50 protein-coding genes and 2 pseudogenes (2 of these 52 cut by a window edge) are annotated in these 57,671 nt (G+C 43.8%); 24 read left to right on the top strand and 28 right to left on the bottom strand.

Going from position 1 to position 57,671, the window contains the following annotated elements; all coding sequences use genetic code 11:
- Positions 1 to 179, top strand: a pseudogene (locus tag EQM06_RS13440) (metal-sensing transcriptional repressor) (it extends 104 nt beyond the left edge of the window).
- A 53-nt stretch (positions 180 to 232) separates the two neighbouring features.
- Positions 233 to 850 (top strand): transposase, encoded by a 618-nt coding sequence (locus EQM06_RS00530; RefSeq protein WP_164914285.1) that lies wholly within the window; start codon positions 233 to 235, stop codon positions 848 to 850.
- Positions 851 to 1,064: 214 nt separating this feature from the next.
- On the opposite strand, the gene EQM06_RS00525 is transcribed toward EQM06_RS00530, so the two are convergent.
- From EQM06_RS00525 to EQM06_RS00490, 9 genes and pseudogenes are all read right to left on the bottom strand, one after another.
- Positions 1,065 to 2,957: an S-layer homology domain-containing protein gene (locus tag EQM06_RS00525; protein WP_128744481.1), complete on the bottom strand. Its 1,893-nt coding sequence runs from the start codon at positions 2,955 to 2,957 to the stop codon at positions 1,065 to 1,067.
- Between the two features lie 42 nt (positions 2,958 to 2,999).
- Positions 3,000 to 4,178 carry an ABC transporter permease gene (locus EQM06_RS00520; protein WP_205666566.1) on the bottom strand — a complete coding sequence of 393 codons (1,179 nt, stop codon included), beginning with the start codon at positions 4,176 to 4,178 and terminating at the stop codon, positions 3,000 to 3,002.
- Positions 4,175 to 4,924: an ABC transporter ATP-binding protein gene (locus EQM06_RS00515; protein ID WP_128744480.1), complete on the bottom strand. Its 750-nt coding sequence runs from the start codon at positions 4,922 to 4,924 to the stop codon at positions 4,175 to 4,177. Before EQM06_RS00515 ends, EQM06_RS00520 begins: the two co-directional genes overlap by 4 nt.
- Before the next feature lie 9 nt (positions 4,925 to 4,933).
- A complete protein-coding gene (locus EQM06_RS00510) occupies positions 4,934 to 6,706 on the bottom strand; it encodes an efflux RND transporter periplasmic adaptor subunit (RefSeq protein WP_128744479.1) in 1,773 nt (590 codons plus the stop codon).
- A 161-nt stretch (positions 6,707 to 6,867) separates the two neighbouring features.
- Positions 6,868 to 7,038 (bottom strand): hypothetical protein, encoded by a 171-nt coding sequence (locus EQM06_RS12815; RefSeq protein ID WP_164914284.1) that lies wholly within the window; start codon positions 7,036 to 7,038, stop codon positions 6,868 to 6,870.
- Between the two features lie 87 nt (positions 7,039 to 7,125).
- A complete protein-coding gene (locus EQM06_RS00505) occupies positions 7,126 to 8,403 on the bottom strand; it encodes an adenylosuccinate synthase (RefSeq protein WP_128744478.1) in 1,278 nt (425 codons plus the stop codon).
- Between the two features lie 127 nt (positions 8,404 to 8,530).
- Entirely contained in the window at positions 8,531 to 9,961 is a 1,431-nt protein-coding gene (gene purB / locus EQM06_RS00500; RefSeq protein ID WP_128744477.1) for an adenylosuccinate lyase, read from the bottom strand.
- 106 nt (positions 9,962 to 10,067) lie between these two features.
- A pseudogene (gene nrdD, locus EQM06_RS13435) lies at positions 10,068 to 10,205 on the bottom strand (anaerobic ribonucleoside-triphosphate reductase); the annotation flags it as partial.
- Positions 10,206 to 10,543: 338 nt separating this feature from the next.
- A complete protein-coding gene (locus EQM06_RS00490) occupies positions 10,544 to 11,116 on the bottom strand; it encodes an HDIG domain-containing metalloprotein (protein ID WP_128744475.1) in 573 nt (190 codons plus the stop codon).
- Between the two features lie 322 nt (positions 11,117 to 11,438).
- Between EQM06_RS00490 and uraA the strand changes: the two genes are divergently transcribed.
- Both uraA and brnQ read left to right on the top strand, forming a co-directional pair.
- Positions 11,439 to 12,773, top strand: a complete 1,335-nt coding sequence (uraA, locus tag EQM06_RS00485) for a uracil permease (RefSeq protein WP_128744474.1) — start codon at positions 11,439 to 11,441, stop codon at positions 12,771 to 12,773.
- A 41-nt stretch (positions 12,774 to 12,814) separates the two neighbouring features.
- The gene (gene brnQ, locus EQM06_RS00480) at positions 12,815 to 14,173 is read left to right on the top strand and encodes a branched-chain amino acid transport system II carrier protein (RefSeq protein ID WP_128744473.1); all 1,359 of its coding nucleotides are present in this window, start codon (positions 12,815 to 12,817) and stop codon (positions 14,171 to 14,173) included.
- 230 nt (positions 14,174 to 14,403) lie between these two features.
- Here the strand turns inward: brnQ and EQM06_RS00475 are convergent, their stop codons facing one another.
- The 9 genes from EQM06_RS00475 to ilvA all read right to left on the bottom strand — a co-directional run bounded on the left by EQM06_RS00475 (position 14,404) and on the right by ilvA (position 25,648).
- The gene (locus EQM06_RS00475; RefSeq protein ID WP_164914283.1) at positions 14,404 to 15,843 is read right to left on the bottom strand and encodes an amidohydrolase family protein; all 1,440 of its coding nucleotides are present in this window, start codon (positions 15,841 to 15,843) and stop codon (positions 14,404 to 14,406) included.
- A gap of 35 nt (positions 15,844 to 15,878) precedes the next feature.
- Positions 15,879 to 17,015, bottom strand: a complete 1,137-nt coding sequence (gene alr, locus EQM06_RS00470) for an alanine racemase (protein ID WP_128746744.1) — start codon at positions 17,013 to 17,015, stop codon at positions 15,879 to 15,881.
- A gap of 77 nt (positions 17,016 to 17,092) precedes the next feature.
- A complete protein-coding gene (locus EQM06_RS00465; RefSeq protein WP_330548344.1) occupies positions 17,093 to 17,473 on the bottom strand; it encodes a metal-dependent transcriptional regulator in 381 nt (126 codons plus the stop codon).
- A 110-nt stretch (positions 17,474 to 17,583) separates the two neighbouring features.
- Positions 17,584 to 18,480: a glutamate formimidoyltransferase gene (ftcD, locus tag EQM06_RS00460; protein ID WP_128744471.1), complete on the bottom strand. Its 897-nt coding sequence runs from the start codon at positions 18,478 to 18,480 to the stop codon at positions 17,584 to 17,586.
- 58 nt (positions 18,481 to 18,538) lie between these two features.
- Positions 18,539 to 19,165, bottom strand: coding sequence for a cyclodeaminase/cyclohydrolase family protein (locus EQM06_RS00455; RefSeq protein WP_128744470.1), 627 nt, complete (start codon positions 19,163 to 19,165; stop codon positions 18,539 to 18,541).
- Between the two features lie 67 nt (positions 19,166 to 19,232).
- Positions 19,233 to 20,471: an imidazolonepropionase gene (gene hutI, locus EQM06_RS00450; RefSeq protein ID WP_128744469.1), complete on the bottom strand. Its 1,239-nt coding sequence runs from the start codon at positions 20,469 to 20,471 to the stop codon at positions 19,233 to 19,235.
- 8 nt (positions 20,472 to 20,479) lie between these two features.
- The gene (locus tag EQM06_RS00445; RefSeq protein ID WP_128744468.1) at positions 20,480 to 22,504 is read right to left on the bottom strand and encodes a urocanate hydratase; all 2,025 of its coding nucleotides are present in this window, start codon (positions 22,502 to 22,504) and stop codon (positions 20,480 to 20,482) included.
- A gap of 58 nt (positions 22,505 to 22,562) precedes the next feature.
- Positions 22,563 to 24,086, bottom strand: coding sequence for a histidine ammonia-lyase (hutH, locus tag EQM06_RS00440; protein WP_230974982.1), 1,524 nt, complete (start codon positions 24,084 to 24,086; stop codon positions 22,563 to 22,565).
- A 353-nt stretch (positions 24,087 to 24,439) separates the two neighbouring features.
- A complete protein-coding gene (ilvA, locus tag EQM06_RS00435; RefSeq protein ID WP_128744467.1) occupies positions 24,440 to 25,648 on the bottom strand; it encodes a threonine ammonia-lyase in 1,209 nt (402 codons plus the stop codon).
- A 172-nt stretch (positions 25,649 to 25,820) separates the two neighbouring features.
- Here ilvA and EQM06_RS00430 point away from each other — a divergent pair, with 172 nt between their 5' ends.
- Genes EQM06_RS00430 through EQM06_RS00415 form a run of 4 tightly spaced genes read left to right on the top strand, consistent with a single transcriptional unit; the run spans position 25,821 to position 28,802 of the window.
- The gene (locus tag EQM06_RS00430; RefSeq protein ID WP_128744466.1) at positions 25,821 to 27,047 is read left to right on the top strand and encodes an ATP-binding protein; all 1,227 of its coding nucleotides are present in this window, start codon (positions 25,821 to 25,823) and stop codon (positions 27,045 to 27,047) included.
- Positions 27,031 to 28,074, top strand: a complete 1,044-nt coding sequence (locus EQM06_RS00425; protein ID WP_128744465.1) for a lipase family protein — start codon at positions 27,031 to 27,033, stop codon at positions 28,072 to 28,074. Before EQM06_RS00430 ends, EQM06_RS00425 begins: the two co-directional genes overlap by 17 nt.
- Before the next feature lie 19 nt (positions 28,075 to 28,093).
- Positions 28,094 to 28,408 carry a late competence development ComFB family protein gene (locus EQM06_RS00420; RefSeq protein ID WP_128744464.1) on the top strand — a complete coding sequence of 105 codons (315 nt, stop codon included), beginning with the start codon at positions 28,094 to 28,096 and terminating at the stop codon, positions 28,406 to 28,408.
- Positions 28,395 to 28,802: a zinc ribbon domain-containing protein gene (locus EQM06_RS00415; protein WP_128744463.1), complete on the top strand. Its 408-nt coding sequence runs from the start codon at positions 28,395 to 28,397 to the stop codon at positions 28,800 to 28,802. The genes EQM06_RS00420 and EQM06_RS00415 overlap by 14 nt, the downstream gene beginning before the upstream one ends.
- Positions 28,803 to 28,958: 156 nt before the next feature.
- Here the strand turns inward: EQM06_RS00415 and ilvD are convergent, their stop codons facing one another.
- The 4 genes from ilvD to ilvB all read right to left on the bottom strand — a co-directional run bounded on the left by ilvD (position 28,959) and on the right by ilvB (position 33,957).
- Positions 28,959 to 30,632: a dihydroxy-acid dehydratase gene (gene ilvD / locus EQM06_RS00410; RefSeq protein ID WP_128744462.1), complete on the bottom strand. Its 1,674-nt coding sequence runs from the start codon at positions 30,630 to 30,632 to the stop codon at positions 28,959 to 28,961.
- A 57-nt stretch (positions 30,633 to 30,689) separates the two neighbouring features.
- The gene (gene ilvC, locus EQM06_RS00405) at positions 30,690 to 31,685 is read right to left on the bottom strand and encodes a ketol-acid reductoisomerase (RefSeq protein WP_128744461.1); all 996 of its coding nucleotides are present in this window, start codon (positions 31,683 to 31,685) and stop codon (positions 30,690 to 30,692) included.
- Between the two features lie 72 nt (positions 31,686 to 31,757).
- Positions 31,758 to 32,279 carry an acetolactate synthase small subunit gene (ilvN, locus tag EQM06_RS00400; RefSeq protein WP_205666565.1) on the bottom strand — a complete coding sequence of 174 codons (522 nt, stop codon included), beginning with the start codon at positions 32,277 to 32,279 and terminating at the stop codon, positions 31,758 to 31,760.
- A 16-nt stretch (positions 32,280 to 32,295) separates the two neighbouring features.
- On the bottom strand, positions 32,296 to 33,957 hold the full coding sequence (gene ilvB / locus EQM06_RS00395; RefSeq protein WP_128744460.1) for a biosynthetic-type acetolactate synthase large subunit: 1,662 nt from the start codon (positions 33,955 to 33,957) through the stop codon (positions 32,296 to 32,298).
- Between the two features lie 262 nt (positions 33,958 to 34,219).
- On the opposite strand from ilvB, the gene EQM06_RS00390 reads away from it, so the two are divergent.
- The 7 genes from EQM06_RS00390 (at position 34,220) to EQM06_RS00360 (ending at position 41,767) form a co-directional block, all read left to right on the top strand.
- Positions 34,220 to 35,920 (top strand): 2-isopropylmalate synthase, encoded by a 1,701-nt coding sequence (locus tag EQM06_RS00390; protein ID WP_128744459.1) that lies wholly within the window; start codon positions 34,220 to 34,222, stop codon positions 35,918 to 35,920.
- Between the two features lie 91 nt (positions 35,921 to 36,011).
- Complete coding sequence (gene leuB, locus EQM06_RS00385; protein WP_128744458.1) at positions 36,012 to 37,085, top strand: 3-isopropylmalate dehydrogenase; 1,074 nt, start codon at positions 36,012 to 36,014, stop codon at positions 37,083 to 37,085.
- Between the two features lie 41 nt (positions 37,086 to 37,126).
- On the top strand, positions 37,127 to 37,639 hold the full coding sequence (locus EQM06_RS00380; RefSeq protein ID WP_128744457.1) for a LeuD/DmdB family oxidoreductase small subunit: 513 nt from the start codon (positions 37,127 to 37,129) through the stop codon (positions 37,637 to 37,639).
- Position 37,640: 1 nt separating this feature from the next.
- On the top strand, positions 37,641 to 38,894 hold the full coding sequence (locus tag EQM06_RS00375; protein ID WP_128744456.1) for a 3-isopropylmalate dehydratase large subunit: 1,254 nt from the start codon (positions 37,641 to 37,643) through the stop codon (positions 38,892 to 38,894).
- Positions 38,895 to 38,960: 66 nt separating this feature from the next.
- Positions 38,961 to 39,461, top strand: coding sequence for a LeuD/DmdB family oxidoreductase small subunit (locus EQM06_RS00370; RefSeq protein WP_128744455.1), 501 nt, complete (start codon positions 38,961 to 38,963; stop codon positions 39,459 to 39,461).
- An 11-nt stretch (positions 39,462 to 39,472) separates the two neighbouring features.
- Positions 39,473 to 40,723, top strand: a complete 1,251-nt coding sequence (locus EQM06_RS00365; RefSeq protein ID WP_128744454.1) for a 3-isopropylmalate dehydratase large subunit — start codon at positions 39,473 to 39,475, stop codon at positions 40,721 to 40,723.
- A 159-nt stretch (positions 40,724 to 40,882) separates the two neighbouring features.
- Entirely contained in the window at positions 40,883 to 41,767 is an 885-nt protein-coding gene (locus tag EQM06_RS00360; protein WP_128744453.1) for a PmeII family type II restriction endonuclease, read from the top strand.
- Here the strand turns inward: EQM06_RS00360 and dcm are convergent.
- On the bottom strand, positions 41,764 to 43,059 hold the full coding sequence (dcm, locus tag EQM06_RS00355) for a DNA (cytosine-5-)-methyltransferase (RefSeq protein WP_230974981.1): 1,296 nt from the start codon (positions 43,057 to 43,059) through the stop codon (positions 41,764 to 41,766). The genes EQM06_RS00360 and dcm overlap by 4 nt on opposite strands.
- Positions 43,060 to 43,160: 101 nt before the next feature.
- Positions 43,161 to 45,737 carry a transporter substrate-binding domain-containing diguanylate cyclase gene (locus EQM06_RS00350; RefSeq protein WP_128744452.1) on the bottom strand — a complete coding sequence of 859 codons (2,577 nt, stop codon included), beginning with the start codon at positions 45,735 to 45,737 and terminating at the stop codon, positions 43,161 to 43,163.
- Between the two features lie 407 nt (positions 45,738 to 46,144).
- Between EQM06_RS00350 and aroF the strand changes: the two genes are divergently transcribed.
- The 8 genes from aroF to aroD all read left to right on the top strand — a co-directional run bounded on the left by aroF (position 46,145) and on the right by aroD (position 54,393).
- On the top strand, positions 46,145 to 47,158 hold the full coding sequence (gene aroF / locus EQM06_RS00345; RefSeq protein ID WP_128744451.1) for a 3-deoxy-7-phosphoheptulonate synthase: 1,014 nt from the start codon (positions 46,145 to 46,147) through the stop codon (positions 47,156 to 47,158).
- Positions 47,159 to 48,001 carry a prephenate dehydrogenase gene (locus EQM06_RS00340; RefSeq protein ID WP_128744450.1) on the top strand — a complete coding sequence of 281 codons (843 nt, stop codon included), beginning with the start codon at positions 47,159 to 47,161 and terminating at the stop codon, positions 47,999 to 48,001.
- Entirely contained in the window at positions 48,001 to 49,095 is a 1,095-nt protein-coding gene (gene aroB, locus EQM06_RS00335) for a 3-dehydroquinate synthase (protein ID WP_128744449.1), read from the top strand. Before EQM06_RS00340 ends, aroB begins: the two co-directional genes overlap by 1 nt.
- 39 nt (positions 49,096 to 49,134) lie before the next feature.
- Positions 49,135 to 50,394 (top strand): 3-phosphoshikimate 1-carboxyvinyltransferase, encoded by a 1,260-nt coding sequence (locus EQM06_RS00330; RefSeq protein ID WP_128744448.1) that lies wholly within the window; start codon positions 49,135 to 49,137, stop codon positions 50,392 to 50,394.
- Positions 50,384 to 51,520, top strand: a complete 1,137-nt coding sequence (gene aroC / locus EQM06_RS00325) for a chorismate synthase (RefSeq protein ID WP_128744447.1) — start codon at positions 50,384 to 50,386, stop codon at positions 51,518 to 51,520. The genes EQM06_RS00330 and aroC overlap by 11 nt, the downstream gene beginning before the upstream one ends.
- Before the next feature lie 43 nt (positions 51,521 to 51,563).
- Positions 51,564 to 52,703, top strand: a complete 1,140-nt coding sequence (locus EQM06_RS00320) for a bifunctional chorismate mutase/prephenate dehydratase (RefSeq protein ID WP_128744446.1) — start codon at positions 51,564 to 51,566, stop codon at positions 52,701 to 52,703.
- A gap of 30 nt (positions 52,704 to 52,733) precedes the next feature.
- Positions 52,734 to 53,555 carry a shikimate dehydrogenase family protein gene (locus EQM06_RS00315; RefSeq protein ID WP_128744445.1) on the top strand — a complete coding sequence of 274 codons (822 nt, stop codon included), beginning with the start codon at positions 52,734 to 52,736 and terminating at the stop codon, positions 53,553 to 53,555.
- Positions 53,556 to 53,622: 67 nt separating this feature from the next.
- Positions 53,623 to 54,393, top strand: a complete 771-nt coding sequence (aroD, locus tag EQM06_RS00310; RefSeq protein WP_128744444.1) for a type I 3-dehydroquinate dehydratase — start codon at positions 53,623 to 53,625, stop codon at positions 54,391 to 54,393.
- Between the two features lie 59 nt (positions 54,394 to 54,452).
- On the opposite strand, the gene EQM06_RS00305 is transcribed toward aroD, so the two are convergent.
- Both EQM06_RS00305 and EQM06_RS00300 read right to left on the bottom strand, forming a co-directional pair.
- Complete coding sequence (locus EQM06_RS00305) at positions 54,453 to 54,872, bottom strand: GNAT family N-acetyltransferase (RefSeq protein WP_128744443.1); 420 nt, start codon at positions 54,870 to 54,872, stop codon at positions 54,453 to 54,455.
- Entirely contained in the window at positions 54,869 to 55,402 is a 534-nt protein-coding gene (locus EQM06_RS00300) for a shikimate kinase (RefSeq protein WP_128744442.1), read from the bottom strand. Before EQM06_RS00300 ends, EQM06_RS00305 begins: the two co-directional genes overlap by 4 nt.
- Positions 55,403 to 55,610: 208 nt before the next feature.
- Here EQM06_RS00300 and EQM06_RS00295 point away from each other — a divergent pair, with 208 nt between their 5' ends.
- A complete protein-coding gene (locus EQM06_RS00295; protein WP_128744441.1) occupies positions 55,611 to 55,991 on the top strand; it encodes a RidA family protein in 381 nt (126 codons plus the stop codon).
- Positions 55,992 to 56,163: 172 nt separating this feature from the next.
- On the opposite strand, the gene ybaK is transcribed toward EQM06_RS00295, so the two are convergent.
- Both ybaK and EQM06_RS00285 read right to left on the bottom strand, forming a co-directional pair.
- On the bottom strand, positions 56,164 to 56,652 hold the full coding sequence (gene ybaK, locus EQM06_RS00290) for a Cys-tRNA(Pro) deacylase (RefSeq protein WP_128744440.1): 489 nt from the start codon (positions 56,650 to 56,652) through the stop codon (positions 56,164 to 56,166).
- Between the two features lie 13 nt (positions 56,653 to 56,665).
- Positions 56,666 to 57,671 carry the 3' portion of a hypothetical protein gene (locus EQM06_RS00285; protein WP_205666564.1) on the bottom strand. The gene runs 281 nt beyond the window's last position, so the window shows 1,006 of its 1,287 coding nt (coding positions 282-1,287); the start codon falls outside the window, past its right edge; it ends in the stop codon at positions 56,666 to 56,668.

Below are 57,671 nucleotides of genomic sequence, written 5' to 3'. Positions count from 1 at the left end.
GGTGGAAAATGAATCTGACTGCAGAGGTATTGATTCAGCTATCGGCGGTTACAGCGGCACTTAATAACACTGGCAAAATAATTTTAAAGGATCATATGAAACACTGCATTGTGGATGCCTTGAAATCAGGTGATGATACCGCCGTTAAAAACCTGACTGAATCGATAGGGAGAAAATAAAGCGTTAACTGAAATGGTGGATCGTTCTACTCTGTCAGGGAAAGCGATTATTATTGCAGACAGAGGATACGAGGCGTATAACAACATGGCTCATATTCAAGAAAAGGGATGGAAATCATTACCGCAAAATTGCGCATAACAAGAATTTTGATTATCTTCCTTCAAACAGTAAAAAGTCGGACTTGGCCGTAATATATGCATTGCCATTTCGAGTTGTTCGTTTTCCGATTACGGAGAATACTTTTGAAGTTGTTGTAACAAATCTAGATAAAGATGAATGTCCACCGGATGTTTTAAAACAGTTATATGGGATGCGTTGGAGAATTGAAACATCATTTCGAGATTTAAAATATACAATAGGGTTACTTCATTTTCATTCAAAAAAAGTGGAATACATTCTCCAAGAAATTTTTGCACGGCTGATCATGTATAACTTTTCCGAATTGATTACCTGGCACGTAGTCATAGAAAAGAAAGACAGAAAGTATGTATATAAAGCCAACTTTTCTGTCGCAGTACATATATGCCGTGAATTTCTATTAGGAAAAGGCCTTCCACCTGATATTGAAGCATTGATTGCAAGATATATAACCCCCATTCGCCCTGGACGCTCAAGACCACGAGATATGAAGGTCAAGCAAACAATAAGCTTCATGTATAGAGTAGCATAATTTTTTCGAAAAAAACATCTTTTTTGACAAGAATCCCATCTTGTCTATTTGTCATGTCACGAAAAAGATCATTTACTTTTTTATATAAAAAGAAAAGAGAACCTAACGTCATAGATGACGAAAACTTCTCTTTCTTCTTAACTTAATGCCATTGGTACAATACCCCGTGGCTTTTTTACATTCCGTTCCTTTTGGTCCTTCAAGCGTTCTTATTTTATTGATATATGATCACTCTGATCTGCCCGCCTTTAACTGTCCCTTTATCGTAGCAGTAAGTCATCATTTTTCCGGATTTATATGCTTCGAGTGCATCACTGACAGAACCCTCGTAACTGTAGGTACCTGTCGATGTCTTATATTCATATACGGCTACATCTGCCGCCAGCTTAAAGGATGTGCCATCAGCGAAGGTTACAGAAGAGCCGTCAAAAGATTGAACTTTTGAGCTTGCCCTAGTAATATTTTTCATTTTCTCAATGCTGTCCCCATCCCCGTAAAACATGGCAGGTCCTGCAGATACATTAAAATTCGTATCGCTGCTGTTCAAGGAATAGCTTGTTCCCTTTATATCATATATATAACTTCCGCTTGTGCCTGAACTATTTTTGCCTGAAGACTTTGCAGAAGTTATAACGCCATACTGAAGTGAATCCCCTGTAACATTGTTGAGAATCAGGCTGGTAACCGATCCGTTCCTGGCTTCATAGTACAGAACGTCATCACTGTCAAGGGTCAATCCGTCCAATCTGCTGATGGAGGTGGCAGTATATGCGCCCTCATAGGTATCCAGTATGGTTGCTGTGCCGGCGATCCTAGTATTGCCAATATTCATGAGATCTGAATCGACTGTTCCGGATATCATTCCTCCTCCTGAAACAGAAGAAATCTGCATGTTTCCACCGGAATCAAACGTGATCTTAATCACATCTCCCGGTTCCACCGTAGTATTTTTATCTACAGTATATGCAACTTTGCTTCCTGTCGGCGTCACCCCTTCTATGGCAGTTTTATCAGCCGTTGTCACATAAAGGATGGTTTCCTGTTTTAAGACTGTACTGGAGACCGCGTCCGCCACGTTCCCGGTCCTTCCAAGAAGTAAAGTGATTGCATCTCCTATCTTGAGATTCCCGGTGGAAGACAAGGCTGAAAAGGCTTTTGTGGATTCCAGCGTGTAAGTTTTTCCTGACAGGGTAATGCTGGTGACAGCGTCCTGACTCGGTTCCGCCTTATCATAAATTCCGGTTACCCGGTCGTTGTAAGCCCATACGGTACTTTTTGAATTGGAATAATAAACAATATCATAGTTTTCCACATCGGCAAGACTGATCTTGTTTCCATTCTTATACACGGCAGCTCCTGAATTGATTCCCAGTTTGGTGTACCAGTCAGAAGCTGTGACTGTATACGGTCCATTCATATTGTCCGTTACTACACCTGCATAATCCACCTCACCGTTATCATTTACGGAATATCCGAGAGATTCTGCATAACTCTTGCTTCCGTCTTTTAGGTCAGTCTTCAGTGCGTTATAGATCAGCTGTACCGCATCCCCCTTTGTCATAAGCGTGCCTATTCCCCCTACGATACCCGAAGAAAGTCCCAGGGAAGAGTACAGATTCATCTGCGCATAAGGAAAAGCCCCTGTAAAATCGGATGATGTATATCCCAGTAAGAGCAATGCGCTGTTTACACCCTGCTCCAAAGTCACCATGCTGTCAGGGTTGAAGGTTCCGTTACTGTAACCTGACAGCAAATTATTGGATGCTGCCAGCTTAATATATGGCGCTGCCCAGTTTCCGGCACTTACATCTCTGAATAAAGAAGAATAAGAGGAAGCCGCCACCTGATCCTTATATTTTGATGCCATGACCAGCATCTTGGCATATTGTGCCCTTGTGACATTAGCTCCTAAATTATAATTTCCCGAACTGTCCGGAGAGATAACGCCCATGGCTTCCAGCATCATGGTAGCACTGGATGAATCATCCGTATCCGCCCGTGCCTCTTCCGGCTGAACTGCCATCAATACAATGAGAAGAAAGGCCAGAGCAATAGCGACTTTTCGATATACAGGCCTGCCTCCATATGCAAAATAATTGGTTTTCATAAATTTCCTCCTCTTTTTACTTTGTCAAACTGCTGATAAATCTTAATCATATCTCAGTGCATCGATAGGGTTCATTTTTGCTGCTTTATTGGCAGGAAAATATCCAAAGATAATACCTATTCCTACAGATACAGAAAAGGCCAGTAATATGGCATTCAGTGAAACAATTACAGTCATATCCATGATTTTTCCGGCTGCGGCAGAGACAGCAATACCCAAAAGGATTCCTATAACTCCTCCCAAAGCACTGGTCGTCGCTGCTTCAATTATAAATTGCTCCATAATGTTTTTACGTTTAGCCCCCAGGGCTTTTCTTACGCCGATTTCTCTGGTTCTCTCTGTCACAGAGACCAACATGATATTCATGATTCCTATCCCCCCTACAACCAGTGATATACCGGCTATACCCACGAGTACCGCTGCCATTGAACTGGTCATCTCATTCACCTGCTCGATCATCGAGGTCATACTCGTCACACGGTAGGCGTCTGCACTGCCATAGATTTTATACAGCGCATTTTCAATCAAGGCAACTGTTATATCGATATTTTCTGTATTTATTGCTGTTATGTAGTAGCTGCTGATATTTCCGTTGTAGGAGAGTCTGGTTGCCGTTGTATAAGGGATATAAATTACATCATCGTCCGAACTTTCCTCGGAATCTGCAGTTTCTGTCAGCAATCCCACTATGGTATATTCTGAACCGTTTATTTTTACAGTCTGTCCGATAGGATTTGTTGTTCCGAATAATTCACTTACCACATAACTCCCTGCCACGCAGACTTTCTGCCTTCGGGTCGTATCGATATACTGAATAAATCTTCCCTGGTCCAGTTCGATATGCTGCATTTCCTGATAATTTTCATTAACTCCTTTAACTGTGGTCGTATCGATGGATTCTGTCCCATTTTTTACGGTGACCGATGCGGTCACCATAGGGCTGTACTGGTCTAAATAAGCGGGATTTTCCTTTACAAGCTCTTCGATATCTTCGACCTTTGCTGCCCGGTTTCCGCCTCTTCCCACGAGATTGACGGTAATCGTATTTGTTCCCATACTCTCAAACTGGGAGGTCATGTCAGAGGATAAGCCGTTCATGAGGCTGATCAGCACGATCACCGAGGCAACTCCTATGATAATGCCCAGCATCGTCAGAAAGGCCCTCATTTTGCTACTTTTTAAGCTTTTCAGTGCAAGAGTAAAAGACTGTTTAAAGTTCACTGAGCTTCACCTCCTGCAAAAATAACCTGCTCTGGGGGTACCATCCGCTTTTCTGTGGCGCTTTCCGTAACAGAGTGCCCGCTGTCCTCTATGATCTTTCCATCTGAGACCCGGATAATCCGTTTTGCCTTTTCTGCCACACCCATATCATGAGTGATCAGGACCACCGTATTTCCTTCGGCATTTAACTGCTGCAAAAATTCCAGCACCTCACGCCCAGTTTTGCTGTCTAAAGCTCCGGTGGGCTCATCCGCTAAAATGATGGAAGGTTCTCCTGCCAGCGCCCTGGCGATGGAAACCCGCTGCTGCTGACCTCCTGAAAGCTGGGAAGGCATATTGGTTGTCTTTGTATCCAGCCCGACTCTTTTTAAAGAGATTATGGCTCTTTCTTTTCTCTCTGCTTCGGGTAATCCCTTATAAATTAAAGGGAGCTCCACATTTTCAATAACATTCAGCTTTGGAATCAGATTATACTGCTGAAATATAAATCCCAGGGTCCTGTTCCTGATTTCTGCCTGCTGGTCGTCGTTCAGCGTGCTTACATCCACCCCGTCTAAATAGTATTTTCCCCTTGTCGGCACATCGAGACAGCCTATAATGTTCATGCAAGTGGATTTTCCGGATCCGGACTGTCCGATGATGGCTGCCATTTCCCGCTCTCTAATTTCCAGAGAAATTCCGTCCAGAGCGTGGACCTCACTGTCTCCCATTACGTAGATCTTATAAATGTCCTCTAGCTTTATCATGGCTATCACCTACATTCTGCCGGGAGCACCGCCGCCGCTGCCTCCTCCGGATGAGCCGCTGCCTTTACCGGACCAGTTGCCTCCCGAAGCACCATTTCCTCCGCCAGACATACTGCCGCCGCTTTGACCGCCTCCCATGCCTGGGCCTCTCATCATGTTCTGAGTATTAGAGGATTCTTTTGCCTGCACCTTTACCAGGAGTACATCTCCTTCCTTCAAGCCGCTTTTTACCTCCACATTGTTATCATCACTCAGCCCTATCGTTACCTTTTTTTGAGTTCCGTCCTTCATCGTCACGGTATTCCCCCTGGCTACAGCGTCTACGGGAACTACCAGAACATTTCTGGCAGAATCGATGACGATATTTCCTGTTACATTCATGCCTGGCCACAGGCCATCTGGCTCATTGATAACGATCGTAACAGGATAGGAGGTCACACCTTCCGTAGATGTTCCTAAAAGCCCTATTTTCTCCACATACCCGGTAAAGGCTTTATCCGGAAGTGCATCTGCTGTAATATCCACCGTCTGCCCTACGCTCATGCTGGCTATATCCAGTTCGTCTACGCTGATTTCAAAGGTGATCTTTGACATGTCGGCGATTACAGCCATGGTGGTAGCATTTTCGTCCAATTTATCTCCCGCTTTCACCGATTTTGAGATAACGGTGCCTGAAATCGGAGAGGTAATGGTATAGTTATCCAATTGTTTCTGTGTATTATTATAGGATATCTGAGATTCCCGCAAAGAAAGTTGGCCGTTTTTTAATTCATCCTCCGCATCGTCGCTGTCCAGTGTAGCTATGGCACCGCCATTTTTTAAGTAAGCGCCTTCTACGTTAATTGAATTCACTGTTCCTGCGGCTTCTGCCAGCACAATTTTTTCTGAAGAAGCTTCGAGGGGGGCTGAGGAATAACAGGCTTTGCCTCCCGCCGTTACCGAAACATATGTACCGGTCTTCAAATAACCCGGATTGGTCAGTTCCACCTCCACATCAGTAACGGTTATATAGCCGTCCAGGACTCTTTTGGAATTATATAATTTACTTATTTTTCCTGTTAATTGCTCGAAAGTATTTTCCACCGTGACGGTAACCGTCTCCCCCGTATAAAGGCCTTCTGCATCGATTTCGCTGAAAGGCACCCTTGCTGTCATGGTGTCATTATCGACAACTTTTGCTATTTTGGTGCCTTTTTGTACCGAATCTCCTTTGGCTACATAGAGCTCATCAATCATCCCTTTAATCGGTGAGGTGACCTTGAGCCCGGCATACGCCTTCACGCTGTCGTTATAACTTATTTGCTGCTTCTCTAATGCAATGTCTGCTTTCTCCAGCGAATTTTCCATTTCCTCAGAATCTATCACATAAAGGACATCTCCCTTTTTTACGGTATCTCCCTCTTTAAAAGTATCCTGGAGCACATCCCCCTCCACCAGTGCAGAGATGTTATACTGCTCTACAGGAGTTACCGTTCCGGACCCGCTGACAGCTACTTCTACATTTCCTTTCTTTGCCGTGTATTCCGCAAATTCGGAAGCCGTTTCTTTTCCTAATGCCATACTGCTTATTACATAAGCTGCCGGCAGGATCACTGCCAATGCCATCGCCGTGTATGCCATTTTTTTCTTTCCTGACGTCAGCCTTGTAATTTTTTTCAGAACAGGGATTTTGCTGAACAGGATTTCGATTTTCGCCCCTGTCTTCATTCCGCCCGTTCTGACCGCCGTAAGGATTTTACTCAGACCTGCCTTTGCTTTATTCCTGCTAGTTCCAATGTCCACTGATTATTTACCTCACTTTACTTTGAATCTTGTCATATAAATATTAATGGAAAAACATGGAGCAGCTTTGACTTCAACGTGTACATTGTGTGAAGATATTGTGTATTTTACAAGAAAACTGACCTTAAAGATATTAAATATCTTTAAGGCCAGTTTTCATCTTACCGTTTCGTATTGGGTCCCAGTCCCTCTTTTTTCGAGTTATGGCCCAAATTCTGATGCTGAACGCTTCCCGGCGGAACATTGCCGTTCTTCACCAGTTGTTCAGCATATTTTTCATTTCCAAACCAGAGATCTTCTCCCTCCGGTTTAAAGTCCTTTGAGTTTTCCATATTGGAAGTTTCCCATAAATTATCCAGATCTTTCAAAGAATTCACCTTCCCTTCAAGGCTTATTCTTTCCTGGCATCGGGAAATTTATTATTTTCTCAGGATAATATCGTCACGTCCCGGTCCATTGGAAACCATCGTGATCGGTACACCTATTTCCTTTTCGATTTCTTTTACATAATTCTGGCATTCAGCCGGAAGCTTGTCGAATTCCTTAATGCCTCTGATATCACACTTCCAGCCTGGTAACTTCTTTAATACCGGCTTTGCTTTATAAAGCTGTGTCGTATTAGGGAAATCTGTGGTCACTTCACCATCGATCTCATAACCTACACAAATAGGAATTTCATCTAAATATCCAAGAGGATCCAATACCGTAAGTGCGACTTCTGTAGCTCCCTGTATGCGGCATCCGTACTTGGTAGCCACCGCATCAAACCAGCCTACGCGCCTTGGTCTTCCCGTAGTAGCTCCATATTCGCCGCCGTCTCCTCCTCGTTTTCTCAGGCTTTCTGCTTCATCTCCAAACAGCTCACTGACAAATGCTCCGGCACCGACCGCGCTGGAATAAGCCTTTACCACCGTGATGATTTCCCTGATTTCATAAGGTGCGATACCGGCTCCGATCGCTCCGTACGCAGCTAAGGTAGAGGAGGAAGTAACCATCGGATAAATGCCGTGGTCCGTGTCCTTCAGTGCGCCCAGCTGACCCTCCAGCAGGATGTTCTTTCCTTCTTTAATGGCATTGTACAGATATGCGGATACATTACATACATACGGTCTGACCATTTCCCTGTATTCTACCATGGTCTTATATAGCTCTTCCTTGTCAATCGGCGGCTTATGGTATAAATGCTTCAATATGATATTTTTCTGCTCGCATACATTCTCGATTTTTTCTTTTAATGTATCTTCATCGAAAAGTTCGTTTACCTGAAAGCCAATCTTGGCATATTTGTCTGAATAACACGGTGCAATTCCGGATTTGGTCGAGCCGAAAGATTTGCCTCCCAGTCTTTCTTCTTCATATTCATCAAATAAAATATGGTAAGGCATTAAGATCTGCGCTCTGTCTGAAACCAAGACCTTCGGCTTCGGAACGCCCTGTTCCACCAAGGAGTTGATCTCTTTTACAAGATATGGAATGTTTAAGGCTACGCCGTTTCCGATAACGCTTGTGGTATGATTATAAAATACGCCGGAGGGCAGCAGATGTAACGCAAACTTGCCATAGTCATTTACAATGGTGTGGCCTGCATTGCTTCCGCCTTGAAATCTAACGATTATGTCACATTCCTTCGCAAGCATATCCGTAATCTTACCTTTTCCTTCATCGCCCCAATTAGCGCCTACGATTGCTTTTACCATAAAAAACACCTTCTTCTTTCTTTTATCATCAAGTATATTCATTAAAAAAGCCGATTTAATCGGGAAAAATATTTTCACCAGATTAAACCGACCTCTGGCATGTCATCAGCAATTCAATACCTGAACATTAAACAGTTACTTCCCCTGTAATGCCTAATACATTCTTATTTTTATCCAAAATAGGCTGAACTATTTCTTCAATAAATTCGCTCGTCTGCTGAACGGCTCTTCCTACAAAATTTGCAGGATCCATAATGCTCTGCAGCTGCTCTATCGTCATATTAAATGCAGGGTCTTTCGCTATTCGTTCTAATAAGTCGTTTTCTTTGCCTTCCACCTTAACCATTTTTCCGGCCTCCATGGAATGTTCCCGAATTCTTTCGTGAAGCTCTTGCCTGTCTCCGCCGGCCTTAACCGCGTCCATCAAAATATTTTCGGTAGCCATAAACGGTAATTCCTGCATCAGTCTGGCATGAATGACCTTCGGATACACCACAAGTCCGTCCGTAATGTTTAGGTAAAGCTCCAGTATTCCGTCTACCGCTAAAAAGCTTTCGGGTATACTTATTCTCTTATTGGCGGAATCATCCAGTGTTCTTTCAAACCACTGGGTGGCCGCTGTAATGGCAGGATTGTTTGCATCTGCAATTACATAGTTCGCCAAGGAAGCGATTCTTTCACTCCTCATGGGATTTCTTTTATATGCCATAGCAGAGGAACCGATCTGACTTTTTTCAAACGGTTCTTCCACTTCCTTCAAATGCTGTAATAATCTTATATCATTGGAAAACTTATGTGCGCTCTGCGCTATGCCGCTGAGCACGTTCAGCACCCGGCTGTCCACCTTGCGGCTATAAGTCTGCCCTGAAACAGGATAGCAGGATTTAAAGCCCATTTTTTCTGCTATCATGCCATCTATTTTCTTAACCTTTTCGTGATCTCCGTCAAACAGTTCCAAGAAGCTTGCCTGCGTTCCGGTGGTTCCCTTTGAACCGAGCAGCTTCATGGACTCTATCACATGCTCCAGATCCTCCAGATCCAATAACAGATCCTGCGTCCAAAGCGTCGCACGTTTTCCCACAGTTGTCGGCTGCGCGGCCTGAAAATGGGTAAATCCCAGCGTCGGCATGTCCTTATACTGATCTGCGAACTTTGCCAGTTCAGCAATCACATTGATCAATTTCTTTTTTATAAGTTTCAGCCCTTCTGTCATAAGGATCAAGTCTGTGTTATCACCTACATAACAGGATGTGGCTCCAAGATGTATAATACCTTTTGCTTTAGGGCATTGCCTGCCATAAGCATAAACGTGTGCCATAACATCGTGCCTTACAACGGCCTCTCTTTCTTCTGCTACGTCATAGTTTATATCAAGGGCGTGTTCTTTTAGTTCATCAATCTGTTCCTGCGTAATCGGAAGGCCCAGCTCTTTTTCTGTTTCGGCAAGAGCAATCCAAAGACGGCGCCATGTGCGGAACTTCATCTCCGGTGAAAAGATATATTTCATTTCCTTGCTTGGATAACGCTGCGATAAAGGGCTCGTATAGTTTGTTTTCATATATCATAATCCTTTCTTTACGCCATGATCATATAAATTCCTTTTTGAACCCATATATTTTACCATCATCTCTTTTCAATTACAAGGGGATTCCCTTTCCAAAAATTTAAATGTGTTCCATCCCGCAGCATTCACATCCGTCAAGGCCGTGTTTGACTCTGTCTCGTTCTTCTGCAGCTTTGGCGTTATTCCAATGATCCATGGTCCCTACCAAATAACCCGTAATCCTTCGGATTCGATCAAAGTTCACATGTTCAAATTCGTAGTTTAAATCCACAAATTCTCCGTCTGCTTTTACATCTAAGCTTTCCAGCTTCCTGTTATATTTGTTCTGTAAATACTCCACATATACCTGTGCTTCTTTTTCATCTACGTTTCCGGTGATCTTAATGCTCATAATAATTCCCTCCTATTTATTTTAAATCATATTTAACATCATCTAGTAATTATATTATACCCCTTACCTATATATTGTATAGGAGCTAAACAAAAAAACATCAAAAAAACAAGGATACTTCTCATATAATACCCTCGTTTTCTTTCCTTAAACCTGTATCCTTCAGCAGGCCTTTAAATCGGTTCTTATACGGTTTCCTTCACCGAAGCTTCACAGGCTTTCATCGCTTCAAGGGTTTCCGAAATCAGCTGATCCAGTTCCCAGCCCAGCATACCGGCTCCCTGTTCGATTACGTCACGGGAACATCCCGCCGCAAATCTTTTATCTTTAAATTTCTTTTTAACTGATTTAGGTTCCATATCCTGAACACTTTTGGAAGGTCTTAGGATAACGCCGGCACCGATCAATCCCGTCAGTTCATCTACAGCAAACAAGACCTTTTCCATTTCATGCTCTGGCTTTACATCACAGCAAAGACCGTATCCGTGACTGGCAACCGCATGTATCAAATCCTCGTCCAGACCCTTTTCCTTCAAAATTTCCTGAGCCTTCACACAGTGCTCCTCCGGGTACATTTCAAAGTCTATATCGTGGAGCAAGCCTGCCACTTCCCAAAAATCAGCATCCTCACCATATCCCAGTTTTTCGGCGAAATACCGCATGCAGCCGCCCACAGTCAATCCATGAGTGATATGAAATTCTTCCTTATTATATTCCTTTAGCAGTTCCAACGCATCTTCTTTATTTATTGTTTTCAAAAAACCCGCCTCCTATTATTGTGATTTCCAACAAAAATTCTAATATTTTTTAGTTGATTTCATTAATATATATTATCTCTTCTTTTCCGTTTAATTTCAAGCTATAAATGTTAAAATATCCGAAACTTTATTAAAATACATGATTCCCTGGAAATCGGAAAAAATATAAATGCAGGGACAGGAATTGTACAAAATACTACAAATTGCTATAAAAACTTATTAATTTCCACAAAATGCATTACAAAATATTACAAATTTCTCTTGCCCCTCTCATTAGAAAATGCTATAATCTCTTTTGGTCTAATGAAAGGAGGCTTTTTTTATGGAAAGAAAAATTATTCAAGTGGAGGATAAGGTTCCGTTTTCCTTAATGGCACCGCTCAGTTTGCAGCACATGTTTGCCATGTTCGGTGCCTCGGTTTTAGTTCCCTTCCTGTTTGGAATAAACCCGGCGGTCGTTCTCTTAATGAACGGTATCGGTACATTATTATTTATACTCATTACAAAAGGCAAAGCACCGGCTTACTTAGGCTCCAGCTTTGCTTTTATTGCGCCCGTCATTACTTTAATCGAGAAATATGGGCAGGATCTGGGTTATTCCTACGCTCTGGGCGGTTTCGTAGCCGTAGGGCTGTTCGGAATCTTACTTTCTCTTATCATATATAAATTTGGCGCAGACTGGATCAACGTGGTTCTGCCTCCGGCCGCTATGGGTCCTGTCGTTGCTCTTATAGGACTTGAACTGGCAGGAACAGCAGCGAATACCGCCGGTCTTTTTCAGAACGTTTCCTATACGCTTATAAAAGGAACGCATACGTACCAACAGGTCGTGACACCTATTGATCCGAGAAATGTTATTGTATTTGCCATTACCTTGGGCACCGCTGTTTTCGGGAATGTGCTTTTTAAAAAATTTCTCGCTGTGGTTCCCATTCTTATCGCTATTATTGCCGGTTATATCTCTGCCATTTGCGTGGGCATCGTAAGCTTTGAAAAGGTCATAGCGGCACCGCTCTTCTCTATTCCGAACTTTTCCACGCCTAAGTTCAGTGCAGAGGCCATTCTCATGATCCTTCCTGTTCTGCTCGTTATCACATCAGAACATATTGGACATCAGATTGTTACCAGTGAAATCATCGGAAAAGATTTAATCAAAGATCCGGGACTCCATAGAAGCTTATTTGCAGATTATTTCTCCACCACCCTGTCCGGTCTGATCGGCTCCGTACCCACCACCACTTACGGTGAAAATATTGGCGTCATGGCCGTCACAAAGGTGTACAGCGTCCGGGTCATTGGAGGAGCTGCTGTTCTTTCCATCATATGCTCTTTCGTCGGAAAGCTCTCGGAGTTGATCAGCACCATTCCGGGGCCTGTTATTGGCGGCATCTCCTTTCTATTATATGGAATGATCGGTGCCTCCGGCATTCGAATCATGGTAGATGCCAGATTAAACTACGGCAAATCCAGAAACCTTACCCTTACTTCCGTGGTATTTGTAACCGGTCTGTCCGGAGTTGCCGTTCATTTCGGAGGAATCGAGCTTAAGGGAATGGTACTGGCCTGTGTTGCCGGTATGCTGTTAAGCCTCCTGTTCTATATCTTTGACAGAATGGGCATCACCAACGATCGGGAGGAGCCCGATCAGGTATTATAAATTTAGACTAAAATAGTTAGACAGAAATAAAGAGGTAAAAAATGAACCAAAAATTGAGCTTTACTAAACTTCTTTCGTTATCCTTAATGTTATTTGCCATGTTCTTCGGAGCGGGCAACATGATCTTTCCCCCTATGCTGGGACAACTGTCCGGCGGTAATTTTCTCCAAAGCGTAGCGGGTTTTGTAGCCACCGATGCGGGGCTGTCTATACTGGGCATCGCCGCAGTTGTTACCGTGGGTACCAAGCTGGACGACCTGGTCGGATTGGTCGGTCCAAAGTTTTCTGTATTTATGGGTGTTTTAATTTATCTATTGATAGGCCCTTTATTTGCACTTCCAAGAACCGGAACGGTTTCCTTTGAAATGGCCGCTGTTCCCTTTATCCCAGCGAACGCACCGACATTTCTGATTTCGGTTTTCTTTACGGCAATCTTCTTCGGTGTTACCTACATCCTCAGCATAAATCCTTCTAAATTAGTGGATATTGTAGGAAAAGTACTGACACCGATTCTGCTGCTTTCTATCGCCGTCATTTTTATCGCTTGTGTGATTCACCCTGTGGGAGAAATCGGTACTGCCACCGGCGACTATACTACCATTCCGTTTTTCCGCGGAATGATCGAAGGTTATCTGGCACTGGACGGCCTGGCTGCGTTAGCCTTTGCCATCGTTGTCATAAACGCTGTAAAGGATTTTGGTATCACAGAATCTAAATCCATTGTGAAATATACGCTACTGGCCGGCGTATTTGCCGGAGTCGGCCTCGGTGTTGTATACCTTGCTCTGGGCTTCATAGGTGCTCAGACTTCAATGGCTCCATTATTTGAAAATGGCAGTCAGCTGCTGTCCTCTGTTGTTTTTCAGCTGCTGGGAAGGGGCGGTAATATCATTTTAGGTCTCGCCGTTTTAATGGCTTGCCTGACTACTTCCATTGGTCTGGCAACCTCCTTTGCGGATTATTTCCATACGATTTTACCGAAGTACTCCTATAAAAGTATTTTAACAGTGGTTTGTATTTTCAGTTTTGCCATATCTAATGTGGGATTGACCACCATGATCCGCATAACACTTCCTGCGTTGGTCATGATTTATCCGCCTGCAATCGCACTGATTGTATTATCCTTTTTCAATCGATGGATCAAGAACAAATCCGAAGCGTATGCGCTTGCCCTGTTGTTTGCTTTTATTATCAGCGTATTTGACGGCCTCCGAACCGCCGGGATTTCTCTGGGCGGCTTGAGCGGATTGCTGTCAAGACTTCCTTTATTTGATTTAGGATTAGGCTGGATTCTTCCGGCTATCGTCGGTTGTCTGATCGGGCTGCTGCCTTGTGTGAACTTCCTATCCAAGAAAGCAATTCAGAATGGTAGCTATTACAGTAAGGATATAGAGGAATAGAATATTAAGGAAAATAAATATATTATTCAAAAAAAGAAAAACCTCCCAGCTAACCGGGAGGTTTTTCTTTAGTGTGTGTGTATCTAATAAAAGAAGGAAACCTGCATTTTTTCAAATGCATATTTCAGGGTCCCAATAATCCCCTACGACCTTTATTATAGACAAAGATTGTGATGATTATGTGTAGATTCCATGTGAAATTTATTTATTTCCTTAAAAATTTCTTAACATTAAAGCTGTATGCCGCTCATCAGATTATACCATTCCTGCATATTTTCCTCTTCCGCATCGTATACCACCTGTCCTGCTATCACGGTCATGTCTGCTAAAAGCCTTTTAAACAGCATTGGGTTTACAAGCCCAAAAGGATTTTTTTCAAATACCGCGAAGTCTGCCAGCTTCCCAATTTCAATAGAGCCCAGCTTATTCTCTATTCCAAGAGATTCCGCTGCATCTACTGTAAAGCAGTCCAGGACCTCTTCTATGCTTTTCGCTTCTTCAACAGCCGCATACTCATTTGCCGGTTCCCATCTGGTGGAGGGCTGAAAAAATACATTTTCCATACTCATATCATTCAGATTAAAACCTTCGCTTTTTTTCCGAAATTCCTTGTCACAGGCTATTATAAAGTTATTTTTTCGATATCCCGCATTTCGAATTGCTGTAATATACTCCATACTTGCTATAAATGCTTCATGATCCAGTGCATCCACATGCACGTCAAATCCCCGCTCAGAAGCTTCCATTAATAAAGTTTGCAGCCTCTCTGCTATTGGCTCCTCACAAACGTCCTCCTGACCAAGGGTCAGTTTTAAAATATTGCAATGAATAAAGTCATCCAGCTCTGTCGTATGGGTTCTTTTCTGTATCAGCTTCTTCATGGCTTCCTGTAACCGGCCGACCTTATTTCCGGCCAGCTCAAGGCTGCCAAAATACCGCTGTTTCATAGTCTCCTGCTGATACATGGTCAGAAGGATCTCTTGATAGACATTATTCATAAATTCAGGTGCTCCCACGTTAAAAATACTGGTAAAGCCTTTTGAACTATATTCAGAAGCCAGTTCCTTCACTCTGTTTTGAAGGTCTTCCTCGTTAAAAGGTGCCACTGCCTGCATAAAATAGGATACGGACATCTTCAAAATCCCATCTTGCTGAGCGGCAGCTCTGGCCTGCTCCAAGGCGCAGTTATTGACCCAAAGCACATCTTCCCCGCTGTTCAGAAGCAAAATCGGCTTTTCCGTGCTCACTGCATCCAGCTTTTCGCTGGCCTCCTTCTGAGTCATTTCTTTCACAATATCCTCTTCAAATCCGTATCCAAAATAAGCTTCCTGCTCCGGATTATCAAAGATATAGTCCGACATCACGCCCAGCACACCTTCCAGATCTTCTGTTTGAGAAACAGGGATATACATGCCCTCAAAAATTCGAAGTGCCGCATGGTTGTGCGTATTTATAAGTCCCGGCAATACATATTTCCCTGACAGATCCACCGTATATGTATCCGGCCCAATGTACCGTTCCACCTCTTGACTGTTTCCCACATAGATAAACTTTCCGTCCCGGCAGGCGACAGCTTCTGCCCAAGGCAATTCCCTATTCTGAGTATATATATTTCCATTGGTGAAAACCGTATCTGCTGTCCGATCTTTCTTAAATAATCCAAAACCCATCTGCTGTTTACCTCTTTTATCTCCCCTATTTTGTTCTATCTCACATAAATTTTTGGCAGACGCTGCCCAAAAGCACATACAATTTCATAGTTAATCGTCCCTGTAGCATTTGCTATATCATCTGCTAGAATTGTGTTCTTTCCGTCCGTACCCATGATGATCACTTCATCTCCGAGCTTTACGCCCGGTACATCCGTCACGTCGATCATGCACTGATCCATGCAGATATTTCCGGCGATTGGAGCTACCACACCATTTACAAGAACTTTTGCATGAGCGGAATAAGGTCTTGGATAGCCGTCTGCATAACCTAAAGCTATAGTCGCTATCAGGCTTTCCCTCTCTGATATGAATTTCCTTCCATATCCTACAGAAAAGCCTTTTCCCACCTTCTTTAAGTGGACAATATTTGCTTTAACGGACATGACCGGCTTAATATCAAGCTGCTTTTTATCCACTTCATCCGAGGGATAGCAGCCGTATAAAATGATTCCCGGTCTGACTGCGTCATAATGAACCGACGGAATTTCCATAATGGACGCGCTGTTTGCAAGGGTTCTGAAAGGTACGTCAATTCCTGCTTTTTTCAGCTTTTCATAAAAGCCTATGTATCGTTCTTCCTGCAGCTTTGAGAAGGCTTTATCAAAAGCATCAGCTGTAGCCATATGGGAGAACATTCCCTTGATCTTAAAGTTGGAAAGTGATGCAATTTTCTTGATATCCTCTACCGCAGTCTCGTCATCCGGAAGGTATCCAATCCTTCCCATGCCGGTATCTACGGCAATAAGACCTTTCACAGTCTTTCCCTCTGCTTCAGCGGCCACAGAAATAGCTTTTGCATTTTCAGAGCTGCATACTACGGGTGTAATGTTATATTTAACAATTGTATCAGCATACATATCGGGAGTTAATCCCAACATGATGATTTCTCCTTGGATTCCTGCCTCTCTAAGAGTAATCGCTTCCTGTAATGTGGCAATTGCAAAGGTCTTCACACCATTTTCCATGAGAACCTTGGCAACCGGAACGGATCCATGTCCGTATGCGTCTGCTTTGATTACTCCGATGATTTCCTTATTCTTTCCTGCTTTAGCTATAATATTTTTAATATTATAGTCTAAATTTGATAAATTAATTTCTGCCCACACTGGTCTAATTGCTTCTTTTAACATTTTTTCAATCCTTTCTTTTTTGGTCATGCGCCATACAGAGAGATTCTCGAAGGGATCGGCCTCGAGAATCTCCGTTTTCATATATTAAATTTTTTATGAGCTAACGCCTCACATATTTTTTCATAGGTCTCATTGGTCAAATCATGCTCAATCCTGCAAGCGTCTTTTAGGGCATTCTCTTCACTGACACCCAGGAATTCTATGAAAAATTTGGAAATATTGTTATGTCTTGCATAAATATTTTCTGCCGTATTCAGACCTTTTTCGGTGAGTGTTATGTGACCCTTTTCATCCATGTGAATATAGCCGTCCTTTTTCAATATACTCATGGCTCTGCTGACACTGGGTTTTGAAAAACCAAGTTCTGCTGCCACATCGATGGAACGCACGATATCATTTCTTTGATGGAGCACTAAAATTGTCTCCAAATAATCTTCTCCGGACTCATAAATCGCCATTTTCTCACCTCCGACAAATCCTATTTATTCATTCTTTCATTCTAACATATCTTGTCCAATTTTCGCAAGTCCGACACATTTTTCTTTATCAGCGGAGGCTTCTTTAAAAGCTAAAGCAAATGGTTCTCTATGACCTGTACGGAGGAATCAAAATCTTCAATTTGAAGATAATATTCTGCCGCATCAAATAGGGCATTCATTGGACAAAGTCCAACAATCTCCGTTCCGATCACGTGTACGCCATATCTGGCCGCTTCCGCTTTGGTAAGTTCAACCACCCTGTAAAGCGGTGTTCTGGTAAAATCCGTCATATTAATGGAAACCTGTGCCGTGTTTCTCTCTTCCAGTAAAACCCCCATCGCTTTTACACAGTCAAATCCGCCGTTTGACCTTCTGATAATCTTAGCGATCTTGCTGGCGATTTCCACATCGGAAGTGCTCAAATTAATATTGAAAGCAATTAGCGGCGGTCTGGCACCTACTGCCACAACACCTCCCGTTGGATGAATTCTCTGACCTCCAAAATCGGGAATCCAAAGGGAATCTTTCACCTTTTCTGCCATGCCTTCAAACTGACCCTTACGAATTGCTGCCAGATTTTCTCTATGAGGAGCACTTGCGGACTGCTCGTAAAGGAAAACCGGAAGATCTGCTTCTTCGGCGATTCTCCTTCCCACTTTTTTAGATAATTCAATGCAATCCTCTGTGCCGGCATCCTTAATCGGAATAAAAGGCATTACGTCCACACAGCCCATTCTAGGGTGCTCGCCTGTATGTTTTGTTAAATCAATTAACTCGACCGCCTTCTTCGCAAGCTTTACGCTGGCTTCCTCACAGGCTTCAGGGCTGCCCATATATGTAATGACCGTTCTGTTATGGCTTGCATCTGAGGAGTAATCCAGCAAGGTGCAGCCTGCTGTCGTCCGAATCTGATCCACACATGCTTCAATTACATCCTGATTTCTGCCCTCACTGATATTGGGCACGCTTTCTATTATTTTAGCCATATTGATTTTTCCTCCCATATTTTAATCTTTTATAAACACCTCACAGAGGCTCTGTTATTTATAATAATTCTAAGACTCTGCCATACAATTCTTTTTCTAAAGCTTCGGCTTCTAAAATGATTTTTTCACCCTTTTCTTGAAATCCTTTTGCCGCGGCTTCATCTTTTACGCCGGGCAAATTAATTTTAACATTGAGCCACGCGCCTTTGATGCAGGACATCAAGTTCAGAACGGCTACTCCCAGATCGCTGACCGCATTCGGATTAGACTTTCCCACAAGTTTTTGTACGATCAAAAGACCCTCATATGCCAGCTCCATTGATTTAAAAGGAACTTCTGTTGCTGCCAGCGTACCCTCTGCAATGGCCTTACTCCTGACCTTTTTTTCCTCTTCCGTTGCCTTTGGCAGCTTAAATGCGGAAGAAACGAGATTGAAGGCCTCCGTATCCTTATCTATCGCTTCTGTCAACTCTTTATAAAGCTTTTCTCCGTCTGCTTTTGCCTGTGCGCAGATTTCCTGATACTCTGCAAACTTTTCTTTTCCAATGGTCAAATCGCACACCATCTCAAACAGAGCTATCCCCTGGGCACCGGCAAGCGCGCTCGCTGAGCCGCCTCCGGGTGCCGGAGCATCAGACTTTAAAAGGTTCAGGTATTCGTTCACTTTCATTTCGTTGATTTTCATAAAGTACTCCCATATTTTATATCATCCGATTATGTCTTGCCGTTGTGCCGCAAAATCAATCAGAAGGTTAAACCAATATTCCTTTTTTAATGACCTGCATGGCCAGATTCGAGCCGAATCGATAGCAGAGCATTTCCATATCCGGTGCATCCCAAATGACTGCATCCGCCTGCTTGCCGACTTCCAGTGTTCCCACACGATCGCCTCTTCCGATGGCACAGGCCGGATTAATAGTTACTGCCGTCAAAACCTCTTCCGGCGTCATCTTGTATTTTAGATAGCCCAGATTCATAACAAACTGCAGATTTAAGGATGGACAGGAGCCCGGATTAAAGTCCGAAGCCGTCGCCACCGGAATGCCCAGCTCTATCATTCTCCTGGCCGGAGCAAAGTCCTTCCCAAGATAGAAGGAAGTCGCCGGAAGGAGCATAGCGGTCGTCCCCGCTTTCGCCATGGACGCCATACCTCTCTCTCCTATGGCAATTAAATGCTCTGCCGAAATAGCTCCGATTTCACCGGCCAGCTGGGAGCCGCCGATCTCTTCAATCTCATCTGCGTGAATTTTAAGACCAAAACCGCAGTCTTTCGCACATTCCAAATATTTCCTGCTCTGCGATACATCAAATACAGAATCCTCGCAGAATACATCCGCAAATTCTGCCAGCCCTTGCTTTTGGACTTCTGGAAGAACCTCCCTGCACAGCAGTTCAATATAATCGTCCGCCCTGTCTTTATATTCCTCCGGAACAGCGTGAGCACCCATAAAGGTAGCCACCATATCCATAGGATGATTTTCATCCAACGCTTTTACGACCTGGAGCATCTTCATCTCGTTTTTCATATCGAGCCCATATCCGCTTTTTGCTTCACAGGTCGTCACGCCAAGTGCCATCATCTCGTCCAGAAAATCAAAGGATTTATCATAAAGCTCCTCAAAGGTTGCCTGTCTGGTATGTCTTACCGTATCCAGGATTCCGCCTCCCGCATTCAGGATGTCCAGATAACCGGCTCCTTTCAGCTTCATGGGGATTTCATTCTGCCTGTATCCGCCAAATACCAAATGCGTATGCCCTTCTACCAAGCCGGGGGTGACCAGCTTTCCTTCTGCGTCAATGATGGTTTCTGCTTTTTCTGCATCCGCAGGAAGCTTGCCGTTTTCGCAGATTTCTTTTATGATACCGCTTTCAATAAAGAGAGCGGCATCTTTCATTTTCACATTTTCACCCTGCTTTTCTCCCTTGTGGCTGAAACTGCCCACAGGGGTCTGCAAGATTCCGATATTTTTTATCAGCAGTGTATTTGCCATACTGTCACCTACTTCATATATTTTGCAACAATACCGTCTACCAGTTCATCGCTTGCCACATAAGGGATCGTAATATGACCCTTGCCCGCATAGTTTTTATTGTATGCGACCGACGTTTCAAGGGCGTTCTCATTTCTCGCCCAGCTTCTTCTGGCCACGCCGCCCATTACATCCCACATCATAGCAGATCGGATGATCTTATCGATTCTTTCGCTTCCGTCCAGCACAAGTCCGAACCCGCCGTTAATGGCTTTGCCGATTCCCACGCCGCCGCCGTTATGAAGAGCGCATAAGCTCATTCCTCTGGCCGCATTTCCGGCAAAGCATTGAACAGCCATGTCGGCCATGACATTGCTTCCGTCTTTAATGTTGGAGGTTTCTCTGAACGGCGAATCGGTTCCGCTCACATCGTGATGATCTCGTCCGATCATGACCGGTCCGATCTTGCCTTCCCGAACCAATTCATTAAACTTAAGGGCAATGTCTCTTCTGCCCTCTGCATCCTGATACAGGATTCTGGCCTGTGTGCCTACCACCAGCTTGTTTTCTTTTGCATCCCGAATCCATACCCAGTTATCTCTGTCCTGGAATCTTCGGTTCGGGTCGATACAATCCATAGCGGCCTTATCTGTTCTGTCCAGATCCTCTGGCTTTCCTGACAGACAAACCCACCTGAACGGCCCGTATCCATAGTCGAACAGCATAGGCCCCATAATATCTTCTACATAGGAAGGCCAAATGAACCCGTCCTTTTCATCGATACCGTTCTTGGATATTTCCTTAATCCCCGCATCATACATGGCCTTCATAAAGGAATTTCCATAGTCAAAGAAATAGGTTCCTTCCGCCGTCAGCTTTTTAATCGCCTGAAAATGCCTATGAAGTGATTGGTCTACCTTTTTACAAAATTCTTCTCGGTCCTTATGCAGCAGTTCCGTTCTTTCCTCGAAAGTCAGTCCAACCGGGCAGTATCCGCCATTATACACATTATGACAAGAGGTCTGGTCGGACAGCAGATCCATTTTAAAGCCTACTTCCGCCGCTCTTTCAAGCAAGTCCACGATATTGCCGTGATAGGCAATAGAAATGGATTCCTTCGCTTTCAGTTTCTCTTCAGCCAGCTTAAATACTTCATCTAAATCCTCAAGAATGACATCTACCCATCCCTGATCGTATCTCGTCTGTATTCTGGACAAATCCACTTCCGCAAAAATGCCCACTGCCTTTGCAATATTCGCCGCCTTAGGCTGTGCTCCGCTCATCCCGCCAAGGCCGGAGGATACAAAGGTATGCCCTGTCAGATCGCCCTGCTCCGGCACGCCCAGATATTTTCTTCCGGCGTTCAATATGGTGTTGAAGGTTCCGTGGACAATTCCCTGAGGCCCGATATACATCCAGCCGCCTGCCGTCATCTGTCCATAGTTTGCTACACCCATTTCCTCGGCGATTTCCCAGTCTTCCAGATTGTCAAACATACCGATCATCATGGAGTTTGTAATAATTACACGGGGCGCATTGGGCTTTGATGGGAACAGTCCCAGCGGATGACCCGATTCGAGCACTAAGGTCTGATGATCCGTCAATTCCTCCAAGTACTTCTTGATTAATCGATATTGAAGCCAATTCTGACAAGGCTGGCCCGTTTCTCCGTACGTAACCAGCTCATAAGGATAAAGGGCTATTTCAAAGTCCAGATTATTGTCGATCATGACCTGAAAGGCTTTTCCTTCTATGCAGTTCCCTTTATATTCGTCGATAGGCTTTCCGTAAATTCTTCCTGCCGGTCTGTATCTGTACGCATAAATTCTTCCGTAATTTTTCAGCTCCTCCATAAATTCTGGAGCCAGTGTTTCATGCAGCTCCTCAGGTACATATCTGAGTGCATTTTTAAGAGCCAGCTTGGTCTGCGCCGGAGTCAGCCGGAATCCTCTGTCCGGAGCCCGTCTCTTTCCCTCTTCAAAGGCCGGATATTCCGGCAATACGGCATCCAGCTTCACGGTCATAGCTTCCGCTATTTTCTTGTTATCTAACATTTCGTTCCCCCCTCGTACAAGGTCTTTTAGATACATAAATGTACCTTTATACCTATTCTTATATTAATTTAACAACCTTTTCAACCGCTTCCACGATGGAGTGGTCTTTGATCATTTCATCAAATTTTTTCAATTCATAGTGCATGATGACATCCTGCTCTACCGGCTCCACAGTCTGTCTGATAAAATCATACGCCGCCTGTGTTCCTTTTGCCAGTCCGGTCTCACCTCTCAGCCAGATTCCCTGAGATGCGGCAAACAATTCAATACCGAGAACCTTTTGTGCATTATCCAGAATCATCGCCGCAGTCCTTGCTGCCGTTGTTCCCATACTTACGTGATCCTCCTGATTTCCGGAAGACGGAATGGAATCCACGCAGGCCGGATGTGCATAAATTTTATTTTCTGAAACCATGGAAGCTGCTGCATACTGAGCGATCATGAACCCTGAGCAGACTCCGCCATGCTTTGTCAAAAATGCAGGCAGTCCTTCCGAAAGCTGCGGATTAACAAGACGTTCCGTTCTCCTTTCCGAAACATCTGCCAGTTCTGCAATCGCCATCTTTAAGAAATCGAATGCCAGAGCCATAGGCTGTCCGTGGAAATTTCCGCCGGAAATAACTTCGTCCTCATCCGGAAAAATAAGCGGATTATCCGTTACGGCATTAATTTCTCTGGTTACAGCATCATATACGTATTGAACGGCATCTCTGGAAGCTCCGTGGATCTGAGGAATACATCTCAGTGAATATGGATCCTGAACCTTATTCGGATTTACATCTTGAGCATTATCACTTTCTTTAAGCAAGGTCAGCAGATTTTCTGCCACATCTTTTTGTCCCTGATGTCCTCTTACGTCGTGTACTTTATGGTCATACGCCTTTTTAATGCCGTTTAAAGCTTCTGCTGTCATAGCTGTGGCAATGTCCGCCACCTTTAAAAGATCCAGGGCATCCCAAAGGACATTTACACCGATGGCTGTCATAATCTGGGTTCCATTGATCAAAGCAAGCCCTTCCTTCGCTGCCAGCTGAACCACAGGGATTCCTGCCTTCTTCATCGCTTCTGCTCCCGGCATGATCTCACCCTTATATTCTGCATCCCCTTCACCGATCATGGTCAATACCATATGGGACAGCGGCGCCAAATCTCCGGACGCGCCCAAAGAGCCTTTCTCCGGAATGACCGGATGAACCCCTTTATTTAACATATCCACTAATGTATTTAAAGTAGCGGGTCGAATCCCTGAGTTTCCCCGTGAAAGTGCATTGCATCTCAGCAGCATTGCGGCTCTGACAACCTCTCTGGGCAGTCCGTTGCCTAATGCACAGGTGTGGCTTATAATCAAATTTCTTTGTAAATCCGCCGTTTCGTCGCTGGATATGAAGGTATCCGCAAACTTACCAAAGCCTGTTGTCAGGCCATAAATTACAGCACCTTCCGCCAGTTTTTTATCCACGTAGTCTCTGGCCTTTTTCACAGCCGCCTGTGCTTCCGGTGTAATAGTAACTTCTTCATCATATCGGGCTACACGGATAACCTCTTCAACCGTTAAATGTGTACCATTAATTGTAATGCTCATCTTTTTCCCTCTCGTTCTTTTATTATAATTATTCATATATTTTGTATATTTATTCATCGTTCTTTTTTGTAAAACGCCGTTTATATTATATCAAATTTGTTAATAAATTTACAATACTTTATTTTAAATTTTCTCAAAACTTAGAAGAGAATTGTATTTTTAAACGGTTTTGCATACAATCTTATTTGTACCAGATGAGACATCAAAACAACAACATTGTACTTTTTTTACAAATCTTTTAGCCTAGTAACGCATTATTTATTTAGTGCTTTAATTTTGAATAATTATGCTTTTGAGACGAAAAAAACCTGCTTAAAAAGCAGGTTAGAAAATATGTGTTTAGAAAATATTCTTTATTGCGGCTTTTCTCCCACAAGCTGCATACCGGCTTTGACCAGCTCCTGCTTTATCTGCGCTGCCTGCTCCCGATCCCGGGTTTCTATGACTACCCGCAGGAAACAGCTGTTAATGGCCATATTCGGATCGCTCCTGTCGTGATATACCGTCACCACATTTCCTCCGCAGCGGCTTATGATTTCACTCACGGAAAGAAGCTGCCCCGGCCTGTCAGCTAATTCCACGGTTATGGTGGTTCTCCTTCCGCTCATGATCAGTCCTCTGGTCACGACTCTGTTCAGGAAGCTTACGTCTATGTTGCCTCCGCTGACAAGGCAGACCACCTTCTTTCCGTGCAGGTCGAACTTATTAAACATGGCTGCTGCCACAGAAACGGCTCCCGCACCTTCGGAAATCAGCTTTTGTTTCTCCATTAAAGCAAGGATAGCCGCTGCGATTTCATCCTCAGAGACCACCGTTATATCATCTACATATTGGCTGACCATTTCATAAGTAATATCCCCCGGCTGCTTGACCGCTATACCATCCGCGAACGTATTGACCGAATCCAGCGTAATCATGCTCTGCTCTTTTATGGCTTTATACATACTGGGCGCACCTGCCGCCTGTACTCCGTAAACCTTGCAATCGGGATTTAAGCTTTTGATAGCAAAAGCCACTCCGCTGATCAGACCGCCGCCGCCCACAGGTACGATAACAGCATCCGCGCAGGAGAGCTGCTCCAGGATTTCCAGTCCGATGGTACCCTGCCCTGCTATAACATCCTCATCATTAAAGGGATGGATCATGGTCCTTCCTTCTTCTCTTTGAATTTCCAACGCCTTTGCATGGGCATCATCATAGGTATCCTTTACCAGGCAAACCTCCGCGCCATATTTTCTGGTAGCCTCCACCTTGCTTATGGGTGCTCCGTCCGGCATGCAGATCAGACAAGGAATATTATTTTTTTGGGAAGCCAGCGCCACTCCCTGTGCATGGTTCCCGGCACTGCAGGCAATAATCCCATGTGCTTTCTCTTCTTCGCTGAGCTGGCTTATTTTATAATAAGCTCCCCTCAGTTTAAAGCTTCCTGTTACCTGCAGATTTTCTGTTTTGAGATATATGGTGTTTTCCCGGCTCAACTCCGGTGCTAAGATTAAATCTGTTTTTCTGGCCACTTCCCGCAGAACGTATGCCGCATGATATATCTTATCTAATGTAAGCATGAGCTTCTACCTCCCGAATATTTTATATTATAGTTCTTAATTTTATTTAAAATTGCATCACACAGCGACGTAGCTTGTGTGGTATAATGAATGATATAATTAGTATTTAAATAATACCATTTTTCAATGGGTTTATCAATAAAACTTATCTATCGACCTAAGGAGTATTTTTATGAATAAATTACATGATCTGTCTACGGAATTAAATACTTTGTCAATCTTCCGAAGTATTTTAAAGGATGACGCAATAAAAAATTTTCAGGAACTGGCGGTTTCCACTTATTCTTTGGAATCAAAAGATCTCGTTCTCCACATTTATGGAGATTTTGTTTCGAAGCTTTTTAATAAAACCAGTTCTTTATCCCGGTACATTACCGAACTGGTTCTAAACGATGAAAACTTTTATATTATTGGGAAAGGTGCGGGGAAAGCCTTTGATCCGGTCATCGAAGCCGCTTTAAAAAATGAATTGGATGTACTGACCCGTCTTGCCTCACTGACACCGGAAGATGCACGATCCATTATCAACTATAAAGGTTTTCTGCCGGTATGGACCAACGAGCCGGTAGACCTGACTTCTTTATACATGGAGCGTATAGCAAAGCTTCCCGTGAGCGGATACGGCATCTATGCCAAATATTACGCCTTTGTTCTGTCTTCCGACGGAATTATGCCTGTGGCGCACCCGGATCCGCAAAGGCTGTCCGAGCTTCCCGGCTATGAAAGAGAGCGAAGCCTTATTATCCAGAATACACTGGCATTGATTGAAGGTACGGGAGCCAACAATGTTCTTTTATATGGGGATGCGGGAACAGGAAAAAGTTCGACGGTAAAAGCTATTCTAAACGAATATAAGAATAAGGGTTTACGGCTTATTGAGATAAAAAAAGATCAGTTATTAGAACTGCCAAGTCTGTTGGAAATGCTATCCATTAATCCGCTTAAGTTCATATTGTTTATTGACGATTTAAGTTTTAGCGGGAATGATGACAGTTTTTCTGCGTTAAAAGCAGTCCTGGAAGGAAGTATTGCTTCCAGAAGCAAAAACGTTGCCATCTATGCGACCAGCAACCGAAAGCATCTGGTTAAAGAAAATATGGCAGAAAGAAGCGGCGATGACCTGCACGTGAACGATACCCTTCAGGAAACGCTCAGCTTATCCGCCAGATTTGGCCTTACCGTTACATTCCAAGCCCCCGATCAGGAAAATTATCTGGATATTGTAAGACATTTGGCAAAGGAATACAAACTGACTCTTCCTGAAAAAGAGCTTTGCACAAAAGCCGAAGCTTTTGCTATCCGGAACGGCGGAAGAAGTCCCAGAACAGCAAAGCATTTTGTTCAGCTTCAAGCTGTGATGCAATTAGAAGGAGAGGACAGGGATGATACGGAAAATTAAATGGCTTCTTACTATATCGACTGTGGTTCTTTTTGCTTTTATTTCTGCTAACTCCGGTATTGCCTTTGCATCAAACAACAGGGAGCTTCTTTTTGAACAGCCGTCCACTCAGTTCAGCTTGGACTTGGCAAAGCTTTCGCTGGCTTTAAGTTCAGCTGCTTACGGCGACACCAGTGCAACGATTGAAAAGCTGCTGACTTCTTACGGCTTTACGAATGATTCGATCTATGACAAAGACTCTTATCAGAAATCCTCTGCTCGGGATACGGATTTGGCGGGCTATTCCTTTGCCCATAAGACCATTCAATGCGGGGACAGGGATTTTACGCTGATTGCCGTAGTGGTCAGAGGAACCAGCGGGGAAAGTGAGTGGATCAGCAATTTTAATATAAATAATTCGGGCAGCAGCCCCGACGTGCATGAAGGTTTTCAAAAGGCAGAAAAAGCACTGTTATCCGACTTAAATGCATATGTACAGGCACTGCATTGTTCCCCATCAAGTACTAAATTCTTAATTACAGGCCATAGCCGAGGTGCGGCCGTCGCCAACCTGCTGGCAGCCGAATTGTCCGAAGGCGAAACATTAGCCCCTCGAACAAACATCTATGGATATACCTTTGCAACCCCTAACGTGGCAAAAATAGATCCGGAGCGTTACGACTTAAATATTTTTAATGCGGTCAATCCGGCAGATATTGTGACAGAAATTCCTTTGGAAACATGGGGATATGGCAAGTACGGCGTGACATACTCCCTCCCTGAAAAAGGTCAGATAGATGCGGCTGATTTGGCTTCCAATCAAAAGGTTCTGATTCAATTTGCATCTATGGCTCCAACGGTGGAAGATTTTAATAAGATAAAACCTTCCTTCCTGTCCGAGCGAGCAGCTTTAATACCAACAGGGGACAGCAGTACACACGCACCGGAGGTATATATGCATCAGCTGGACCAAATAAATCCGGAACAACTTTCCAAGAAGATCTTTGACCTGCAATTGGAGCTTCTGCCAGACACGAATTATGCTTAACCTAAAGGGGAGATATGCAATGAAAATTATTTTAAAAAATATCATGGAATCCATTGTTCTTCAAAAACTGGACGAAACAATCGATAAGCTTGGGTGCTGCACATGCGATGAATGCAGGCTGGATATTGCTTCCTATGCTCTAAACCTTCTGCCGCCCAAATACGTGGTCACCTATGAAGGTGAAATGTATTCAAAACTCGATACGCTTTCTCTTCAATATGAGGCGGATCTGTTAAGTGCACTTTCCCAGGCGGCACAGGTGGTTTCCCAAAATTGCCGCCATAAGACCCCTTATGCTTCGTTTAAAATGGAGGATATATATGAAAAGTATTAAACCGGGCCGAGGGCCTTCTATGATGAGCGGATTGAGTTCTGTCTTCGTTGGAATATTCGGTGTTATCTGGACAATCGGTGCAGCCGGCATGGGTGCTCCTGCATTTTTTTCCTTGTTCGGAATTGTCTTTGTCGGAATAGCCATCGTCCAGGCTGTTTATAATTTCAATAATGCAACGAGTAAAGACCGTTTTTCTGAGTTTGATATTGTTGATGAAACAGAAGAAAGCGACCCTTTGCAGGAATTAGTTCATAAAAAAACCGATACAGGCTCTATGCCGGAAAAAGAGACTTCTTTGGATTTCGAAGTTTCCGCTTTCTGTCCATACTGCGGTGCAAAACTCGGAGAAGGGTTTCAGTTCTGCAGTAAATGCGGCAAGAAGATGCCGGAGTAAAATAAAATGATACAGTTGGGAAAATTTTCTCTAGCAAAAAGAAACTGGGAACTGGCAGTTCTATAACCACCGGTTCCCAGTTTCTTTTTGATTACTTATATATTTTAGGAAAATAATCTTGCGTATTTATAATCGTATTGTTATGAAAGTTTACGATTAGAACTCCTGCTTCATAACTGCACCTTTTGCCGCCGAATCCACGATCTTGGCATATCTGCCCAGCCATCCGGTCTTAATGTTTGGTTCCGGTGCAACGTAATGCTCTTTTCTCTTTGCGAACTCTTCCTCAGAGACTTTTGCATGGATGGAGTATTCCGGAATATTAATTTCTATAATGTCCCCTTCTTCCAAGAGTCCGATATTTCCGCCGTTTGCCGCCTCCGGACATACATGTCCGATCGATGCGCCCCGGCTTGCTCCGCTGAATCTTCCGTCTGTGATAAGTGCTACGGTCTTATCCAGCTTCATCCCTGCAAGGGCACTGGTTGGATTTAACATTTCTCGCATGCCCGGGCCGCCTTTCGGTCCTTCGTAACGAATAACGACTACGTCGCCGCCGACAATTTTACCCTTGTAAATGGCATCGATAGCCTCTTCTTCAGAGTTGAATATTCTGGCCGGTCCGGAATGCGTCAGCATTTCAGGCGCTACAGCACTCCTCTTCACTACGCAGCCTTCTGTTGCGATGTTTCCGAACAGGACAGCGATACCGCCCGTCTCGCTATAAGGCTTTTCGATTGGCCGGATGGTATCCGGCTTCTTGTTTTTGGCATTCTTTATATTTTCGCCCAATGTCTGGCCGGTAGCGGTGATGACATCCAAATCCAGCATTCCCTTTTTAGCCAGCTCGCTCTGAACTGCCGGAATTCCTCCTGCCAGATTTAAGTCCTGCATATGGGTCTCCCCCGCAGGAGCCAGATGACACAAGTTCGGCGTTTTTTCGCTTTCTTTGTTGAACCTCTTTAAGTCCAGCGGTACACCTGCTTCATTTGCGATAGCGAGCAGATGCAACACGCTGTTTGAAGAGCATCCCAGCGCCATATCACATCGGAGCGCATTGGTGATGGACCTTTCGTTGACAATATCTCTGGCTTTGATGTCTTTTTCTACCAAATTCATGATTGCCATGCCTGCGTGCTTTGCCAGACGCATTCTACCATTGTGAACAGCCGGAATCGTGCCATTCCCCGGCAGAGCGATCCCCAGTGCTTCACATAAGCAATTCATACTGTTGGCCGTATACATACCGGCACAGGATCCGCATCCCGGACAGCAGCCCTGTTCAAACTCCTCTAATTTTTCATCATCGATCAGGTTTGCTTTTCTGGCGCCAACCGCTTCAAAGATTTTGGACAAGCTTATATCCTCATCATCTACCAGCCCAGACAGCATAGGCCCTCCGGAGCATACAACTGTCGGAAGATTGATTCGAACTGCTCCCATAACCATACCGGGAACGATTTTATCGCAGTTCGGAACCAGTACCAATCCATCCAACGCATGTGCCAGTGCCATGGTCTCTACACTGTCAGCGATCAGCTCTCTGCTTGCAAGGCTGTATTTCATGCCGATATGCCCCATAGCGATTCCGTCGCAAACACCGATAGACGGGATCATAATCGGTGTTCCGCCTGCCATTCGAACGCCGGCTTTTACAGCATCCGCTATTTTATCTAAGTGATAGTGCCCCGGCACGATTTCGCTGTGTGCTGAAACCACACCGATCAAGGGTCTATCTAATTCTTCCTTCGTATAACCCATCGCATAAAAAAGGCTTCTCATCGGAGCCTTTTCTATCCCTTGAGTCACGCTTGCACTTCTTCGTGTCATACGCAATCTCCTCTTCATCATCATAAATTTATTTCAGCTTGATACATCCAAAAGAGCTTATTTCTTTAACCAGCTCATCATCTTTCTCAGCTCACCGCCAACCTTTACCAGAAGATGCTCCGTTTCCTTTCTCCTTGTAGCTAAGAACTTAGCCTGACCGCCTGCATTGAATTCCTGAATGAATTCGCTGGCAAAAGTACCGTCCTGAATTTCAGAAAGAACCTTCTTCATTTCCTTACGAGTCTCTTCTGTAATCAATCGCTTTCCTGTTCTGTAATCTCCATATTCAGCTGTATTGGAGATGGAGTATCTCATCATTTCAAAGCCGCCGCTGTTAATCAGGTCAACAATCAGCTTCATTTCATGAATACATTCAAAGTATGCCATTTCTGGCTGATATCCGGCTTCTACCAGCGTATCGAAACCAGCCTTCATTAATTCAGTAACGCCGCCGCAAAGTACAGCTTGTTCTCCGAATAAGTCTGTTTCTGTTTCTTCCTTAAAGGTTGTTTCAAGGATACCGGCTCTTCCTGCTCCGATTCCGGAAGCATAGGCCAACGCGATTTCCTTTGCCTTTCCCGTAGCATCCTGATGCACAGCAATCAAAGACGGAACGCCTTTTCCTTCTGTATATTGACTTCTTACCGTATGACCCGGTCCTTTAGGCGCGATCATGATGACGTCAATATCTGCTTCCGGCTTAACCTGATTATAATGGATATTAAATCCATGTGCAAATGCCAATGCATTGCCCGGCTTCATATGCTTTGCTACCTGTGTCTTGTAAATGGATGCGGCAAGTTCATCCGGAACTAACATCATAACTATATCACCGGCTTCTGCTGCTTCTTCTACTTCCACGACCTTAAGGCCGGCAGCTTCTGCTTTTGCTGTGTGGGCGGAGCCTTTTCTAAGACCTACAACCACATTTACTCCGCTTTCTTTCAAGTTTTCAGCGTGGGCGTGACCCTGGCTCCCAAATCCGATTATTGCAACGGTCTTCCCGTCTAACATTCCTAAGTTACAATCTGCATCATAATACTTTTTTATCATTTTCCTATCTCCTTTATATTCTTAGCTATTAAATATTAAACCTTTTATTAATCGTTGATCAGAAACTCTATTCTAAAGTTCTGCATCTTCCTGACAGCAGGAAGGCGTAGCAAGCCCTCTTTTAATTCCGGTTACGCCGGTTCTGCACATCTCTATGATTTCATAGCAGCTGACCATATTCATAAATCCATCGATCTTATCCGGAGCGCCCGTCATTTCAATGACTACACTTTCCTTTGAAAGGTCAATGATCTTTCCTCTGAAAATATCTACGATTTCTCGAAGAGCCGACCGATTTGTTTTATCCGCCTTTATCTTCACGAGCAAAAGTTCTCGATATACACTATCCTCTTTTCCAAGAGGAAATATTTCCTTTACTACTTCCAGCTTTTCTGTCTGTGTAATAATCTGATTTAAGGCTTGATCGGTTCCTGTAAAGACAACCGTTATTCTTGAGATCTCTGGGTTATTGGTAGCCGATACGGTCAAAGAATCGATATTGAAGCCTCTCCTCCCAAACAGACTGACAACTCTGCTGAGAACATTTGCCTGATTATCAACAAAAATACTGATTACTTCTTTTCTCATTGTCATCGCATGCTCTCCTTTCCTATCCTACAATCATATCGTTTACAGTTCCGCCATTTGGAATCATTGGAAGAACCCGTTCTTCCCTTGAGATGATGCAGTCTATCCAAACCGGCCCCTCGGCTTTAAGCGCCTCTTTAAACGCTGCTTCGAATTCCTCCGGGTTGGTAGCTCTGTAGCCTTTTCCGCCAAAGCCCTCGATTACTTTAACAAAGTCCGTCTTTCGTTCTGGGGTGGTGGAGGAGTATCTCTTACCGTAAAAAGCCGTCTGCCACTGATAAACCATTCCCAAAACACTGTTATTCATGATAATGGTGATGATCGGAAGGTTATTGCTGACAGCTGTACAAGCTTCTGCTAAATTCATATGGAAAGAACCGTCACCTGTGAAATGAATGACTCTTTTCTGCGGACATCCAATCTGCGCTCCAATGGCAGCTCCGTAACCGAATCCCATGGTGCCAAGACCTCCGCTGGTCAAAAAGCTTCTGGTGTTTTTATGCTTTAAATATTGAGCCGCCCACATTTGATGCTGCCCTACATCGGTAACATATATGGTTTCTTTATCGGTCAGGTCACAGGCAGACGTAACAATTTCTACCGGGTGAAGCTTCGCTGCTCCCTCTTTTTTATCCCCTCTAACCTTTTTCCATTCTCGAAGCTTATCGATCCATTCCGTTCTTTCTACTTTTTCAACTAATGGAATCAATTTTTCCAAAGCGTCCTTTACATCACTTACAATACTCAAATCTACTAGAACATTTTTATTAATTTCACTCTTATCAATATCGATCTGAACAATCGTAGCATCCTTGGCGAACTTTTGCATGTTCAAAGCAACCCGGTCACTGAATCTCGTGCCAAGAGCCAGAACCAGATCGGCTTTGTCGATCGCTTTATTGGAAGCAACACTTCCGTGCATTCCGATCAAGCCCAGATTCTTCTTATCGTCATAACTCAATACGCCTGCGGCCATCATAGTATATGTACCCGGCATATCTGCCTTCTGTAACAATTCCGCCAACTGATGGGATGCACAGGAAGACGCTACGCCGCCTCCGAAGTACACGATAGGCCGCCGGGCTTTATTAATTAAATCCGCAACCTCCTGAATCTCCTCCGGATTGGCTTTCGGCATTTCCAGAACCGGCAAAGGCTTCTTTTTTTCATAGTCAAATACCGCTGCGGTCACGTCCTTGGTAATATCTACTAAAACCGGACCTTTTCTTCCGCTCTGAGCGATCCTGAACGCATTTCTAAGAGCATCTGCCAAATCTTCAATTCGGTTAACAAAGTAGTTGTGCTTTGTAATAGGCATCGTTACTCCTGTGATGCAAATCTCCTGAAAAGCATCTCTTCCGATCAGAGAATCCGGTACGTTGCAAGTAATAGCTACCATTGGAATACTATCCATAAAGGCGGTTGCGATTCCTGTTACCAGATTCGTCGCTCCCGGGCCACTTGTTGCGAATACTACACCTGTTTTTCCAGTGGCTCTTGCATAACCGTCAGCTGCATGGGCAGCATGCTGTTCATGAGAAGCAAGAATGTGCTTAATTTTGTCCTGATAATTGTAGAGGGTGTCATAAATGTTGAGGATGGTGCCTCCGGGATACCCAAAAACGGTATCGACTTTTTGCTCTAGCAATACTTCTGCAACAATTTCAGATCCTGTTAATTTCATTTTGTTTACTTCCCTTCTTTCTTAAAATTTGCACATATTTTTTTCTTGGAATGTGCGCTCCAGAGCCACTACGATTTGTGGTGTTTAATACCTATTATATAGGCACGAAGAAAAAAGTCAACGATTTTTTGTTAAAATTCACAAATTATTTTACCATTTGTTATTGACAAAACACAAAACCTCTATTAGTATGTAAAATCATGAATAGATAATGAATTATGAAAAATATTTGCTTACGAGGCAAAACAAGGAGGAATTTAAAATGAAAAATTATGAAAAGTATAACGTCGGTTATTTTATGCCGCCGGTCAACGAATTTAAGTGGGTCAAGAAGGATCACATCACAGAACCGCCAGCTTGGTGCAGTGTAGACCTTCGCGATGGCAATCAAGCGCTGATCGTTCCCATGAGCCTAGATGAAAAGATTGAATTTTTCCAGTTCCTCGTAAGCCTCGGATTCAAAGAGATAGAGGTCGGCTTTCCCGCCGCCTCTAAAACAGAATATATTTTTTTAAGAACGCTGATTGAAAAGGATCTCATTCCTGATGATGTGACGATTCAGGTGCTTACTCAATCCAGAGAGCACATTATAAAAAGGACTTTTGAATCCTTGAAGGGTGTAAAAAAAGCGATTGTACATCTTTACAACTCCACGTCTTTCGCACAAAGGCAGCAGGTCTTTAAAAAAACACCGGATGAAATCGTAGAAATCGCCACAAGTGGAGCAAGGCTTTTGAATAAATACAGGCAGACTATGCCGGAAAGTCAAATATCTTTTGAATATTCACCGGAAAGCTTTACCGGTACAGAGATGGAATTTGCTCTGAGAATCTGCAATGAGGTCATAGACATCTGGCAGCCATCCCCTGCAAACAAGGTCATTATCAATCTGCCGGCCACGGTATCCATGTCCATGCCGCACGTTTATGCCAGTCAGATTGAATATATGAGCGACCACCTTCACGGCAGGGAGCACGTTATTCTTTCTCTTCATCCACACAACGACAGAGGAACTGCCGTTGCGGATGCGGAACTGGGCCTTCTCGCCGGCGGTGACCGGGTGGAAGGAACGCTGTTCGGAAACGGGGAACGTACAGGAAATGTGGATATCATAACCGTCGCTATGAACATGTTCGCCCATGGAGTCGATCCGGGTCTGGACTTCTCCGATATGCCTTCTATTGTAGAAAAATATGAAAAATTTACGGATTTGGCCGTCCATCCAAGACAGCCTTACGGCGGTCAGTTGGTATTTGCAGCATTTTCCGGTTCTCATCAGGACGCTATTGCCAAAGGCATGGCCTTTCATGAGGAACATCAAACAGACAAATGGACGGTTCCTTATCTGCCTATTGATCCCCACGACGTGGGACGTAAATACGATGCGGACGTAATCCGTATTAACAGTCAGTCCGGTAAGGGCGGCATTGCTTATATCCTTGAACAAAATTATGGATACGCTATTCCTCAAAAAATGCGGGAAGAAGTAGGATACCTGATCAAAGGAATCTCCGACAATGCACACAAGGAGTTGACTGCGGATGAAATCTATGAAATATTTGACGGGGAATACATCAATATCTTTTCTCCGGTAGATATTACCGACGCAACGTTTAAAAAGGTTTCCACTTATAAGAGCGATGACGGCATGCTGGTAGATATCAAGGTGACGATCGACGGCAATGAGTTTGAGGTTTCCGCTGCTGGAAACGGGCGTCTGGATGCCGTGAGCAATGCACTTAAAAAGACGCCTTATACCTTTGATTATACCTTTGTCACCTATTCAGAACATGCCCTTGAGGCGGATTCCAATTCCAGAGCCTGCGCTTATGTCGCATTGACGGATAAGAGCGGCAAGCTTTATTGGGGCATCGGTATTCACGACGATATTATTCTGGCTTCTATCAACGCGTTGGTTTCCGCCCTTAACAGGCAGGAAAAAATTCGTCCGTTAGCGGATTAAACAACGACTGCGTATGTTATAAATAAGAATGTGAGCAAAAAATAACTGCAAGTACTCATAAGACGATACTTGCTCTAAGAGGAGAAGAAGTATGAACTATAAAATTGCATTAATACCAGGGGATGGAATCGGACCGGAAGTGGTTGCCGAGACCGTCAAGGTTTTAGATAAAATCGGAGAAAAATACGGTCACAAATTTGAATATACGAAGGTTTTGGCAGGAGGCTGCGCGATTGACGAAACGGGCGGCTGTCTTCCGCAGGAAACTATTGATATCTGCAAAGCCAGCGGTGCCGTACTTTTAGGTGCGGTAGGGGGCTGGCAGTGGGATACGCTGCCGGGAGACCAAAGACCGGAAAGAGCTTTACTCGGCTTAAGAAAAGAACTGGGTCTGTTTGCCAACCTGCGGCCGGCTCTGCTCTTTGACGAGCTGGCAGACGCCTGCCCGCTCAAACCTGAAATCGTTGAAGGCGGGCTTGATCTGGTGGTCGTTCGAGAACTCACCGGAGGTATTTACTTTGGGGAAAAAGGCTTTAAGGACACGGATTTAGGCCCTGCCGCTTACGATATTGAGCAGTACGCCGAAGAAGAGGTGCGAAGAATTGCTATCGTCGCATTTGACATGGCTATGAAAAGAAATAAGAAAGTAACCAGTGTGGATAAAGCCAATGTGCTGGAAAGCTCCAGACTTTGGAGAAGAATCGTAGCGGAAGTCTCTGTGGATTATCCGGAAGTCACATTAGATAATCTGTATATTGACAACGCCACCATGCAGATGGTCCGCAATCCCAAGCAGTTTGATGTGATCGTGACCAGCAACATTTTCGGAGACATTCTTTCCGACGAAGCCAGCATGATCACAGGCTCTATTGGTATGCTCCCGTCGGCCAGCCTTGCGAAAGGCAACTTCGGCATGTACGAACCGGTACACGGTTCTGCTCCGGATATTGCCGGGCAGAATAAAGCAAACCCCATGGCAACGATTCTTTCTGCCGCTATGATGCTCCGATATACCTTCGGACTTTCTGCCGAAGCAGATGACATCGAAACGGCGGTCAAAAAGGTTCTTGCAGATGGCTATAGAACACCCGATCTTTATACGGAAGGAACAAAAGCCGTCGGTACAAAAGAAGCCGGCGATTTAGTGACTGCTGTGATAAAATAGTCGGAATCAGCCGGTATTTAACAAAAAGGAGGGATTGCCTTATGGGTGCTATCTTTAAATTTCACAATGATTTGGATACGGATCAGATCATTGCTTCACAATATTTATTATTACCTTCTATCGATGAAATGAAGGCACATGCCTTTGAATCGCTTGACGCAGACTTTTCAAAAAAAGTTCAGCCCGGCGACTTCGTAGTAGGCGGTGAAAATTTTGGCTGCGGCTCTTCCAGAGAGCAGGCACCCGGCGTTTTAAAAGCGCTGGGGGTAAAAGGCGTTGTAGCGAAATCCTTTGCTCGTATTTTTTACAGAAATTCTATTAACATCGGACTTCCTGTCATTATTTGCAAGGACTTACCCGATCAGGTTTCTACCGGTGATACCATGGAATTGTTTTTATCGGAAGGAATCATCAAGACCGGCGGCAGGGAGTATTCGTGTACCAAACTGCCCCCCTACATGCAGGCAATTCTCGATAAGGGCGGTTTGATTGCTTCCCTGAACGAAGCAGAAACAGCTTCTCCTGCCGTTTCAAAAGATGGAGGTAAACAGTAATATGGGAATGACTATTGCAGAAAAAATAATTGCTTCCGCAGCAGGTGTGGAAACCGTAAAGCCGGGAGACATCCATACGGTTACTCTTGACCGTATGATGAGCAATGACGGAACCACGCATTTGACCATTGATATGTATCATCAGCAGATTAAGAACCCTTCTATTGCGGATCCGAAAAAACTCATTTTTATCGTAGACCATAATGTCCCTGCGGATAATCCGAAAACCGCCGCTTCCCAGAAGAAAATGCGGGATTTTGCCAAAGAGCATCACATTGACTTTTGGGAGGGAAAAGGTGTCTGCCATCAAATCATGATGGAGCACTATGTCTGTCCGGGAGAACTAATCTTCGGAGCAGACAGCCATACCTGCACCTATGGTGCTCTCGGTGCTTTTGGAACCGGCGTTGGCTGTACGGATTTCTTATATGGAATGGTCACGGGCACTTCTTGGCTTCTCGTTCCTGAAACCGTAAAATTTAATTTGACAGGACGCTTGAGAAAAGGCGTTTATCCCAGAGATTTAATGCTCCACATTATTGGTCAGATCGGTGCCAACGGCGTGAATTATCAGGTGATGGAATTTACCGGGGATGGTGCTAAGGCTCTCAGTGTGAACGACCGAATGGTCTTATGCAATCTGGCTGTAGAAGCCGGTGCAAAATCTGCGGTCTTTGAGGCCGACGAAACAGCTCTTGCTTGGCTAAAAGAACGCGGCCGCGAACCGAAGCATGTCTTTAGGAGTGATCCGGATGCACATTATTTCAAGGAATATACCTTTGATTTAGATAAAATAGAACCAATTGTTGCAAGACCTGACTTTGTAGATGATGTCATCCCTGCAAGAGAGGCTTGCGGCATTAAAATTGATGAAGCCTTTTTAGGTTCTTGTAATAACGGACGGATTGATGAAATGCGGGTTGCAGCGAGACTGCTGAAGGGGCGCAGGGTGGCTGACACCGTTCGCTTCCTCATCGTTCCCGCCAGCAACGAGGTCTATATACAGTCCCTCGAAGAAGGATTAATTGAGATCTTTATGGAAGCAGGAGCTATTGTCATGAATGCCAACTGCAGTGTATGCTGGGGCAGCTGTCAGGGCGTTATCGGCGAAAATGAAGTGCTGATCAGCACAGGAACCAGAAACTTCAAAGGCCGGGCCGGACATCCTTCCTCTAAGGTATATCTTGGTTCGGCAGCCACTGTAACCGCTTCCGCGATTAAAGGAGTCATTGCCACAGAAAATGAACTGGAATAACAGTATCAGTTTCTAATTGCAATAAACGATAAATAAAAATCTTAAGACTTTAAAGGAGTGGTCAGTATGGAAACGTTTAAAAGCAGAGTATGGGTTTTAGGAGACGATATTGATACGGATATTATTATTCCTACGGATTATCTGGCACTGAAAACCATTGATGATATGAAACAATACGCCTTTTCCCCCCTACGCCCGGAGCTTGCCGGACAAATTAAAGAAGGTGACGTTATCGTAGCCGGAAAAAATTTTGGCTGCGGCTCTTCCCGGGAGCAGGCTCCGGAGATTATAAAGGCTCTGCATATAAAATGTGTCATCGCAAAGTCCTTTGCCCGCATTTTTTTCAGAAATGCGATTAACAACGGACTGTTGCTGATTGAAAACCCTTTTATTCACGACGCAGTGACAGAAGGGCAGGAAATCGAGGTATGCGTAAATCATTATATAAAATGTAACGGCAAGGAATATCCGATTGCTTCCTTGCCGCAGAATTTACTGGATATCCTGCAGGCGGGGGGACTGGTAGCGGCCATGCGAAAACGCAATGGTTTGGAACCGCTTGAGTAAGGAGGAACACTGTGGGACAGACATTTATAGAAAAATTAGTAAGCCGTAATATTTCTGCACCGGTTCAGGCGGGAGATATTGTCACGGTTCAAGTAGATCGTGTTATGATTCATGATATATTTATTCCCTTTGTGGCTGAGAAGTTTGAAGAAATGGGCTTTTCAAAGCTTTGGAATCCGGATAGAGTCGTATTGATCTATGACCATCTGGTTCCTGCCAGTCAGCAGGATGATGTGAGACACTTTAAGATCGGAGATGCGTTTGCGAAGAAATATGGTATGACGCATGTGCACCGTTCGGACGGAATCTGTCATCAGCTTATGACCGAGGCCGGTTATGTGAAACCGGGTGACGTAGTGTTCGGAACGGACAGCCATACTACTACTTATGGCTGTGTAGGTGCCTTTTCTTCCGGAATCGGCTATACAGAAATGGCCAGTATTTTAGGAACCGGAACTATGTGGATCAAGGTTCCGGAAACCATTCAGGTAAACATAGAGGGAACTCTTCCCGAAAATGTGACTTCTAAAGATATTATTTTAACCCTGATCGGCGATTTAGGGGCGGACGGAGCCACTTACAAGGCCTTGGAATTTACCGGCAGTGCCGTTGAAGAGATGACAGTTGCCAGCCGCATGACCATGTCCAATATGGCTGTTGAAGCCGGTGCAAAATGTGCTTTGTTCACACCGGATGAAAAAACGGCAGAGTATTGTCAGATCAAGCTGACTGAGCAGGAAACCTCACTGAAAGGGGATGGAGACGCCGTCTATTATAAAACTATAAACTACAGGGCGGAAGATTTTGTTCCGGTCATGGCCTGCCCTTCGCAGGTGGATCATATCAAGCCTGTGGCTCAGCTTGCGGGAATCCAAATTGATCAAGTCTTTATCGGTTCCTGTACCAACGGCCGTTTGGAAGATCTGGAAGCTGCCGCCAAAATTCTCGAAGGGAAGACTATCTCACCTTTCGTGAAATTAATTGTTACGCCCGCCAGCCGCAAGGTTTTTATGGAAGCCACACGAGCCGGCATCCTAGAAACTCTGGCTGCGGCCGGAGCAATTATTACACACCCGGGCTGCGGGCTTTGCTGCGGCCGTACAGGGGGTATTCTGTCCGACGGAGAACGGGTCGTGGCAACAAACAACCGCAATTTCCTCGGCAGGATGGGAACATCAAAAGTAGAAATCTACTTAGCGTCTCCCATATCCGCGGCACTGGCGGCTCTGCATGGGGAAATAACCAGTCCTCCGCAGGGGTGAAGGCGAAGTATTCTAATCTCCTAATCGAAAAACTGCTTTCTGTATTCGGCAGACAGCAGTTTTTTTGTCGCTTTTACCTTTATAAGTTTATAATAGATTTTACTTTTCCTGTTATCTACAGTATAATATACATAAATTTTATATACGGCGGGGGGCACTATGAACGATACTTTTTTTGACAAATATATAAATGAAGAAATAACCTATGACGAATTTACCAAACAAGTTTCTCTTATATATGAAAGTGAAACCTCTGTCGATTACAATTTGCTTGGTCTTAGTGTTTCAGAATTTGAATTATATAAACGTTTAGGCAAAGATGCCCTTGAGAATATTATTTCTGCACGCAAACATAAAGCGGAAATAATTCAAAAATGGAAGAAATTCTTTCGTGAAGAAATTGCAGAGAACCATCGCAAAAATACTTTAAAGCTTGAGCATTTAAAAGAATTTAATCTGAATCCTTTTTTAGACAATTACAAAGCTAACTTTCTTTTAGGGGATAGTTCTGCTAAAAGCAAGGCGACCGCACTGATTTATGCAAGAACACTGGGCTCATCCATTAATACGACCTTTGGAACAAATCTTCAAAAATTCTGCAGTGATATTTTGTCAGGATATGCGTCTACCACCTCAGGTATCGACATTGAATTTGAAGACTTTATTGATGGAAGAAGAAAGTACTGCCAGATCAAAGCAGGCCCCAATACCATTAATAAAGATGATGTGAAGACCATTTCAGACCATTTCATTGGTGTAAAGAATCTGGCAAGGACAAATAACCTGAATATAGGTTTTAATGATTTAATTGTTGGCGTTTTTTATGGGGAAGAGAAAGATCTAAGTGGTCATTATAAAAAGATCAAGAAAGATTATCCTGTATACATCGGTCAAGATTTTTGGTATCGATTGACTGGAGACAGTAGCTTTTATAAAGAATTGACCGCTGCCATTGATGAGGTTGCTTCCGAATATGACGGTCGTGAATTACTGAATACGGTTATTAATAAACTGGCAGATGAAATCGAAAAAGCAGAGATTTAACTCTCTGCTTTATTTAATACATCTATTATGGATAATCCCACGGCCTTTGCAAACTCCACCGGGACTGCATTTCCAATCTGCTTATACTGTTGTCCCATGGATCCGGAAAAACTCCATTCGTCTGGAAAGCTTTGAATTCTGGCGTATTCCCGGACATTAAACGGTCGGGTTTCTTCCGGATGACATCTTTCTGTTTGTTTTTGTGCAGGGCTGCAAGTGAGAGTCAAGCTTGGTTCATCCCATGAAATCCTTCTTGCCATACCGGTTCTTCCTCCACCGGAATAATAACTTTTTCCCATATACTCTTTTGCTATATCTTCCGGTAAATCTCTCCAGTAACCACCCGCAGGGACTAGCTCCAAAACCTTACGTTTTTTCTCAGGATATTTTTCTCCTATTGATTCGGGCACATTTTGTAATACATCCCGCAGAACTGGTTTATAATCATATTCTTTTGGTAAACGATACGGAATATCAATATCATTGCGGATGCCTATGATGACTACCCTTTCTCGCTTTTGAGCAACACCGTAATTATTTGCCTTTAAAATATTCCAGGTTACATGGTAATTCATGCTCTCATAAATACCTAGCATCGTTTGCAGTGTTTTTCCATTATCGTGTGTCGTCAACCCCTTCACGTTTTCCGCTAAGAACACCTTTGGATTTAAATCTTTAATTATTTTTGCAAAATAGAAGAACATGGTTCCTCGCACATCATCTAATCCTAATTTATGCCCTGCATAACTAAATGCCTGACAAGGATACCCTCCGGAAACAAAATCAATTTCACAGTTCTTTGGTAAATAATTCCTAATCCCGCTTTCTGATACCTTAATAATATCATCCTCAATGACATTCCATTCCGGACGATTTTGTCTTAATGTCTGTGCCGCATACTTATCGATTTCTACCAAGCCTTCTGCCTGAAATCCTGCCATTTCTAAGCCTAAAGCTAAGCCTCCGGCTCCGGCGAAAAGCTCCACTGAATGATAAGGCCTTTTCCCCTTGATATATCTGACATCCACATCGTCTAATTGACTCTCTGATACTACTTTATCTTTTTGAGCCTTGTCAAGTTTCGCTTTGGGTATAATAATATCCATTGGCTCTACCTCAAGAACATCACATAATTTCTGATAATTACTCTTCAAAGGGTTACTTTTTTCCGATAAAATGACGGATAATTGATTCTTTGTTATACCCAGACGCTCTGCTAAATTTGATTGTGTCCTGATATTTCTCTTTTCCATGATGGCGTGTACTTGACTTTTATCGATTACATATTCCATAAATACCCTCCAAATAAGTTATGAAAATATATTAACATCTTACTCCCTTTAAGTCAAGCAGAATGCAAACAAATGTTCTGTTTTCAAGTAAACTTTGCCCTTTACCCAATCTGGCTGGCATCATAAATCACATATCTGCACTTTCCGCATTTTTTTGCCTCGTACATGGCTTCATCCGCATATTTATAGAGCAGATCATAATTTACATAGCCGTTCGGCACAATGGCTATTCCGGCGGAGCAAGTGGTGACCAGGCTATCCTTTTCAAAGACCAGACTGTTACAAATTTGTTTTGCCTTTTTCTCCACGTTTTCAAAGGAGCCGGCATTTTTCATGAAGATAATAAATTCATCTCCGCCCAGCCTCCCTACAAGATCTTCTGTCCGGAACAGCTTTGTCAGCTTCAAAGCAATACTTTTCAGGACTTCGTCTCCATAGAAATGGCCGTGGGTATCATTCGCTCTTTTAAAATCATCTGTATCCAATATAATCAGCGCACTGATGGACTCCTTTTGATATTCTTTTTGTAAAAAGTCTTGCACATAGGCCTGAAAAGAGGTTCTGTTTAAAAGATTGGTTAATGCGTCTCTTGATGCCTTATCTTTTAATCTCAGTTCTTCATTGATTTTGTCTGTTACATCTTCGGCTAATCCTACTGCGCGGATAGCTTTTCCGTCCTCATCAAAAAGATTGGTCATTTTAATTTCTTCCCAGATATACTGGCCTGCCCATCCTCCGTCCCTTTCCCTTTTCTTCAGCTTAAATAAGCCGGACGCCACTTTTGCGCCTGCCAAGATATCCTGAAACATTTTCACGAACGCATCGGCAGAATCAGGATGAACATATCCGGATTCGATCAGGCTCTGAGGAACATTGTCCATTTTATCCTTCATACCTATCCAGCTTTTCGTTCCTTTTGTCCGGACGATACATTTATTGACCAGATCAAATTCCCATACGATCATATTTGTCTGAGCTAAAGCAATATGAATTTTTTCATCATTTAACTGCAATTCCTTTTTTACTGTTCGTTCCAGTTTTCTGTTGCGATAAATCACCAGAAGTATGCCCATCCATAGCAAACAAATCACAGCCAGAGTAAATATCGGATATTTATAAACGTAATCAAAATATCCGTCCTGACTTCCGTCAAATAAAATATTATCAAAGACTATTTTATCAATTTCATTCTGCGGTATGTTATTGATCGCTTTATTGATGATCTGATATAATCGGATATCCTTGTCATCCGGCACGGCAAAACAGACCTTATAATTAAAATCCGGTACGGCATATGTTCTTATTCGGGTATATCTTGCATGAGAGCCGAAATAATCCGCACTGTACGTAGGAATATATGTAATATCTGCGGTCCCCTTATTGACGGCCGCCACGCAGTCTTTTAAGCTATTGCAATAGACCAAATGGTCATACTTCATAGTCTTGTGAATTTTGTCCGTTAAAAAATAGCCTTTTACTACCGCCACCTTGAGATTTGGAAGGGTGTAATCCTTTATGTAATACTGTGAGACCACGCTGACCGGTATATTTAAATAGGCCGAGGTCAGCCGCACATGATGTGCCGAAGCCCACTGATAATCGGCGCCAAAGGTAGAAATAAGCTGAACCTTATCTTTGTCAGTCTCCTTCCAGATGTCCCGGTATCTGTCATACGGTATACTGTTAAAGGTCAGACCTGTCACAGCCGTTATATGGTCCAGGACATCTCCTGCGATACCGGAAGCCTTACGCTCGTCTTTATCATAATACTCGATGGGAATAAAAGCTGCATCGATTCCGACATCGATGACCGGATTCTGTTTCATATATTCCCATTCTTCCGGTGTCCATACAATAGGTTCTTCTTTTAAACAGCTGTAATATTTCTTGTATAGCTCCGCCGCGAACTGCGGATGTTTCCCGGTTATTTCTTCTAAGGCCCCATCCAGCTGATCGCACAGCTCTTGCTTCTGCTTATTTGTAACCGCATAAAAAGAACCGGGCTTCAATCGGAGAAGCGTCCGTTCTCCTTCCTGACACCGGATATTATTTGTATAAATGGCATCCACTGTTTTTGTTTCGGCCAATGCTTTTTTTATTTCCTCTGCGGTAGAGAAAGCCACCAGCTTAAAAGGAATGTGATTGGCCGTTAGATAGGTCTTGATTTCCTCGTTTCGAGTACTGCCAGACCATACGCCAATCGTGATTCCATCCAAGGTGTGCAGATTTTTTCGGCTGTATTTTACATCCTCTCGCCTTACAGAGAGAACCCCGTAATCCTCTTCAAGAGAGAATGCCGGAAAGAGAAAAGCACGTTCCGTCTGTTCTGTTTTTTCCACATTGCAAACGATATCTACCTGACCTTCTTCCAGCATCTTAAGGGCTTCTTCGTAAGTCATCCTGTGCTCATCACCCGTAGCGGGATCCCTCACCTTATATACAAAATCATAATCCCACCCTGTATATTTGGCGATTTCCATTAAGTATTCGTACCCATATCCACTGAAATGCCCATCTCGGGAAACATCATTAAACCCCTCCAGCTGGAAATATCCAACTTTAATTATATCCGCCTGTTTTTTCCCTTCTGCATAGGAGGTATATGGTATAAAGCTGCTGAAAATAATTATCGAAATAATTATGACAGCCACATATGTATGCCTTTTTTTATATGACATCACTTTGTTACCTTTCAAACTAAATATACCTTTTCATCCCTTATTTTAGATTATATATTTTATGCCTTGGAATCGTCAATAAACAAAAAAAGATAAAATCTAAAAATATCTTTACAACCTGTTACTTCTGTTGTATAATCAGACATATTATCACAGTTTTTTAGTGAATATGAACAAAAATGAAAGGGTAAGTCCATGAAAAATGTTATTAATTGGGCAGTTGAATATTTATACTTTAGCTTTACTTATTTTAAAAGTAAGGCTTATTTGAATTTCTCTGCAAATATGGACACTCTGATTTAGCGGCATAACAAGCTGTTAAACAAATAAACACAGGAATTAGAGTCCGCAGATGAAATTCATCTGCGGACTTTTTAGTTTACAGAAGATTGTTGGAGGATAGCAATATGGTAATTATTTTAAAAAGCAACCCGAATCAGAAACAATTGGATAATCTCTTATCCTGGCTCAAAAGCATGAATCTTGGTATTCATATGAGCGAGGGTGCCAATACGACCCTTATCGGACTAATAGGAGATACCTCCGGAGTCGATATGGAGCTGATCAACGCACTGGATATCGTAGAAACAGTAAAAAGGATACAGGAGCCTTATAAAAATGCCAATCGAAAATTCCATCCGGACCCTACTGTGGTAGATGTGGCCGGAGTAAAAATCGGAGGAGGAAATTTTCAAATGATAGCCGGTCCCTGCTCGGTGGAATCCAAGGAGCAGATCTGCCAAGTGGCGCTGTCTGTAAAAGAATCCGGCGCCGCCTTATATCGGGGAGGCGCATTTAAGCCGAGGACGTCCCCTTATGCGTTTCAAGGCATGAGAGAAGAAGGCATTCATCTTCTTCTGGAAGCAAAAAAGGTGTCGGGGCTTCCTATTGTAACCGAAGTCATGGATATTTCACATCTTCCGCTGTTTGAGGACGTGGATGTGATACAGGTCGGTGCCAGAAATATGCAGAACTTTGAGCTTTTAAAAGAACTGGGTACTTTGAGGAAACCGATTCTTTTAAAAAGAGGGCTTTCCAGCACTTTACAGGAATTTCTCATGAGTGCGGAATACATCATGGCCGGCGGAAACGAAAATGTCATCCTCTGTGAAAGAGGAATCCGTACCTTTGAGACTGCCACAAGAAATACGCTGGATCTGGCCAGCATTCCCCTTTTAAAATCCATGACGCATCTGCCTATTATCGTAGATCCCAGCCATGCCACAGGCATTGCAAAATTAGTAAAGCCTATGGCACTTGCCGCCGCCGCCTGCGGCGCGGACGGGTTAATGATAGAAGTTCACAACGACCCGGAGCATGCACTTTGTGACGGAGCCCAGTCGCTGACACCGGAAGCATTTAAAGATGTTGCCGATGCAGTACGGGCGATCCTGCCATACAGTTTTAAGGGGGAACAATAGATGAATATTGGAATTATCGGCCTGGGCCTGATCGGCGGTTCTATGGCAAAGGCAATCAAACAAAATACACCGCATACGGTTTTCGGCCATGACCTTCAAGATACAATCATTAAAAAAGCCATTTTAATAGGAGCGGTTGACGAACCCCTTACCGAAGAACTTATCCCATCCTGCGACTTGTTAATCGTGGCTCTTTATCCGCAGGATACCATAGACTTTGTAAAAGCACACGCGGACAGCATAAAAAAAGGCTCCATTGTACTTGACTGCTGCGGCGTCAAGCAGGTCATCTGCCAGGCTCTTGAACCTGTGGCAAAAGAAAATGGTTTTATCTTTATGGGCGGTCACCCTATGGCAGGTGTTGCCCATGCAGGATTTACCCACGCAAAAAAAGCCTTGTTCAATAATGCTTCCATGATCCTGACTCCTGCAAAGGGAACGCGAATTGAAGATGTTCAGAAAATAAAGGTTCTTTCCGAAAGTATTGGCTTTACCAATACCCAAATATCTACTCCCGAAGAGCACGACCGGGTAATCGCCTTTACTTCCCAGCTGGCTCATGTGGTTTCCAATGCTTATATCAAGAGCCCTTCTGCTCTGGAACATAAAGGCTTTTCTGCCGGCAGCTATAAGGATCTGACCCGGGTAGCCAAATTGAACGAAAACATGTGGTCAGAGCTTTTTCTGGACAACAACTTATTCTTAGCAGAAGAAATTGATGGTATTATCCAGCGGCTTCAGCAATACAGCACTGCTATAAAGGAAAAAAATGCAGCTGCCCTTTGCACACTTTTAAAGGAAGGTAAAGAACGCAAAATGATAATAGACGGAGAGAAATTCTAATGGAAAAGATTCAGGTAAAGGCTTCAAGAACATATGACATCTATATCGGAAGAAATTTGTTAAAAGATGCGGGAATGTATATTTCGGAAATCCTCCCCACTTGTAAGCTCTGTATCATAACAGACGATGTGGTTTCCGAGCTTTACAAGGACACGGTCTCTCAGGCTCTTTCTGATGCCGGCTTTGACGTCCATACATTTGTTTTTAAGGCAGGCGAGAACTCCAAGAACATGGAGACCGTTCACAATATTTTAGAATATATGGCTGAAAATGAATTTACCCGAAGCGATGGGATCGTCGCTTTGGGCGGCGGGATTACGGGAGACATCGCCGGATTTGCCGCCGCCATTTTCCTGCGGGGAATCCAGTTCATACAGATTCCCACGACCTTCTTAGCTGCGGTGGACTCTTCCGTAGGCGGAAAGACCGGGGTCAATCTTCATGCGGGGAAAAATCTGACGGGAGCCTTTTGGCAGCCATCTCTGGTCTTATGCGACTGCGACACCTTCTCCACTCTGTCCTACGAAATTTTTCTGGACGGCGTTGCGGAAGCTGTGAAATATGGTGTTATTATCAGCCTGGAACTATTTGAACTGCTCCTGCTGCACAATCAACGGCTCTTTTCCGAACCTTTGGTGAATGAGAAACCCGATCATTCGGATGCGGTTATTGAGGTCGTAAAACAATGCGTCCAAATCAAACGGGATCTTGTCATGGAAGATGAACAGGATACCGGGATTCGCCAGCTGCTCAATTTTGGGCATACCGTGGGTCATGCGATTGAAAAGTGCAGCGGTTATACGGTTACCCACGGCCATGCGGTCGCCATGGGGATGCTCATCATCTCCAAAGCAGCCCATACCTTTGGGCTCTGCAAAACAGATTGCTTTTCTGCCATCGAGGAAATATTAAAGACATTTAATTTTCCCGTTACCTGCCCTTATACGGCAGAGGAGTTGACCCGTGCCGCACTGAAAGATAAGAAGCGCGCCGGAAAGAGCATCACATTAGTTCTGCCCGAATATATAGGACATTGTTATTTAAAGAAAACAGATATTTCCAATTTAGAAGCTTTTATAAAAGCAGGCTTATAAACCTATTTCTTTTTTATTTTGGCAACCGGAGAAAAAAACATGAATATACAAATTACACCAAAGCCTTTGAAAGGCCGCATCCCTTCCATAAGCTCCAAGTCTCACGCTCACCGGCTGATGATCGCAGCTTCTCTGTGTGAAGAGCCTTGTCAGGTTCACATTTCTGATATGAATCAGGATTTGGAAGCCACGCAAAATTGTTTAATGCAATTAAGCGATGAATCGCCTGTACTGGACTGTCACGAAAGCGGTTCTACTTTGCGGTTCTTGCTGCCCATAGCTATGGCCTTAAAAAATCAAGCTTCTTTTTTCGGTTCCGGAAGACTTCCCGAAAGACCGCTTTCTCCTCTCAAGGAAGAACTGGAAGCACACGGATGCACCTTTACTACAGAAACAGATATTTCTTTTCCTCCTTTCGACGGATCTACACTCATCTATACGGGGACGGGCAGATTAAAAGGCGGTGCCTTTCAGCTTCCGGGGAATGTGAGTTCCCAATATATTACCGGTCTGCTGTTTGCCCTGCCTTTACTGAAAGAGGACAGCAGCATTACCCTTACTTCCAAGCTGGAATCATCGGGATATGTACGGCTCACGCTAGAGGTTTTAGAATGTTTCGGCATTCGCATCCGGCAGGAATTTTCTAAGAATCCCAAGAGGGAACAAGAAACCCTTTATTCCTTTGTTATCAAAGGGAATCAGAAATACAAGTCCCCGGGCGAGGTGACGGCCGAAGGAGACTGGTCCAACGGAGCGTTCTGGATTGTGGCAGATGCGCTGTCCTCTTTCTCACAAAGGACTTCCGAACCTTCTGTTTCCTGCCTGAATTTAAACAAAAACTCAGCTCAAGGGGATAAGGCGATCCTTTCCTTTGTGCGAGCTGTTCGTCAAACAAAAAAGAGCAAAGAAAAGCTTGTCTTTGATGCTTCCGAAGTTCCGGATCTGGTTCCCATATTGGCAGTTCTGGCCGCTTCCCGGGAGGGCATCACAGAAATCACCCATGCGGGCAGGCTTCGAATAAAGGAAAGTGACCGACTGGCCACCGTGCACGAGCTGATCGGCTCATTAGGAGGGGATATTACAGAACTTCCGGAAGGGCTTGTCATAAACGGTACCGGAAAGTTAAGGGGGGGTACGGTAAACGGACATAACGACCACCGGATTGTCATGTCCGCTGCCATCGCTTCCATTCTATGCACAGAACCGGTCATCATACTGGGGGCAGAAGCGGCCGATAAATCCTATCCAAAGTTCTTTGAGGACTTTACCCGTTTAGGAGGTGAATTCCATGTTCTCTGATACAAGCAAAACAAAAAAAACATATAAGACAGTTTCTTCTTCCTTCGGAAAGAACTTGAAGGTTACGATTTTCGGCGGTTCACACGAACCGCACATTGGCGTAACGATGAGCGGGCTTCCTGACGGCATTCCCATCGATCTGGATCAAATCAGACGGTTCCTGGCCCGAAGGGCACCTGGAAACAGCATTTTTACCACCCCTCGAAAGGAACCGGATGAGCCGGAGGTCTTGTCCGGTCTTTTGGATGGCAAAACCACTTCGGAGCCTTTGACTTTCCTCATACGAAATACAAATACCCGATCTGGCGATTATGCCGCCCATCAGGACATTCCCAGGCCTGCTCATGCAGACTATACCGCCGCAGTAAAATACGGCGGTACGATAAATATGGCCGGCGGCGGCCCTTTTTCGGCGAGAATGACCGCCCCGCTCTGCATTGCGGGAGCTATCGCTCTTCAGCTTCTGGAAGACCGGGGCATCTCCATCGGCGCACACCTTTATTCCATAGAAAAGGTGCAGGATACTCCTTTTGATCCGGTGCAGGTTCAGACAAATGATTTTGCTGTTGTTCGGAGCCATTCCTTACCTGTGCTGAACGAAAGCAAGGGACATGCTATGGAGGAAGCAATCCGAGCCGCTATGTCCGAAGGGGATTCGGTAGGAGGTATGGTGGAATGCTGTGCGCTGGGACTTCCTCCCGGTGTCGGCGGTCCCATGTACGACGGCTTAGAAGGGCATCTTTCTCAGATTTTTTTTGGCATTCCGGCGGTAAAAGGTGTTGAATTCGGCAACGGATTTGACTGTGCTTCTTTGAGAGGTTCTCAAAATAATGATGCGTTCACGATGGACGGAGACCGGGTAAAAACCATTACAAACCACCATGGAGGCATTCTGGGCGGGATTTCATCAGGAATGCCGCTTATCTGCAGACTTGCCTTTAAACCTACGCCTTCCATTGCAAAAGAACAGCATTCCGTAAGCCTTTGCAATAAGACCAACGAGACGATGCACATTACGGGCAGACACGATCCCTGTGTTGCCATACGAGCCGTTCCTGTAGTAGAGGCTGCTATGGCAGTAGGCCTCTTAGATCTTTTACTGGAATGTGATAAATTTTTATATTGAAATTACTGCAACGCTTATATATTATAAAGGAAGAGGGAACGACATGACTTTAGAAAATTTAAGAGATGAGATAGACCAGATTGATACGGAGCTTGCAGATTTGTTTGTAAAGCGCATGAATATTGCTGAAAAAGTAGCCAAAGAAAAAAAGGCTTCCGGCACGGCTTTATTAAATACAAAGCGGGAAAAGGAGATTCTGACCAGAGTTTCCGATCAGGCAGGCGAAACCCTGGAACGATATATGCGCATTCTGTATAACACGTTATTCGATGTCAGCCGTTCTTATCAAACGCGCTTTCTGTATGCGGAAGCTCCTTTAAAGCGGCAGATCGAAACCGCTATGACCAACACTCCGGCTCTTTTCCCAAAGAGAGCCGTGGTTGCATGTCAGGGAATTGAGGGTTCTTACTCCCAGCTTGCTGCGGAAAAGATTTTCGAATTTCCCTCTGTTATGTATTTTAATAATTGGGACAGTGTTTTTAATGCGGTGAATAAAGGTCTGTGCCAGTATGGGGTTCTGCCTATTGAAAACAGCTCCTATGGATCCGTAGGTCCCGTGTATGACCTGATGAAAAATCATCACTTCTATATTGCCAAGGCTCTTAAACTGCGGATATCCCATAAGCTGCTGGCAAAACCCGGTGTGGAGATAAAAGACGTCAAAGAGATCATCTCCCACGATCAGGCTTTAGGTCAATGCTCCCAATTCATTGAGAGCCTTAAAAATGTTAAAATAACCACCTGTTCTAACACTGCCATGGCGGCGGAATGGGTGGCTAAAAGCGGCCGCACAGATATTGCCGCCATTTCCTCCGGAGAATGTGCCGGAATCTATGGGCTTCACATTCTTTCAGACGATATTCAGCTCAGTGATAACAATTACACCCGCTTCATCTGTATCTCTAAAAATCTTGAAATATACCCCGGTGCCAATAAGCTGAGCTTGATGCTGTCAGTCCCGCATCGTCCATCGTCTTTATACAATATGATAGCCAAATTTTCAAGCTTGGGCTTGAATTTAACAAAATTAGAGTCCAGACCTATACCGGGAAGTGATTTTGAATTTATGTTCTACTTTGATATGGAGGCTTCCTTATGTTCTCCTGAAGTAGTCAGCCTGCTCTGTGAACTGTCCTCTCAGCCGGAGGTTTTTGTCTTCCTTGGAAATTATATTGAAAATTAATTTTAAATATTAAATATTGGAGGGATTGCCATGTACGGATTAATCGGAGAAAAACTTGGGCACAGCTATTCAAAAATAATACACGAAAAGCTGGGAGCCTATTCCTATGATCTAATTCCCCTTACACGGGAAGAATTAGATGTACTTCTAAAAAAGAGAGATTTTGACGGGCTCAGCGTTACCATACCATACAAGCAGACCGTTATTCCTTATTGTGACTTTATATCCCCTCTGGCACAGAAAATAGGTGCGGTCAATACACTTTACTTTGATAACGCCGGACGGCTTTGGGGAACAAATACGGATTACACAGGCTTTCTCTATGCAGTGGAACAGGCCGGAATACCAATCCGAGATAAAAAAATATTGATTCTGGGAGACGGTGCAACTTGTAAGACCATCCGAAGAGCTGTTTGGGATCAAGGAGCCAAAGAGATTCTTATCGCCTCCAGAAAGGTCGACGCTCCAATCGTTGAGACACTCCACGCCGAATCAGAGGCTGCCCCTTATGCTTCCATCCACTGCACCACATTGAATTACAAAGATCTGGCTGCTCAGTCCGATGTAGAAATCATCATAAACGCTACCCCTGTAGGTATGTGGCCGAACACAGAGGCTCGCCCAATCGATTTAAGAGAATTTCCAAACTGCTGCGGTGTTTTTGACGTAATATATAATCCATATTACACAAAGCTTCTCCGTCAGGCAGAAGAATTAAATATTCCTTACGCCAGCGGTCTGGCTATGCTGGTAGCCCAAGCTACCGCTGCCGCCGTATATTTTACAGGCCGGGACGGATTTGACTCACAAAATCAACGTATCATTAATGAACTGAAAGAACTGTTTTCATAAGCTAACTGGTAATTTTTTTGAAAGCAGCAGCCTACTGTACCAACTGTTAAAGGAGCAGATCTTAACTATGAAAACAATTCAAATCCGAAATCTGATTATCGGCGAGGGCAGGCCCAAGCTTTGTGTGCCTATCGTAGACAAGACAGAAGAGGAAATCCTTGCGAATGCAGATATGCTTCGGACTCTTCCCATTGACCTGATCGAATGGCGAGCAGACTTTTTCCAAGAGGTCATGGATCCTGAACGAGTTACGGATACACTTTTTAAGCTTCGAAAGCTACTAAAAAATATGCCGATCCTTTTTACCTTTAGAACTGCAAAAGAAGGCGGGGAAAGACAGCTGGAACCGAAATCCTATGCTGAGTTAAACAAAACAGCCGAAGAAACAGGCTGCATCGACTTAATTGACATAGAAGCCTTTCTCTGTACTGCTTTTACTCCGTCCATGATTTCAGAAGCACATAGGAATCAGGTGAAAGTCATCGCTTCCAATCACGATTTCACGGGCACTCCGCCCAAAAGTGAGATGCTGTCACGGCTCTGTCAGATGCAGGAGCAGGGAGCCGATATGGTTAAACTTGCGGTCATGCCTAAAACGACCCGCGACCTTCTGACGCTCCTTGATACCACGCTGGAAATGAATGAAAAACACGCAAAAGTGCCTGTCGTTACCATGTCCATGTCTGAACTGGGCAGTCTCAGCAGAATATGCGGAGAATACTTTGGCTCCGCCATCACCTTCGGCTCTGTACAAAAAGCTTCTGCCCCCGGGCAAATAGAGGCCGGAGAGCTGGCGCAAATATTAAATATAGTCCACCGCAATCTGCAAAAAACGTAAAAGCAGAAGCCAATTTTATGGCTTCTGCCCTCTTCTGCCCTTATGTATATCGCATCATTTCATTTCACATTGAGCCATTTAGTCATGCCTGGACCCATGTTGTCATTCGGCCGGGCTGATAGTCCAAATTGTTCGTAAAAAGTTTCTTTGCCCTGCAGAGACATCAGATTGATCATCATAATGTCATCACCCTTGATGGACGACTCCAGCGTATTCATGATATTATTTATGATATAAGATCCGATTTTCATCTTTTGATAATCCGGATGAACGATTACATCTACAATTAACGCCATGTAAGCGCCGTCTCCCACGACTCGGGCCATGCCCACAGCCTTTTCGTCATCATAGGCCACCAGCATGTAAACGGAACCTGCCAGTGCTTTTTCCGCCTGCTCCCTGGGAACCTTCTTCCATTCTACTGCGTCACGCAGCCGTAAGTAATCATCCACTGCAATATCATTCCTATATGTTATCATTCAGTACCCTCCAAAATTTCAAGCTTTGTAATTATTTCGCTGCAAATTTCTGCCATGTTTTTATGATCGGTTTCGATTATAATATCGGCCGCTTCATGATATGCCGCCTGTCTTTTTCCCATTAATTCGTTTATGTACTCCGCATTCAGGTTCCCTTTAAGCAGCGGTCTTTGCTCATCATTTTTAACTCTCTGATAAATCGTTTCTGCACTTGCAGTCAAGAGAATGATCTTCCCCGCTTTCTTCATGATCTCAATATTTTCGGCTTTTAAGACAACCCCTCCGCCACAGGAAATAACATGCCTTTTAGTCTTCGATATTTTTTGAAGTATTTCAGTCTCCTGTGTCCTGAAATAATCCTGTCCTTTTCTTTCAAAAATCTCCGGAATACTCATCCCAGTACTGTTTACGATCAAAGCATCTGTATCCAACACTTCCAGCGCCATCATTTCTCCTAATTGACTTGAAATGGCAGACTTCCCAGTACCCATAAAACCTATCAAAAATATATCTCTGTTAAAATTTTTCATGTTCGTTTTCCTATTATCTTTTTTACTGTAGCGAATTAACAATCTATTTTAGCATATGCATTATTGGAATGCTAGTAATTTTTTTGCATATTTATTCATCTGTATTAATAATTACATATTTATCGGACTTGAATAGCTTGAAATAAAGTTTTATAATGGAAGTAGTAAATTATAGAAAAAATTTTATCTATTCTAAGGAGGATTTAACATGCGTAAAGTAGTGGCAACATCAGCAGCTCCCGCTGCTATCGGACCCTATTCACAGGGTAACATTTTCGGTAATCTGGTATTCACTTCCGGACAGGTTCCTTTAAATCCGGAGACTGGTGAAATCATCGGAACTACCATTGAGGAGCAGACGGAGCAGGTATTTAAAAATATCAAAGCCATTTTAGAAGAGGCCGGAAGCTCTTTAGATAAGGTTTTAAAGACCACTGTGTTCATCAAAGATATGAACGATTTTGGCAAAATCAATGAGGTCTATGCAACATTTTTCACGGAGGGTTCCTATCCGTCCCGATCCGCAGTGGAAGTTGCACGCCTTCCGAAGGATGTTCTCGTTGAAATAGAGACCATTGCATATTTATAATCATTACATTTTTATTACTGAAAAACTATAAAATATTCCATTTAAAAAGAATGTCTCCGAGAGACATTCTTTTTTATTGAAATCAATAGAATTATTATACACACAAGCTACGTCGCCGTGTGATGCAATGATTCTTTCCCTGCGGCAACGCCGACTTCAATCAATAGAATCATTATACCACAATCAAATCGGCCAATTCAGCACCGGTTACAGATACCAGATCCGGAACAGCAAGCTCCATTTGAAGCCCAACCTTTCCGGCACTTACAACGATCTGCTCCAAATCCTTTGCATGGCTGTCAATAGCGGTCTTAAATTGCTTTTTCATCCCGATAGGAGAACAACCGCCTTTGATATACCCGGTTACATTGGTTATTTCCTTTGCCGGAATCATTTCAATTTTTTTCTCACCGAAATGCTTGGCGGCCTTTTTTAAATCCAGTTCCTCTGCCACCGGTATGACACACACGTAGTGTTCCTTACTGGAGCCTTGAGTTACCAAAGTTTTATACACCTTAGTAACGTCCATTCCCGTTGCCTTCGCAACAGATACGCCATCCAAAAATCCTTCCGGCGCCTCATATTCATATACATTGTGACGGATTTTTTCAGCATCCAAATGTCTCAATGCATTGGTTTTAATCTTTGATGTCTTAGCCAATGATCTCTCTCCTTTAGCTTGCAATCATCTGAGTCCTGTACTTTTCTGCGGCCCATATTTCTTCTACGGCTACAGAATGCTCCAGCTTGATCCTCTTTAATACGACCTCTATATTGAACTTTTCTCCGCTTTCCTTTTTCTGACATACAATATAATACGTTCTTTCTCCGGGACCGTCTTTGAAAAGGCCGGTTTCCAGAATCGCAGCCATTGGAAGCTCCTTTGCAATAAAGGAATTAAATACCTTATCCGGATCCAAATCAGATTTATGCTGCCCTACGTAAATTTCTCTGGCATATCGTTCCGACAGCTTATCGGAATAATCATACACCTGCCATTTTACATCCTCGTCCACATAACCGAAGGACTTCTTGAAAGGCCGCTCGTCAAAGGCGTCGGTTATCCAGATTTCAGTGACCTTTTCGTCTGCCACAAAGAATGCTATGTATCGCTTAGTATTATCATTGGGAATAAAACCAAAGCAGTCTCCTGCTCCCTTGAAGTCCTCTTCATAGGCTAGATCTCCACGGTATTTTTCCTTTAATTCCTGCAAGGTACTCCCCACATGGATTCCCCGATGAGTCTCTGCCACTGGATTTGTACTTTTGATCCAATAAATCAGCTCTCTCTTCTTTTCAAACTGTATCCATGTGTTGACTTTAATGCCCTGACCCTCCCAAGTATCCGTATATTGCGCGGTATAGCTGAGGAAATCCCGGGTGCGCTCTCTGGTCTGCACAGCATATGGAAACGGGGCTTCTCCCTCCAGATTCTCCCACAGTGTAATGATGTGGTCATCCACCTTTAACGAATATTCTTCATCGAGAGACCAATCCTTCAGATTGCTGTACCGATAGTTTATATATCCTTTATACCCTTTTTGAGCAATATCCCGGTCATCCGGGAAGGATATTTCAGAGACCTCATCCTCCCCCTTTCTAAAGAACAGCAGCAGTGGATTTCCCTTTACGCCCGCTTTTGATAACAGCTCTCTGGAATTTAAAATAATTCCGTTGCTG

Source organism: Aminipila luticellarii, from assembly GCF_004103735.1.
In the GTDB taxonomy this organism is placed as follows: domain Bacteria; phylum Bacillota; class Clostridia; order Peptostreptococcales; family Anaerovoracaceae; genus Aminipila; species Aminipila luticellarii.
The sequence above is the reverse complement of the archived record's forward strand: the minus strand, read 5'-3'. Positions and strand labels throughout refer to the sequence as shown.

Excerpts from the sequence above, each read along its gene's own strand:
- ilvN (WP_205666565.1), bottom strand. The coding sequence starts at position 32,279 with ATGACAATGAGAAAAGAAGTAATCAGTATTTTTGTTGATAATCAGGCA.
- aroF (WP_128744451.1), top strand. The coding sequence starts at position 46,145 with ATGGTAATTATTTTAAAAAGCAACCCGAATCAGAAACAATTGGATAAT.
- EQM06_RS00305 (WP_128744443.1), bottom strand. The coding sequence starts at position 54,872 with ATGATAACATATAGGAATGATATTGCAGTGGATGATTACTTACGGCTG.
- purB (WP_128744477.1), bottom strand. The coding sequence starts at position 9,961 with ATGAAAACAAACTATACGAGCCCTTTATCGCAGCGTTATCCAAGCAAG.
- brnQ (WP_128744473.1), top strand. The coding sequence starts at position 12,815 with ATGAACCAAAAATTGAGCTTTACTAAACTTCTTTCGTTATCCTTAATG.
- dcm (WP_230974981.1), bottom strand. The coding sequence starts at position 43,059 with ATGGAATATGTAATCGATAAAAGTCAAGTACACGCCATCATGGAAAAG.
- alr (WP_128746744.1), bottom strand. The coding sequence starts at position 17,015 with ATGTTAAAAGAAGCAATTAGACCAGTGTGGGCAGAAATTAATTTATCA.
- uraA (WP_128744474.1), top strand. The coding sequence starts at position 11,439 with ATGGAAAGAAAAATTATTCAAGTGGAGGATAAGGTTCCGTTTTCCTTA.
- EQM06_RS00465 (WP_330548344.1), bottom strand. The coding sequence starts at position 17,473 with ATGGCGATTTATGAGTCCGGAGAAGATTATTTGGAGACAATTTTAGTG.
- ilvB (WP_128744460.1), bottom strand. The coding sequence starts at position 33,957 with ATGAAATTAACAGGATCTGAAATTGTTGCAGAAGTATTGCTAGAGCAA.
- EQM06_RS00360 (WP_128744453.1), top strand. The coding sequence starts at position 40,883 with ATGAACGATACTTTTTTTGACAAATATATAAATGAAGAAATAACCTAT.
- EQM06_RS00455 (WP_128744470.1), bottom strand. The coding sequence starts at position 19,165 with ATGAAAATCAACGAAATGAAAGTGAACGAATACCTGAACCTTTTAAAG.
- EQM06_RS00515 (WP_128744480.1), bottom strand. The coding sequence starts at position 4,924 with ATGATAAAGCTAGAGGACATTTATAAGATCTACGTAATGGGAGACAGT.
- ftcD (WP_128744471.1), bottom strand. The coding sequence starts at position 18,480 with ATGGCTAAAATAATAGAAAGCGTGCCCAATATCAGTGAGGGCAGAAAT.
- EQM06_RS00475 (WP_164914283.1), bottom strand. The coding sequence starts at position 15,843 with ATGGGTTTTGGATTATTTAAGAAAGATCGGACAGCAGATACGGTTTTC.
- aroC (WP_128744447.1), top strand. The coding sequence starts at position 50,384 with ATGTTCTCTGATACAAGCAAAACAAAAAAAACATATAAGACAGTTTCT.
- EQM06_RS00295 (WP_128744441.1), top strand. The coding sequence starts at position 55,611 with ATGCGTAAAGTAGTGGCAACATCAGCAGCTCCCGCTGCTATCGGACCC.
- aroD (WP_128744444.1), top strand. The coding sequence starts at position 53,623 with ATGAAAACAATTCAAATCCGAAATCTGATTATCGGCGAGGGCAGGCCC.
- ilvA (WP_128744467.1), bottom strand. The coding sequence starts at position 25,648 with ATGCTTACATTAGATAAGATATATCATGCGGCATACGTTCTGCGGGAA.
- EQM06_RS00375 (WP_128744456.1), top strand. The coding sequence starts at position 37,641 with ATGGGAATGACTATTGCAGAAAAAATAATTGCTTCCGCAGCAGGTGTG.
- hutI (WP_128744469.1), bottom strand. The coding sequence starts at position 20,471 with ATGGCAAATACACTGCTGATAAAAAATATCGGAATCTTGCAGACCCCT.
- ilvD (WP_128744462.1), bottom strand. The coding sequence starts at position 30,632 with ATGACACGAAGAAGTGCAAGCGTGACTCAAGGGATAGAAAAGGCTCCG.
- ilvC (WP_128744461.1), bottom strand. The coding sequence starts at position 31,685 with ATGATAAAAAAGTATTATGATGCAGATTGTAACTTAGGAATGTTAGAC.
- EQM06_RS00415 (WP_128744463.1), top strand. The coding sequence starts at position 28,395 with ATGAAAAGTATTAAACCGGGCCGAGGGCCTTCTATGATGAGCGGATTG.
- EQM06_RS00315 (WP_128744445.1), top strand. The coding sequence starts at position 52,734 with ATGTACGGATTAATCGGAGAAAAACTTGGGCACAGCTATTCAAAAATA.
- EQM06_RS00320 (WP_128744446.1), top strand. The coding sequence starts at position 51,564 with ATGACTTTAGAAAATTTAAGAGATGAGATAGACCAGATTGATACGGAG.
- EQM06_RS00380 (WP_128744457.1), top strand. The coding sequence starts at position 37,127 with ATGGGTGCTATCTTTAAATTTCACAATGATTTGGATACGGATCAGATC.
- aroB (WP_128744449.1), top strand. The coding sequence starts at position 48,001 with ATGGAAAAGATTCAGGTAAAGGCTTCAAGAACATATGACATCTATATC.
- EQM06_RS00350 (WP_128744452.1), bottom strand. The coding sequence starts at position 45,737 with ATGTCATATAAAAAAAGGCATACATATGTGGCTGTCATAATTATTTCG.
- EQM06_RS00425 (WP_128744465.1), top strand. The coding sequence starts at position 27,031 with ATGATACGGAAAATTAAATGGCTTCTTACTATATCGACTGTGGTTCTT.
- EQM06_RS00445 (WP_128744468.1), bottom strand. The coding sequence starts at position 22,504 with ATGTTAGATAACAAGAAAATAGCGGAAGCTATGACCGTGAAGCTGGAT.
- EQM06_RS00430 (WP_128744466.1), top strand. The coding sequence starts at position 25,821 with ATGAATAAATTACATGATCTGTCTACGGAATTAAATACTTTGTCAATC.
- EQM06_RS00525 (WP_128744481.1), bottom strand. The coding sequence starts at position 2,957 with ATGAAAACCAATTATTTTGCATATGGAGGCAGGCCTGTATATCGAAAA.
- EQM06_RS00390 (WP_128744459.1), top strand. The coding sequence starts at position 34,220 with ATGAAAAATTATGAAAAGTATAACGTCGGTTATTTTATGCCGCCGGTC.
- EQM06_RS00340 (WP_128744450.1), top strand. The coding sequence starts at position 47,159 with ATGAATATTGGAATTATCGGCCTGGGCCTGATCGGCGGTTCTATGGCA.
- EQM06_RS12815 (WP_164914284.1), bottom strand. The coding sequence starts at position 7,038 with ATGGAAAACTCAAAGGACTTTAAACCGGAGGGAGAAGATCTCTGGTTT.
- hutH (WP_230974982.1), bottom strand. The coding sequence starts at position 24,086 with ATGAGCATTACAATTAATGGTACACATTTAACGGTTGAAGAGGTTATC.
- EQM06_RS00300 (WP_128744442.1), bottom strand. The coding sequence starts at position 55,402 with ATGAAAAATTTTAACAGAGATATATTTTTGATAGGTTTTATGGGTACT.
- EQM06_RS00420 (WP_128744464.1), top strand. The coding sequence starts at position 28,094 with ATGAAAATTATTTTAAAAAATATCATGGAATCCATTGTTCTTCAAAAA.
- EQM06_RS00330 (WP_128744448.1), top strand. The coding sequence starts at position 49,135 with ATGAATATACAAATTACACCAAAGCCTTTGAAAGGCCGCATCCCTTCC.
- EQM06_RS00370 (WP_128744455.1), top strand. The coding sequence starts at position 38,961 with ATGGAAACGTTTAAAAGCAGAGTATGGGTTTTAGGAGACGATATTGAT.
- EQM06_RS00505 (WP_128744478.1), bottom strand. The coding sequence starts at position 8,403 with ATGGTAAAAGCAATCGTAGGCGCTAATTGGGGCGATGAAGGAAAAGGT.
- leuB (WP_128744458.1), top strand. The coding sequence starts at position 36,012 with ATGAACTATAAAATTGCATTAATACCAGGGGATGGAATCGGACCGGAA.